Below are 57,671 nucleotides of genomic sequence, written 5' to 3'. Positions count from 1 at the left end.
TCTTATGAATTTATGAGTATAATAGGTGAGATTGAAGAAGAATTTGATTTTGAAGTAGATGAAAAATCTGTACTTAAGCTAATTACAATAGAAGATTTATTAGATTATATAAGTAATTTTACAAAAGAAAATGTATTGGTATAAATGCATTAATATAGATTTAAGCCTTTCAAAGATAGAAAGAAATAGTAAACTTCATAAGGAAGCATTTAGTTTATTAGAGGAAAAGTTAATAGAAGAGTTTCATTTTAAGAAAGAGGACTTGAAGTATAAGTATGGTGTACAAGGTAAACCCTATTTAGAAAAAAGTCCTCTTAATTTTAGTATAAGCCATTGTAATGATATTGTTGTATGTGCAATAAATAAAATGGAAATTGGTATTGATATAGAGGATATAAAAATAGCTAATAAATATGCTATTAAGAAATCATTAACAGAAGTAGAAAAAGGTAATATGGAACTTAGTAATATAAAAGATGAGTATTTCTTTAGAATTTGGAGTTTAAAGGAAGCTTTTATAAAGTGCATTGGAGAAGGTTTATCTTATGGAATGAAAAATGTTGAGTTTAATATAAGTAATAAATATGAGAATATTATCTGTAATGTAAGGGGATTTAAATTTAAGCAAGAAAAAATAAGTATAAATAATAAAGAATATATAATATCAATGGCTTGGGAGGTATGCAATGGGTAATATTAAGAATATGAGAGACATAATAAATTATGCAGCTAAGGAATATGGTGATAACATTGCTTTTAAATATAAGATTAGTAAAAATGAAATAGAGAGTAAAAGTTATAATGATTTAAAATATGATAGTGAAGCAGTAAGTAATGTATTAAAAAATTTAAAAGTTCTAGGAAAACATGTAGCAATTATAGGTTCAACATCTTATTGGTGGATTATAAGTTACTTTGGGATAGTAAATTCAGGTGGAGTAACTGTTCCAATAGATGATAAACTTCCGGTAAATGATATATGTGAACTTATGGAGAGAGCAGATGTAGAAGTATTAATATATGATAATAATAGAGTAGATGTAGCTAAAGCAGTTAAGGAAAGGTGTTCTAAAGTAAAGCATATAATTTCAATGACAGAAAAACTTAATAATGAGTTTTCTTTATCTTTAAATGAATTAATGGAAAATAATAAAGGAAATTTTTTTATAGAACTTAATAATGAAAAGTTATGTACTATATTATTTACGTCAGGAACTACAGGGAAAAGCAAAGGAGTAATGCTTAATCATAAAAATCTTGCTGATAATGCAACTGCGTGTGATATGGGACTTAAACCAGGTACAGTTTCTATGACTGTACTTCCTATAAATCATGTTTTTTGCTTTACTATGGATATATTAAAAGGAATATATTCTGGACTTTGTATTTGTATAAATGATTCAATAATAAGAGTTTCTAAAAACTTAAAATTATTTAAGCCTGAAATTATGTGTCTTGTACCTATGGTAATAGAGGGATTATATAATAAATTGATGGATGGTAGTGTAATGTTACCAAAGAAGCTTATTGCAAAAGCTTCTTTAGGAGGAAATTTAAAGACTATTTATAGTGGAGGAGCATATTTAAATCCAAAGTATATTGATGGATTTAAAGAGTTTGGAATTGAAATAATACAAGGGTATGGTATGACAGAGTGCTCTCCTGTAATAAGTACTAATTTACCTGGAAGAATAAAAAAAGAATCAGTAGGACAGCTACTTCCTAATTGTGAAGCTAAGATTGTAGATGAAGAAATATATGTTAAGGGATCTAGTGTTATGATGGGGTATTATAAAATGCCTAAAGAAACAGAAGAAACTTTAATTGATGGATATCTTAAAACCGGAGATTTAGGGTATATAGATGAAGATAACTATCTTTATATAACTGGAAGAAGAAAAAATCTTATAATTTTATCTAATGGAGAAAATGTATCGCCTGAGGAATTAGAAAATGAATTGTTAATTAATAGAATGATTAAAGAAATAGTTGTTAGTGAGGATAAAGATGTAATTAAAGCTGAAATATTCCCGGATTATGATTATTTAGATAGAAAGAAAATAAAAAATATTGAAGAAGAAATTAAAAGTATTGTTTATAGATATAATTTAGATCTTCCTACTTATAAAAGAATTAATAAAGTTAAGATAAGAGAAACAGAATTTGATAAGACAACATCAAAAAAAATAAAAAGACAATATATTAATAAATAAATTATAAAGTAAAAATAGCTAGATGAGTGGTCATCTAGCTATTTTTGTTTTAGAAATAATTTTATTAATAAAACAATACAAATTATACTTAAAAACAAAAATTTAACAAAAGACAGATGTTTTTAATCATAATCTTTACACGTGTTTAATATTTCCTTAACACTATACTTTTATAATTCAATTGTAATTAGGAAGAAGATTACAATTTATATAAATAATTGAGGAGAGATCAATTTATGAAAAAGAATGTTATTAAGGGATTATTATCAATAGCAATGGTTACGATTATGGGATTAAGTATGATTGGATGTGGTAGTAAAAATATAGCTACATCACAAGATATTGATTTAAATAGTATGACATTAGAAGAGATTATAGATAAGGCAAAAGAAGAAGGAAAAGTAAATTCTGCAGCAATGCCAGATAGTTGGGCCAATTGGGGAGAAACTTGGGATGAAATAGAAAAACTTTATGGAATAAAACAAACAGATGTGGATATGAGTTCAGCAGAGGAGATTTCATTATTTGAATCAGAAGGGAAAAATTCAACTAAGGATATTGGAGATGTAGGTATGGCATTTGGGCCTATAGCTGAAGCAAAAGGGCTTACATTAAAGTACAAAACAAGTTATTGGGACGAACTCCCTGATTGGGCTAAAGATGATGATGGAGATTGGGTAGTTGGATATTATGGAACAATTTCAATATTAACTAATACTACAAATGTTGAAAATGCACCAAAGTCATTTGAAGATATTTTAAATGGAGACTATATAGTTTCAGTTGGTGATGTTACAAAAGCAAGCCAAGCTCAAAATGCTATATTAGCTACAGCAATTGCTTTTGGAGGCGATGAAGCTAACTTACAACCAGCATATGATTTTTATAAAAAGTTAGCTGAAGAAGGAAGATTAGATAAAGGCGAATTAAATATTTCAAGATTAGAAAAGGGTGAAATTGATGTTGCTCTCTTATGGGATTTCAATGCATTAGGGTATAAAGAACAAATTACTACTAATAATCCTAATATGAGTTTTGAGGTTCATATACCAGAGGAAGCATCAATTAGTGCGGGGTATGCAACTATTATTAATACTTATGCTAAAAATCCATATGCAGCAGCACTTACGAGAGAATATATATTAAGTGATGAAGGACAAATTAATTTAGCAAAAGGATTTGCAAAGCCAATTAGAGAAAGTGTTGAGTTACCAGAAGAAGTTAAAGCTAAGATGGTAGATGATTCTGAATATGAAAATACTAGAACAGTACAAGATGTAGAAGCTTGGGAAGAATCTACTAAAAACATAGCAAGTGAATGGCAGGAAAATGTTCTTTTCTACGCTAAATAGAAGTTTTTAGAGTTAAAGGGTAATAATGAAAAAATGATTCTGTTACTCTTTTAAGTATAAGAAAATTAGTTATTAAATGTTCTATAGAGTAATTTAATATGAGAATATTTTTAGAAGTATAAAAACTATATTATTACTCTTTAGACAAATAAGATGATAAAGGAGACTTGTAAATGAAGAAGGTTATATTTGTTTTATTAGATGGATGTACATATGATGGGGCAAAAGAAAATATGGGGTTTTTAGAGCATTTGATTGAAAGTAATAAAGGGACAAAGCTTAAAGTTAAAGGTGAATTGCCATCTATGTCTAGACCAATATATGAGACGCTTTTTACAGGTCTACCAGTTTCAGAACATTTAATAGTAAACAATATAATTTCAAGAAAATCAAAGGAAGAAAATATTTTTTCATTATGTAAGAAAAATAATTTGAGAACTGCAGCAGCGGCGTATCATTGGTTTAGTGAATTATATAATAAATCTCCATTTAATCCAATAGAAGATAGAATTCAATTAAATACTGATAGGAATGTTGAAAATGGGATTTTCTATTATGAAGATCATTACCCAGATAATCATTTATTTAATGATGGAGAGTTTTTAAGGAGTAATTTTAATCCAGATTTTTTATTTATTCACTCAATGAATATTGATGATACGGGACATAAATTTGGAAGTAACAGTGAGGAGTATGCATGTTCTATTTCAAAAGCAGATACAATATTAGGTTTATATTTGCCAAAGTGGATTGAAGAGGGATATAACGTAATTGTTACATCAGATCATGGAATGAATGAAAATAAAATTCATGGGGGAAATGATTATATTCAAAGATATGTTCCTTTATATATATTCTCTAATGAAGAAAGTAATATGCAAAAAGGTGATTTTTCAGAAAAAGAAATATCACAATTAAATTTAGCGCCATTAGTATGTAAATTACTGGGGATAGATAAATCGAAAAGAATGAAAGATATAAAAGAATTTGGAGGTGCTATTTTTGAATAAGATAAAATTTAAACCATATTTGTTAGCCTTAGCACCATTTTTACTACTTATATTATTATTTGAATTATTACCTTTATGCTCAATAATATTTAAGAGCTTCATGGAAGAAGGTAGTGGTGGATTTACTTTTGATAATTATATAAATGTATTTTCTAAGCCTATTTATAGACAAGCTATTATTAATAGTATTACAATTTCAATAATTTCAGCAGCTGTTGGTATAGTAGTAGCATTTATTGGAGCAAAGGCAGCACATAATACAGAATCATTAATGAAGAGAGTATTTATGTCTATACTTAATATGACATCTAACTTTGCAGGAGTACCTCTAGCATTTTCATTTATTATACTTTTAGGAAAGACAGGAGTACTTGTAATTTTAGCTAAGGCTTTAGGCATTGAAAATATGGCAAATTTTGATATATATTCAAATAATGGTTTAATACTAATATATATTTACTTCCAAATACCTTTAGCAACGCTTTTATTAATACCAGCTTTTAATGCTTTAAGGGAAGAGTATAGAGAGGCGGTAAAAATATTAAGAGCAAATAGCATTCAATATTGGATACATGTAGGATTACCTATATTAATGCCAAGCTTGCTTTCAACTTTTAGTGTTTTATTTGCAAATTCATTAGTTGCATATGGAACAGCGTATGCATTGCTTTCAGGAAATGCATCATTATTACCAATAAGAATTTCTGAGATGTTTGTTGGAGATTTAACTCAAAGAGTTGAACTTGGGTCTGCATTATCAGTAGTACTTCTATTACTTATGGCATTAGCGTTTGGAGTAAACAACATGATCACTCGTAAATTAAGAAAGGATGTGAAATAATTGAGGATAAAAAAAGGAATAAGGCTTGGATCATCAAGTGTAATAGTTCTAATAAGTATATATTTAATATTACCATTAGCATTAACATTCTTTTATTCAATATTTACAGAGTGGAATGATATATTGCCAAAAGGTTTTACATTAAAATATTATGCACAGTTATTTTCAGATAGTATTTTCTTAGAAGCTTTAGGAAGAACTTTATTAATTAGTATTTTACCTATTTTGGTAACTGGAATAATAATACTATTAGCTATGTACGTTATAGTAGTTTATAATCCTAAACTAGAAAAGTATATACAAATTCTTTGTATGATACCTTATGCCTTGCAAGGAATAATTTTATCAACAAGTATTATTTCTATATACGTAGGATCAGGTTCTATTCTTTCAAATAGAATATTTTTATTAATAGGAGCTTATTGCATAATAAGTTTACCTTATATGTATCAAGGAATTAGAAATAGTTTAACAGGGGTAGATGCTATTAATCTTATTGAGGCAGCTCAAGTATTAGGAGTTTCAAAATTATATGCTTTCTTTAGAATAATAGTACCTAATATATTACCAGGTATTACAGTTTCAGCAATGTTATCAATGGCAATAATATTTGGAGATTTTGCTATAGTAAATACTTTGGCAGGGAGCCATTATCAAACGGCACAAGTTTATCTTCAAAAAATGTTATTCCAATCGGGGCAACTTTCAAGTGCTACAATAATGATTTTATTCTTATGTACATTAATTATTTCATTAATGGTGTTCTTAATTAAGAAAAACAATAAAAGTGTAGTAATACAAAATGAATCTTCGGTAGCAAAATAGGAGGCTAGGTTATGTCATATATAGAGTTTAAAGGTATATCTAAATTTTATGGAGAAAATGAAGTATTAAAAAAATTAGATTTAAGTATAAAAAAAGGTGAGTTAATTACTTTACTAGGACCATCAGGATGTGGAAAAAGTACATTATTAAGATGTTTAGCAGGGTTAGAAACGGTATCAAATGGATCTATACTATTAGATGGTAAAGATATTACTAATATGGACACAACAAAAAGACAAATAGGAATGGTATTCCAAAAATATAGTCTTTTTCCTAATATGACTGTTAAGGAAAATATAGCTTTTGGATTAAAGGTTATGAAAGTAAATAAGCTAGAGATTGAAGAAAAAACTAAGAAGATGATTGAATTAGTTGGACTTGAAGGAAGAGAAAATCATTATCCAAGGCAATTATCTGGTGGACAACAACAAAGAGTTGCATTAGCAAGAGCTATAGTTACAGAGCCAAAAGTACTTCTTTTAGATGAGCCATTAAGTGCAATAGATGCACTTCTTAGAAAAAAGCTTCAAGATCAAATTAGAAGTATTGTTAAAGAGCTTGGAATAACAACTATATTTGTAACTCATGATCAAGACGAAGCTATGGTAATGTCTGACAGAGTATACTTATTTAATAACGGCAATATAGAGCAATGTGGAACTCCAGTAGAAATGTATACACAGCCTAAAACTCATTTTGCAGCAAGATTTATGGGTAACTACAATATAATAGAAAGCACTAAATTTAATAGTTTGACTAAAAATAATTTTAAGTCGGAATTCATTGCGATTAGACCAGAAGTAATAGAAATTTCACCAGAAATATTTGCTGATGATATGGAGAATTCAGTAACATTTAAAACGAAAATTACAGATACTATGTCTCATGGGAATGTTTTAAGATATACATTAGAAACTGAAAATGGAATTAAATTAAAAAGTGAAGTCTTATTTAGAAGCTTTAGACTATATGATATTGGACAAGAGTTATATGTAACAATAGAGAAGAAGAATTGTTTAGAAATAGATAAATAGTTAAGGAGATAAAGGTGAATAAATATATATTTGACAGCCATGTTCATTCAAATAATTCATTTGATGCTTTTGATAGCGTAATAGAACTTTGTGAAATGGCTATAAAAAATAATATTGATGGTTTTTGTATTACAGATCATTTAGAAGTACATGAATATAATGAAGAGTATGAAAAAAGCATTACCAAATCTCATAAAGATACAAGAGAAGCAGCAATATTATTTAAAGATAAATTGAACCTTAGAACAGGTATTGAGATGGCTCAACCGCTTCAAGATATAAAAACGGCAGAAATAATTTTGGAAAAATTTCCTTGTGACTTTATTATAGGGTCAATGCATAGTGTTAAAAATGAAAAAGACTTTTATTTTATGGAAAAGTGTGATTTTGAACATAGAGTAGATGAATTGCTTACTAAATACTATGAAGAGTATTATGAAATGGTAAAATGGGGAAAATTTGATGTTATAGGGCATATTACTTATCCATTAAGATATATTGAGGGTAACTTTAAGATGAAAATAGATATGAGTAAGTATAATGAAGTTATATATGAAATGTTAAAGTTAGCTGTAAATAACAATGTTGGAATAGAAGTAAATGTATCGGGTTTTAGACAACAGTATGGTAAACAGTTTCCAAACTTTGAGCATATTAAAGCATATAGAGATTTTGGTGGAGAAATAGTTACTATAGGGAGTGACTCTCATAATAGATATAGTATTGGTGAGAATTTTAAAGAGGGTAAAGAATTATTATTAGAAGCAGGATTTAAGAGTTACTGTGAATTTGAAAATAGAAAAGCAAAGATGATTAATTTATTGAAATAATATTAAAAAGAGTATCTATTATAAATTTAGATACTCTTTTAAGCTATATAATTAAAGAATTTACTCTGTATGAATGCAATTTTAATTATATAAAATAGAGTTAAAATCTTTTAGAAATGAATAGGAAATTATTTTTAATATATTACATTTATAGCATTTACATTGAAATAAGCTGACTATATAATTAGGATATTAATTAATAAAATATATTTATAATATATTTTATTAATTATGTAAATTATAAGTATATAGACTAAAAAGATAGGGGGAAAAGGCATGAAATCATTAAAGATTGCTTGTACTGAAAGAACTAGAAATTACTTTTTCACAGATAGGGAAACTATAGAAGTTGGTACAACAGATTATACTGATGTAGCAGCTGCTGTGGTTAATGAATGTGATATAGAAAGTATAAATGATATATATGATACAAGGTTTGGAATAGCGATATTTGTATTAGCAGAAACTGATGAGATTAATGATGAAATTACAAATAAAGTACATAAGATAATACATATTAATGAATTAAATGAAGAAGAGTTTAGTAAGGAATTAAATAATGCTGCTGATAAATATGAAGAAGAAATGTTACCACCATTTTTTGATGTTTTAAGTGAATATTCAAGAAGAGGTAATTTACAGTTTGCATGTCCAGGCCATCAAGGTGGGCAATATTTTGTTAAACATCCAGCTGGAAGAGCTATGTATGAATTCTTTGGAGAGAATATCTTTAAGTCAGATATATGTAATGCAGATGTTGATTTAGGTGATTTATTAATACATGAAGGGCCAGCAATGTCAGCTCAAACTTATGCAGCAAAGGTATATAATGCTGATAAAACATATTTTGTAATGAATGGAACAAGTACATCTAACTCTGTAGTTATAAATGCGATAGTTTCTCCCGGAGATTTAGTTTTATTTGATAGAAACAATCATAAATCAATATATAATTCAGCTTTAGTTTCATCAGCAGGAAAGCCTGTATATTTAGAAACTTCACGTAATCCATTTGGATTTATCGGTGGAATAGATGCTCATTGTTTCAACGAAGAGTATTTAAGAAGTGAAGCTGCTAAAGTTGATAGTGAAAAGGCAAAAGAGAAGAGACCATTTAGGTTAGCTGTTATTCAACTTGGAACTTATGATGGAACTATATATAATGCAAGACAGGTAGTTGATAAAATAGGTCATCTTTGTGATTATATTTTATTTGATTCAGCATGGGTTGGATATGAGCAATTTATACCAATGATGAGAGAATGTTCTCCATTATTATTAGACTTAAAACCAGAAGACCCTGGAATATTAGTTACACAATCTATACATAAACAACAAGCAGGATTTTCACAAACATCTCAAATTCATAAGAAGGATAGTCACCTTAAAGGACAAAAGCGTTATGTAGATCATAAGAGATTTAATAATGCTTATATGTTATATGCATCAACAAGTCCATTTTATCCTTTATTTGCTGCTTTAGATGTTAATGCAAGAATGCAAGATGGAGAAGCAGGAAGAAAACTTTGGGCAGATTGTATAAAAGTTGGAGTTGAAGCTAGAAAAGATGTTTTAGAAAGATGTGAATTATTAAAACCATTTATTCCCCCTGTAGTTAACGGAAAGCCATGGCAGGATTATCCTACAGAAGAAATAGCAAATAATATTGAATTTTTTAAATTCTATCCGGGAGAAAAGTGGCACTCATTTGAAGGATATGGAGAAAATCAATATTTTGTAGATCCTAATAAATTTATGTTAACAACTCCAGGAATAAATGTAGAAACTGGTGAATATGAGGAGTTTGGTATACCAGCAACTATTTTAGCAAACTATTTAAGAGATCATAGAGTTGTACCAGAAAAGAATGATTTAAATTCAATATTATTTTTACTAACGCCAGCAGAAAGTACTTCAAAAATGAAAGGGCTTGTAGACCACTTAGTAAGATTTGAAAATCTTATAAAAGAGGATGCTCCATTAAGTGAAGTTTTACCTAAGCTTTATGCTAAATATGAGGAACGTTATAAGGGATATACAATAAGAAGATTATGCCAAGAAATGCATGACTTCTATAAGAAAAATGATGCAAAGACTTATCAAAAACTACTATTTAGAAGAGATTCTCTTCCAGAATACGTTATGAATCCTAATGAAGCAAATATTGAGCTTAAAAGAAATAATGCTAAATTAGTACCTTTAAGTGATATAGTTGGAGAAATAGCATTAGAAGGAGCACTTCCTTATCCACCAGGAGTATTTTGTGTAGTTCCAGGTGAAAGATGGAATAATGTAGCTCAAAAGTATTTTTCTATTTTAGAAGAGGGAATTAATAAGTTCCCAGGTTTTGCTCCTGAGATTCAAGGTGTTTATCTAGAAAAAGAAGATGGAAAAGTAAGAGCTTATGGATATGTATTAGATAAGTAAATTTAAAATATAACAATAAAATAACCACTCCGTTCTATATATTTAGAGCGGAGATTTTTATTTAAAATAAGATTATATTATAAAAATAACATTTATTTGAAATAATATATATTTTTATGTAGAAATAAATTGAATTTGATATAAAATATAAATATATACAAAATTTTCAAGAGGTGAGAAATATGAATAGAGGGTTTTATAAAAGAATAGAAGAGGAGTTAAATAATAATAAAAATATTTGTATAGCAACTGTTATCAAAGATAAAAGGGACAAGCATTTAGGAAAAAAGATATTAAAGATTAATGATGAGATACTAATTGAAGATGAAGAAAATATAGAGTTTTATAATAGAATTATAAATAAAATTAATTTTAATGAATCTGGAAAAACAATAAAGATAGATGATGATATAGAAATTATTATGGAACATATTATATCAAAACCTAATCTTATAATTTGTGGGGGAGGACATATAGCTTTATCCTTAGCAAGTATGGCAAAAATGTTGGATTTTAATACTACTGTTATAGATGATAGAGAGGAATTTGCTAATAAAGAAAGGTTCCCAGAGGTTGATAATGTAATTTGTGATAATTTCACTAATGCCTTAGATAAGGTAAATTTTAATAAAAATTCATATTTTGTTGTTGTTACAAGAGGGCATAAGGCAGATCAGGAATGTGTTGAAAAAATATTAAAAAATAAATTTAGATATTTAGGAATGATAGGTAGTAGAGGTAAAGTAGCACACTCAATAAATCAGTTGTTGGAAAAAGGATATACTACAGAGGATATAAATAAAGTTAATGCTCCTGTTGGAATTAGTATAGGTGCTAAAACTCCAGCTGAAATATCAGTAAGTATTATGGCTCAAATTATTCAAGAAAAGAATAATGGAAATGTATCTAATATCGATGAAGAAATATTAAATGATATTGTTTATAGTGATAATAGTAAAGTTTTAGTTAGTATATTGCATAAGAGAGGATCATCACCTAGAGGTGTAGATGCTAAGATGCTTGTTAAAGATGATAGTAGTTTTATTGGAACTATTGGTGGTGGAATGGTTGAAAAGGTAGCATATGAGAAAGCTTTAGATTTAATAAAGGAGAAAAAATCACATATTGAAAGTTATGATTTATCTAATTCAGCTGCAGCAAAATTAGGTATGGCTTGTGGTGGAACTATTAAAGTGCTTTTTGAATATATAGCATAAAACACGAAAAATAATTGGTTTAATATTATTTTTTTAGGGGAATTAAAAGACAAACTTTTTTATAAAGTTTGTCTTTTAATTTTTGGATTTGAACTAGAAAAATGTTATTTTAAATAAAGAAACACAAAAAATATGTAAAAAAATATAAAAAAATATACACAAAATACAAATTATGTGATAGAATCAGCATATAGATAAAAGCGTACATTTTATAAAAATAATGAAAAAAATATTCGTAAATTGTATTTTTTCTTTATAGGGGGATGTGTAATGAAAACAGGAAGTATTTATGAATTAGAAGGAAGAGTACCTTTAAAACAAGCTATTCCATTAGGAATTCAACATGTATTAGCAATGTTCTTAGGTAATGTATCACCTCTTATTATAATATGTGGTATTTTAAATATTCCTTTAGAAACTAAATCAATGTTAATACAAAACGCAATGTTTATATCTGGGGTGGCAACATTACTTCAATTGTATCCAGTTTTTAAAATGGGTAGTGGACTGCCGATAGTAATGGGAACAAGTTCTGGATTTATAGGAACAGAAAAAGCAATAGGAATGGCTTATGGATATGATGCGATTATGGGGGCATCTTTAGTAGGAGCAATTTTGGAAATTATATTAGGTTTTTTTATTAAACCGTTGAAAAAGTTATTTCCTCCAATAGTTACAAGCCTTGTAATAATATCTATTGGACTATCATTACTTCCGGTTGGAATAAGTTATTTTGGGGGAGGATCATCATCTGAGGATTTTGGATCACCTAAGAACCTATTGGTAGCTACTATAGTTGTTATTGTTATTATTGCTTTAAAGCAATTTACGAAAGGATTTTTAAGTGTATCATCTGTGTTGATAGGGATAATTGTAGGATATATTCTATCTATATGTTTAGGTATGGTTGATTTTACAGAGGTTAAGAATGCGGCTTGGATTAGTTTGCCAAAACCTTTTGTTACAGGATTTGAGTTTAAAATAGAAGCAATTATTGCTATGAGCATAATGTATATAGCTACAGCAGTAGAAACTGTAGGAAATATATCAGCAATTACACTTGGAGGGCTTGGTAGAAATGCCACTAATCGTGAATTTTCAGGTGGAGTAATTGCGGATGGTATAGCAAGTGCAGTTGGTTCGGTGTTTGGAGTTCTTCCTAATACAGCCTTTGGTCAAAATGCTGGACTTGTGGCTGTTACTAAGGTAGTTAATAAATTTTCAATAATGACAGGTGCAGTTTTCTTAATTTTAGCTGGATTTATTCCAAAGTTAAGCGCATTATTTTCAGTTATGCCACAGTCGGTTCTTGGAGGGGCAGCTGTTATTATGTTTTCAATGATATTTGTAAGTGGTCTTCAATCACTACTACGAGAAGGATTAGATTCTAGAAATGGATTAATTGTTGCAGTTGCAATAGGATTAGGTGTTGGAATTGGAGAAATGCCTGAGTTGTTAAAGTATTTACCAGAATGGGTAACACAGGTTTTTGGAAATAATAGTATTATTATGACTTTTGTTATTGCAACAGTATTAAATTTAATATTACCTAAAAAAGAAAAAAATGAAGAGATGAGTATTGAAGTTAAAGAAGGTATAGTATAAAGTAAAAAAAGATATAAATATGTAAAAATATCCACTAATTTTATAAAAAGGTAGTGGGTATTTTAATGTAATAAAATTATATAATAGTAAATATTGAAGGTATATATTTATAGATGGAGGTAAAAAGATATTGTTTACGATTAGAAATTATGTAGTAGCAGAAAGTTTAGAACAAGCTTATGAATTAAATCAAAAGAAAAATAATGTTGTATTAGGTGGAATAGGATGGCTAAAGATGGGCGGAAGAAATATTCAAACAGCCATAGACTTATCAGCATTAGGTTTAGATAAAATTGAAGAAGATGAAGAACGTTTTAAGATAGGATGTATGTGCACATTAAGACAATTAGAAACTAATGAATCCTTAAATTCTTATTTTGATGGGATAATAGCAAAATCAGTTATACATATAGTTGGTGTTCAATTTAGAAATTGTGCAACTATTGGTGGAAGCGTTTATTCAAGATTTGGATTTTCAGATATATTAACAGCACTTTTATCATTAGATACATATGTAGAATTATTTAATAAAGGGATTATTCCACTTTCTGAATATAGAAATATGCCCTATGATAATGATATTTTAGTAAGAATTATAATAAAGAAAGATAATAGAAGTACTGCATATTTAACTCATAGAAATAGTGCAACTGATATTCCTACTTTAGCAGTAGCAGTATCAAGATTACAAGATAAATGGAATATTGTAATTGGAGCTAGACCACAAAAAGCTATGTCTGTAAATGCAGCAGAACTTTTAAGTGAAGTTCCAACTCAAAATGAAATTGATGAAGTTGTTGAATATGTTATGGAAAATGTTAAATTTGATAGTAACATGAGGGGAAGTAAAGAGTATAGACAAATACTTGCTAAAGTATTTATAAATAGAGCAATAAGTGAAATTACAGGAGGAAGCTATGGAAATTAAATTATGGATAAATAATAAACTTTTTCAAGATAATGTAGAAGCAGATATGTTACTAATTGATTATGTAAGAAGTAAAGGCTTTTTAAGTGTAAAAAGAGGTTGTGAAACTGCTAACTGTGGTTTATGTACTGTTCATTTAGATGGAAAGCCAGTTTTATCATGTAGTACTCTTGTGATAAAAGCAAATGGTAAAAAGGTAACTACACTTGAAGGATTAAAAGAAGAAGCAGAAGAATTTGGTGCATTTATGGCAGATCAAGGAGCAGAGCAATGTGGATTCTGTAGTCCGGGATTTGTAATGAATGTATTAGCTATGAAGAAAGAATTAGAGAATCCTACTGAGGATGAAATTAAACATTATTTAGCAGGAAATCTTTGTAGATGTACAGGCTATATGAGTCAATTAAGAGCAATTAAAAATTTCTTAGAAGCTAAAAAGGAGGACTAGAGATGAAATACGTTAATAAAGGTATAAGAAAAAAGGATGCTATGTCATTACTTACTGGTAAACCAGTTTATACAGATGATATAGCACCAAGCAATTGTTTAGTAGTTAAAGTTCTTAGAAGTCCTCATGCTCATGCTTTAATAGAAGATATAAATACAACTATAGCAAGTAAAGTACCAGGAATAGAGTGTATATTAACATATAAGGATGTTCCACAAAAGAGATTTACAACTGCAGGACAATCTTATCCAGAACCAAGTCCATATGATAGATTAATTCTAGATAAAAGACTTAGATGTGTTGGAGATCCAGTTGCTATAGTTGCTGGTGAAAATGAAAAGGCTGTTAATAAAGCATTAAATTTAATTAAAGTTAAATATGAAGTTTTAGAAGCAGTTTTAGATTTTAGAGAAGCTTTAGATAATAAAGTTATAGTTCATCCAGAAGAAAATTTTGTTGTTTTAAATGATTGGGTTAATGCAGATAAAAATAGAAATATATGCTCAAAAGGCGATTTTACTTATGGTGATGTGGATGAAGAATTAAGTAAATGTGCTCATATAATAGAACAAACTTATCATACTAAAGCTAATAGCCAAGCTATGATGGAAACTTTTAGAGCATTTACAGAGCTTGATACATATGGAAGATTAAATATAACAAGTGCAACTCAAGTTCCTTTCCATGTAAGACGTATATTAGCTAATGCTTTAGATATTCCAAAATCTAAGATAAGAGTAATTAAGCCGAGAATAGGTGGGGGATTTGGAGCAAAGCAAAGCGTCGTTGCAGAAATATTCCCAGCTATAGTTACAATGAAAACTGGAAAGCCTGCTAAGATGGTTTATACTCGTGAAGAAAGTATGACTAATGGTACTCCAAGACATGAAATGGAGATTAAAGTTAAATTAGGTGCAGATGAAAATGGTATAATAAAAGCTATTTATATGTATACTTTATCTAATGCAGGTGCATATGGAGATCATGGACCAACTACTGTAGGTTTATCAGGACATAAATCAATGCCTCTTTATAATGGAGCAAAAGCATATAAATTTGAATATGATGTTGTTTACTCTAATACTATGGGAGCAGGAGCTTATAGAGGTTATGGAGCTACTCAAGGATTATTTGCTTTAGAATCAGCTGTAAATGAATTAGCAGACAAGCTTAATATTGATCCTATTAAATTAAGAGAAATGAATATGGTTGCTGAAGGACAAATAATGCCTGCATATTATAATGAGCAAGCAAATAGCTGCGCCTTAGATAGATGTTTATCAAGAGCTAAGGAAATGATTGATTGGGATAATAAATATCCATGTAGAGATATGGGAAATGGAAAAGTAAGATCTGTTGGTGTAGCTATGGCTATGCAAGGATCTGGTATATCATCAGTAGATACTGCTGCAGTTGAAATAAAGCTTAATGATGATGGATTCTATACATTAATGATTGGTGCTGCTGATATGGGGACAGGATGTGATACAATATTAGCACAAATGGCAGCTGATTGTTTAGAGTGTGATATAGATAATATCATTGTGCATGGTGTTGATACAGATCAAAGTCCATATGATACAGGTTCATATGCATCTAGTACAACTTATATAACAGGTGGAGCTGTTATTAAAACTTGTGAAAAAATGAGAAAGAGAATTATTGAAGAAGCTGCAAAATCATTAAATTGCCCAATTGAAAATTTAGAGTTTGATGGTAAAAAAGTATTTTCAGTAGTTGATGAAAAAGAAATAACATTAGTTGATATAGCTAATAATACTTTAGTTGGTGGATTTAGAACTATAAGCGAAAGTGAATCACATTATTCAGAAGTTTCACCTCCTCCATTTATGGTTGGAATTGTGGAGACAGAAGTTGATAAGTTAACAGGTAAAGTGGATATAATTGATTATGTTGCAGTTGTAGACTGTGGAACTGTTGTTAATCCTAATTTAGCAAGAATTCAGGCAGAAGGTGGAATAGTTCAAGGTATAGGAATGGCACTTTATGAAGATATAACTTATACTGAAAAAGGAAAGATGAGAAATGATTCATTCCTTCAATATAAGATACCTACAAGACTTGATGTTGGTAATATTAGAGTTGAATTTGAATCAAGTTTTGAACAAACAGGACCATTTGGAGCTAAGTCTATAGGGGAAATTGTTATTAATACACCATCTCCAGCATTAGCTCATGCAGTATATAATGCAACTAAGGTTAATATAAGGACATTACCAATAACATCAGAAAAAATAGTTATGGGAATGCTTAAAAACTCATAGTGAAAAAATTGCGCACCAAAGCGTTAATGCCGTGATGCCGAAAAATAATGATATAACCTCCATTAAGTCATATAATTTCGCTAAGAATTTATATTATTATCTCCATAAAATTAGCTAAAGCTTCGAAGTTCGCTATCGCTTACCTTAAGTGAGATTCAAAATTTTAATTTTGTTAATCGAACTTACACATTCGACGTTAGGAGAAGGTGCTTCCTTTTAAATGAAACTCACTTCTCACTAGCGTTCGAAGGAGTAAGTTCAGCTAACTAAATCAAGATTTAGAGCTTCACTTAACGCTAATTTTATTACAATAATAATTAAATTCTAAAGCTTATTATATAATACTTTCTTCCGGTTATATTATTATTTTTTATAAGGTGTTATGCTATAGATAGTTATGTGAGAAAAAGAAAAAATGAAATATTAATTTGGAAGGACCATTGAAATTAAGCCGTAGAATTTAATAATTGATGGAGTAAAGTTGCGTAAAGAAGTTTTTACTGTTTGAGCGAATAGCGAGTTTAAAAACTTTAGCAAACTTTACGGAATCAATTATATAAATTCTAGGTGAAAATTTCACGGTTACTGGAAAATAAATATTTCATTTTTTCTCTATCACGTCACAAATAATGTAGTTATAGGGGGATGAGTGATGAGGATTAACTTAATACTTTTGGCGGCAGGAAATAGTAAAAGGTTTAATGGCAATAAATTGTTGGCAATATATAAAGGGAAGCCGATATATATGCATATAGTTGAAAAAGTACTTGATTTGAAAGTAAATAAAATAATATGTGTAACTCAATATGAAGAAATAAAAGAAGCTTTATTAAATACTAATATTAATGTTGTTATGAATGATAATAGTAGTTTAGGAATTTCTAGTTCTATAAAATTAGGTATAAATTTTGATAAAAATGCTGATGGCTATATGTTTATGGTATGTGATCAGCCATTTATATCAGTACAAACATTAAAATCAGTAATAGATAATTTTATTAATGGAGATAAGGGTATAGTTTGCGTTGGTTGTGGAAATAATAAAGGTAATCCAGTTATCTTTTCAAAAAGATATATTAATGAATTATTATCATTAGAAGGAGATAGTGGTGGAAAAAGAATACTAAAGGGGCATTTAAATGATTTAAATATAGTAAATGTTGATAATGAAATTGAGTTAATTGATATAGACACACAAGAAGTATTTGGTAAATTAACCAATTTAAAATGTTTACATTAAAATCTTTAAAAATTTTTATAAAAACTTTTTTAAAAAGTGTTGACTTTTGTCTAAAAACACTGTAATATACAAAAAGTAGTCAGCAAGACATATGCAAGGCCCCTTGGTCAAGCGGTCAAGACACCACCCTTTCACGGTGGTAACAGGGGTTCGATTCCCCTAGGGGTCACCATTTGCGGGTATCGTATATCGGTAATACTCCAGCCTTCCAAGCTGGAAAGGTGGGTTCGATTCCCACTACCCGCTCCATTTTATTTGAATTTTTGCGTGTTTAGCTCAGCTGGATAGAGCAACGCCCTTCTAAGGCGTGGGCCAGGAGTTCGAATCTCTTAACACGCACCATATTTGGTTTACTAGCTCAGTCGGTAGAGCACTTGACTTTTAATCAAGGTGTCCGGGGTTCGATTCCCCGGTAAGCCACCAAAAAGAAACTCATTAGAGTTTCTTTTTTTATTTAAAAATATAAATATTAATTTTTAAAAAAGCCTTTATTTATAATGCTAACCAATAAAATTGAAAATTCATATTATATTATGAATTGCTTTTTTAGGAGGTAAAATGAAGAGTAAAGACTGTGATAGAAAAGATAATGATGAAAAAGAAAAAATAGAGCAGTATATTATAAACTTTGAAGTTAATTTAGGGAACATGGAAAAGGTAGGAGTTGCTTTTTTGGTAGCTGGTTATTCAAATTATATATATGCTGCTAATTTAGATATATTAGATGCACAAGATAGAAATAACACAGGGCAGACTTCTGAAGAAGCATTTTTATTTAGTCAAAAGTTAGTTTTATTAGGATATATATTATTATGGATAGTTGCATCACAAAGGGTATATGCAAAAGAGTTGAGTAATACTTATAGGGGAGAAGACAATGATTTAGTTGTATATCAGAGTGTTGCTAATTCATATTTAATAAGTATATTTGCTAATTCAATGAGATTAGAAGCTTTTAATAAATTAAATGAGGATGAAATACAGGAAGAAAAGAATGAGAAAGAATAAGAGAATAATGGCATTAATGTTTTTTATAGAAACAAGTGGCGTATACTTTACAAGGAAGATTAAATCCTTAATGTAAAGTATACGCCATTGTGTATTAGACTATTTAATTAACACTGAATAAAAGTTCACCATAAGTAGGAAGAGCCCAGTGATCTTTACCTATTAATGTTTCAAGCTCATCAACTACTCCACGTAAGTGTTGCATGTTGATAAATATTGATTCTCTATAATATTTTGCACTTTCAAGTAAATCAGAATGATTTTTTGCATTTAATACAGAAGTTTCTAGAGTATCTAGCTTTGCATAAAGGTAATTACCTAGTCTTGATAAATCATGAAGTAGTTTTTCTTCTAATTCACATTGAAGAGTAGGATTAAGTTGTTTTTTACTATTTGCTATTCCAGCAATTTCACCTTGATAACTTAAGACAGAAGGAATTATAAATTTTTTAACTATATCAATCATAGTTAAAGCTTCTATATGAATAGTTTTACAATAGTTTTCCATTAAAATTTCATATCTTGAATATAATTCACTTTCAGAGAATACATGATGTTTAGTAAATAATTCAATGTTTTTACTATGAATGAAGTAAGGAAGAGCATCAGGTGTAGTTTTTAGGTTTAATAATCCTCTCTTTTCTGATTCTTGTATCCAATCATCTGAGTAGTTATTTCCATTGAATATAATTCTCTTATGATCTCTTATTGTATTTTTAATAAGAGTATTTAAATCTTCATCAAAGTTATTACTCTTTTCTAAAATGTCAGCAAATTGCTTTAATTCTTCAGCAACTATAGTATTTAAAATAATGTTTGGACCTGCAATTGAGAATGTAGAGCCTAGCATTCTAAATTCAAATTTGTTTCCAGTAAATGCAAATGGTGAAGTTCTATTTCTATCAGTAGTATCTTTGAAGAACTTAGGTAATACACGAACACCAATTTCCATTTCACTCTTACCTTTATCTATATAGTTTGTACCATTTTCAATTGCTGTAATTATATCTGTTAATTCATCTCCAAGGAACATAGAAACTATGGCTGGAGGAGCTTCATTAGCACCTAGTCTATGGTCATTTCCTGCACTTGCAACAGAAACACGTAGCAAGTCTTGATAATCATCAACGGCTTTAATAACTGCTGATAAGAATAATAAGAATTGTGCATTTTCAGATGGAGTATCACCAGGTTCTAGAAGGTTAACTCCTGTATCTGTAGAAATTGACCAGTTATTATGCTTACCACTACCATTAACACCAGCGAATGGTTTTTCATGAAGCAAACATGCTAAACCGTGTTTGTTAGCAATAGACTTCATAAGTTCCATTGTAAGTTGGTTATGATCTGTAGCTATATTAGTTGTATTAAATATAGGTGCAAGTTCGTGTTGTGCTGGAGCAACTTCATTATGCTTAGTTTTTGCTAATACGCCAAGTTTCCAAAGTTCTTCTTCAAGTTCTTTCATATATGCAGAAACTCTAGGTTTAATAGTACCAAAATAATGATCTTCCATTTCTTGACCTTTTGGAGGTCTTGCACCAAATAAAGTTCTACCGCAGAAAACTAAATCAGGTCTTTTTTCATACATTTCTTTATCAACAAGAAAATATTCTTGTTCAGGACCTACAGTAGTAATAACTTTTTTAACTTCATCTTTTCCAAAAAGTTTTAATATACGTAGTGCTTGTTTATTTAAAGCTTGCATTGAGCGTAAAACTGGAGTTTTCTTATCTAATGCTTCTCCACTATATGAACAGAAAGCAGTAGGTATGCATAAAGTACCATCTTTTATAAATGCATAAGAAGTTGGGTCCCAAGCTGTATATCCTCTAGCTTCAAAAGTAGCTCTAAGACCTCCTGATGGAAAACTTGAAGCATCAGGCTCGCCTTGAACAAGTTCATTTCCTGAAAATTCCATTATTATACTTCCATCTTTATCAGGTGAAATAAAGCTATCATGTTTTTCAGCAGTAACTCCAGTCATAGGTTGGAACCAATGAGTATAGTGAGTTGCACCTTTTTCTATGGCCCAATCTTTCATTGCATTTGCAACAACATTGGCAACTTCTAAATCAAGTGATTTACCAGCTTGAATAGTATTCTTCAATTTTTTATAAGTCTCTTTAGGTAATCTTGCTTTCATAACGCTATCATTAAAAACTAAACTTCCAAATAGATTTGGTATATCTTTCATAATTAATAACCCCCTTTAAAATAGAAAAAGACGCTGTGGACGTTATAATAGTCCACAGCGCCTTTGCTGTTTATGTAAGTATTATATGTCCAAAATTTTAAAATGTAAATAGTTTTTTTAAAAAAAGTAAAAAATATTTTTAAATGTTAAATATTGATAAAAAACTGCTTATATTGTATAATATTAAAAACGAACAAGGGCGTTCATCAAATGTTTTTTAGAAATATTGATTAACCATAAGATAAAAGTTTCTTATGATTAACTATACACTCTGAAAACTATTTGATGAGCGCCCTTTTAAGATACTGAAATATTTTTAATAGTATTAGAATATATATTAAAAAATAAATTTTCGGTTATTAATTCAAATGCAAAAAATAGTGTAAAAATTATATATTTATAATTAAACAGGGGGAAGAGATATGACATATGCCGTTAGAGAAGTTATTCAATTTATTCAAGAAAATGATGTTAAGTTTATACGCTTAGCTTTTTGTGATCTTTTTGGAACACAAAAGAATATTTCAATTATGCCAAATGAATTAGAAAGGGCTTTCAAAGAAGGAATTTCATTTGATGCATCAGCAATTAAAGGTTTTGCAGATGTTTCTAAATCAGATTTATTATTATTTCCAGATCCAAATACATTGAGTGTATTGCCTTGGAGACCACAACAAGGAAGAGTTGTTAGATTTTTTTGTGATATAAGGACTCCTGAAAAGGAAAAGTTTATTTATGATGCTAGAGATATATTAAAAAACATGATTAAAAAATGTATGTTAAAGGGATACACTCCTTTTATAGGCACTGAGTGTGAATTTTATTTGTTTAAAACTGATGAAGAAGGTCAGCCAACTATGATAACACATGATAAAGGTGGATACTTTGATATAGCACCTATAGATAAAGGTGAGAATATAAGAAGAGAGATATGTCTATGTTTAGAGGAGATGGGAATAAGTCCAGAAAGTTCTCACCATGAACAAGGGCCAGGACAAAATGAAATAGATTTTAAGTATAGTGATGCACTTACAGCTGCAGATAACTTTATAACATTTAAGTCAGTTGTTAAAGTCATAGCTGCGAGAAATGGTCTCTTTGCATCTTTTATGCCAAAGCCAATAGCGGATGAAAGTGGGAATGGACTTCACATAAATTTATCGCTATCAAAAAATGGAGCTAATATATTTGAAAATAACAATAAGTATGAGCAAGAAAATGTTCAAAGTTTCATAGCAGGAATATTAAGTAAAGTAAAAGAAATAACTGCATTTCTAAATCCTTTAGCTAATTCCTATGAAAGATTTGGTAAGTTTGAAGCGCCTAAGTATATATCATGGTCTCATCAGAACCGTTCTCAATTAATTAGAATACCTGCAGCAACTGGGGAAAAAACAAGAGCAGAATTAAGATCTCCTGATTCAGCAATAAATCCATATATTGCATTTTCTTTAATTATAGGGGCTGGACTTTATGGAATTGAGAATTCAATTAAATTACCAGAGGCCGTAAACGAAAATTTATATACTGTAAGTGATGAGATGCTAAAAAATATAGATAAATTGCCAGAAAATCTTGAAGAGGCATTAAGTATTGCTAAAAATAGTGAATTTATAAAAAATATAATAGGAGAAGAAGTGTTAGAGAGATATATTGAATTAAAAGAGAGTGAGATTAGAGAGAACTTAAATGCTGATGATAAAGAAAAGATAAAAAGAAAATATTTTGAATATATATAAAGTATTTAGAAGAAGTATAGTTTAATTAGGAGATATAATTTATAAATTTAAAATTAAATAAGTGGGGATTTATATAAATTTTAATAACAACTCCTAACTTAGAACTATAATAATGGGGGCGATTTATTGGATAACATTTTAATAGTATCGAGCAGTAAAAAGGGAATAGCTTTTTTTACTGAAGTGCTCTCTCAGAACTCATATGGGAATATTGTTACAGCGACCAATGGTGGAGAAGCTAGGAGGCTTTTAATAGAAAGAGATTTTGATTTATGTATTATAAATGCACCGTTAGTAGATGAATTTGGGGAGGAGTTTGCAAGAACTATAGTATCAACAGGGATAGGTCAGGCTATTTTAATTGTTAAAGCAGATATATATGATGAGGTAAGTGAAAAAGTTGAGGGTGATGGTGTAATTACTATAACAAAACCTATGAATAGAACTATATTTTGGAGTGCATTAAAATTAGCTAATGCAACTTATAATAAAATGTGCAAATTAAAGAAAGAAAATAATAAGTTGTTACAAAAAATTGAAGATATTAGGATGATAGATAGAGCTAAGTGTATTCTAATACAATATTTAAATATGACTGAAGCTGAGGCACATAGATATATAGAAAAGCAAGCTATGGATATGAGATCTACAAAAAGGGTCATTGCAGAAGGAATATTAAGAACATATGAAATTTAGAGTGAAGACAGTAGATAAATTTTAAAAAAATTTATCTGCTGTTTTTATTTATAAACTTTAAGATACTTTTAAGTGAAATTTTTCTGTATAATTATAATGATTGATAAAAATATTAATTTTATCAATATAAAAAGTGTTCTGAAATACAGGAGTGATTATATGCTAATTTCAGTTAATGAAAATGACTTTAAGGAAAAAGTTAATATTAGATTTAATAATATTGCAGAGGGAATTAATAGATTTGAAAGCAAAACTTTAGAATCTGATAATTCATATAATTTTGAGAAAAGTATAATTGATTTTTTGCAAGAAGCAGTAAAATTGAATGGAGTAGAAAATTCATATGTTGATTTTTACTATAATGTATTAGAAGAAGAGGCAAAGATAAGATTTAAAGAACTTTTAAGCTGTGAAGATAAAAAGTTCATAGAAAAATTTGAGAGTGAAAATAGTGAAGGAGGAATTTATTATAATCTAACATTAGAAAGTATTCCTTTTATAGCTAGAATAACAACTAGGGAGGTATTATTTTCTACTATATATTTTACAAAAGAACCATTTACTATATGGGGTAATTATAACCAAAAGTTTCCGGTGTTTTATAAAGAAAGAGGGGTACATGATAAATATGAAAATATAGCTAAAAGCCTCAAATTGAAAATAGTATAAAAGAATTTATTTGTTTATCAATAAATAGTAATAAAATGTAAATTTAATTGAATATATAGGAAAAAAGGTTGAAGAAATATAGCAAAAATAGTAAAATGTAAATAATGGAATATTATGAATTAATATTTAATATTTCAATAAAGTGGAAAAGGATATGGGGGGGAGAGATAAAAATGAAATTTGATACAAATTTTGATATAAAAAATGAATTAGAATATTTTTTTGAAATTTCAGTAAATATTATGGTTATTATAGGGAAAGATGGAAAAGCTAAAAAAGTAAGTAAGAGTTGTAGTGAATTATTGGGATGGAGTGAAAGGGAATTACTTGAGTATGAATGGCATAGTTTTATTCATGAAGAAGATTTAAAAAATGTTTTAAGCACTATAACAAGTGAATCTATAAATGAGGGAATTAAAGGATTAAAAGTTAGATTTAGATGCAAAAATAATGATTATAAATTGATTGAATGTAGTTGTAAGTTCATAGAGGAAAATCAGGTGTATATTTTAACGGCTAGAGATATAACAGAGGAAAAGAAAATTAAAGAAGAAAAAATTGCTTACGAAAAGGCAATTGAATTAGAAAGTTTAAAAAGTGAATTTTTTTCTAATATATCACATGAATTTAAAACACCTTTAAACATAATATTAGCAACTATGCAAGTAATAAATAAAAATATTGAAAATAAAAATATAATAGCAGCTGATGAATATAATTTGAATAAATATATGAATTCAATTAGGCAAAATTGCTATAGACTTCTTAGATTGGTTAATAACATAATTGATATCAGTAAAATGGATTATGGATATTATAATATTGAATTAGGAAATTACAATATTATAAGTGTAGTTGAGGATATTACAATGTCTATTTTAGAGTATGTAAATAATAAGGGAATAGAGCTTATTTTTGATACTGAAGTTGAAGAAGAAATAATTGCATGTGATCCAGATAAGATAGAAAGAATAATTCTAAATTTATTATCTAATGCAATTAAGTATACGAAGGATGGCGGGAAAATATATGTTAGTGTAGAAAAAGATGATGAAAATGTTTATATATCAGTTAAAGATAATGGTATAGGGATACCTGAAAAAAAACTTCTTACAATATTTGAAAGATATACTCAGATTGATAATAAACTAACTAGAAGAGCTAATGGGAGCGGGATAGGATTATCACTTGTTAAATCACTTGTTAAAATGCATCAAGGTGATATATATGTAGAGAGTAAGATTAATGAAGGGAGTAAATTTACTATGAGACTTCCTATAAGGCAAGTTAAAAGTAAAAATAAAAAAGTTAGTAATCTAACTAAATCAAGGGTTGAAAAGTGTAGTATTGAATTTGCGGATATATATAATTAAATATTGATAATTAATGAAAATTTGAACATCCTTCTATTTAATAGAAGGATGTTCAAGTTTTAATTATATTTATTATAAAGTTCATTTATAGAATCTTTCGACATGAACATATTAACTAAATAGCTCATTATTAAAACACCTGGAATATCTATTAGTAATCGAACTAAGGTGAATTTATAGCCAAGTGCTGAAATTTCAAATAGTAATGTTGAAATTTTAGTTAAGCACCAAGCGTTCATAAATATAATTATATTTGAAAACTTTGCACCTTTTTTTATTAAAACTGCAGTAAATGGAAAAGCAGCATACATAGGGCCGGCAGCTACTGAGCCAATTAGTATGGCTAAAAAAATACCAATTATTCCAGAGTTATTTCCCATGTATTTCATAAGTTGTTCCCGAGGAACCCATACATCTACTAATCCTAATAAAATCATAACAGGGGGAAGAACAGAGAGCATTTGCAATATATTAGAACTAGCAGTATCAATAGTTTTAGTAAGTATTGATTTACTAAAAAAAGATAATATCATAAGCACAAATAATGATATTAAAAACCATTTATACCTTTTTAAAATTTTTATTATAGTATTCATATAAACATCATAATCCTTCCAAGAATAATTCCTACTACAATTGAAAATATAAATGCAATTAAATTTCTTAATAATGCAGCTCTTTTACCAATATATTTAATTTCAAGGGGTAAGGTCATAAGGCCTATTAGTACTAAAGATGAAACAAGTGTAGCAACTTGAGCGTATCCAGCGCCATTTAAAAGTAATGTATTACCCAGTGAAAAGGCAACAAAAGTAGGCATCATTGTAATTGCTCCCATAATATCAGCAATTATAATCCCCATAAAACCTGAACTGTTACCTAATATTTTAGATATTGTATCTGTAGTGAAAAATGAAAGTAATATTCCTACAGTTATTATTATGAAAAGAAATTGAGGTAATATATTTTCAAATGATTTTAATCCTAATACAATGGCTTTCTTAGTTTTACTTTTATCTTTTATAAATGATAGTATTAGAAAAATTATTGCTAGACTATATAAGATAATTGAGGTCATAAAATACTCCTAAAAATAATTCAGTTATATTCTATGATTTAGAAAAAATAATGTGAGTTATACATAAAATAATAGCAACGTATTTAGAAAGTTTATCTATACGTTGCTATTTAACTAATTTTAACCAAAAACTCTATTAGGAATATGGATATTCCTATATCTGGAAATATAAGAGTTAAAGCTCCATTTTGCAAGAAAAGTTTTTGCACAATCATAACCAGAATTAAATAATTTAAGATATTCTTCTTTAGGTATGTCAAAATCTACAGTACCAATATCATATGTTCTAATTTTAATAGTTCTTACTGAATCTTTATTATTTAAAAAAGCTTCATCATCTTTAGTAAGTATAGTATCAATTACATCACAAGAATAAGTTATTAAATTACTTTTACTTGGACTAACTGTTTTTAAATCATTATTACTAATTAGTTTTAGTCCGAATGTTGGCCAGCGAGGATTATTTTCAACATCAAAGATCCAAATAGGAAAGTTGCTTAGTAATCCACCATCAACTATAAAGCTTGAATTTTTACCATTCTTAAGAATTACAGGATTAAAGTAAAAGGGAATACTAATACTCATTCTTACAGCCTTAGCAATACTAAATTCTAAAGGATCAATATTATATTTTACTAAGTCATCTGGAAGAATAAGCAACCGTTTATTTGTTATATCAGAAGCAATTATTTTAAGAGGACTAACTCCATTTATAGATATATCTTTAAACTTAGTTTTACCCTTAGCTTTATATAATTTATATAAATATTGTTCTATATTATTACCAGAAAATAAACCTTTATTTTTAAAAAGGCTTACAGTTGGACCTATAAAGGGTAATAAATTTAATTTGTTTTTTACATAGAAATCTTTAAAGTTTAGATTTAAAAGCATATTTTTTAGGTCTTTTCCTGTATATCCTACTGCTAATAAGGAAGTTACTATAGCACCGGCAGAGGTACCAGCAAACCTTTCAAAGGTATATCCCTGTTCTTCTAAATAATAAATTGCACCTAATAGTGCAATTCCTTTTACTCCACCACCTTCACAAACTATATCTGCCTTCATTTATTCACCGCCCAATATATTTAAATTAATATATTATATGATCTAAAAGACAATTGATATAATAATGTTAATATAGAATATACTTTTTATTAGAATTTAAATAGCATACCTATAATGGCAGCACTTACTATGTAAACAATAGGATGCTTTTTGAACTTTGATATAGCAAACATAAGTATTATTAACAAAATAGTAGATTTAATATTAATTAAGTCTAATAGTTTATGAGTAATATTAAATTTATTTAAAGCTAATATTGATATTTTAAATACTTGATAACCAGCAGCTGCAATAAGGGCAGCGACAGCAGGTCTTAAACCGTAAAATATTGACTCAACTGCATTACTTTCTTTAAATTTATTCAAGAAATGAGCAATTATAATAATAACTATGACAGATGGAGTAACTAAACCTAATGTAGCAATTATTCCACCTAATATCCCTGAGGCACGGAAGCCGGCAAAGGTAGCCATATTAACGCCAATAGCACCAGGAGTTGATTGAGAGACAGCAATCATATCCATTAACATTTTTTCATCGAACCAATTGTATTTATCTGCTAGTTCGTATAAAAATGGAATAGTAGAAAGTCCACCACCAACAGAGAATAATCCAACTTTAAAGAATTCTAAAAATAAAGTTAAGTATAGCATTATCTTTTCCCTCCCATAGATTTAGAAATAAAACCAGTTAATCCAGCTGCTATTACTACGTATACAGGAGATAATCCTAGGAATGCAGATATTATAAAAGTAAGTATAGCTATTATAACTCCTAAATAATCTTTAATAGATGACTTTAATAATTTTATGACTGTAGTAATTATTAATGCAACTACAGCAACTCTTATTCCAGCAAAGGCACTTTGTACTATAGCCATATCAGCGAAGTTTTGGAGAAAAGAGGCAATAATTAATATTATAATCAATGAAGGAAAAATAACACCTAATGTAGCTATTATTCCTCCAACAATACCTCTAAGCTTAAAACCTATAAATGTTGCTGTGTTAACAGCAATTACACCAGGAGTACATTGCCCAACAGCATAATAATCTAAAATTTCTTTTTCTGTTGACCATTTTTTATTTTCAACAACTTCTCTTTGTATTAAAGGAAGCATTGCATAACCACCACCAAAGGTGAGAGCTCCAATTTTGCAAAAGGTCCAAAATAAATCAAATAATTCTTTCATTAAAAAATAATCTCCTTTATTAAAAATAAATTCACTTGATATTATATACGTATTTTATAATAACATGTAGTTAAAATTTAACTAATATAAAATTGCAGTATTTAATAAATATTAGAATATAATTTATCTTTAAAAATAAAATAAAATGTTAAAAGAATATTAAAATAAGTACATTTTAGACAAAAATAAGTACATTTAAGCTATTTCAAAAAAATTACATATACATAAATGCATATATTAGTTGCAATTTCTCAGCATTTTAAGCATTACAAAAATAAGTTAATTAGTATATCATATAAGTATCTAGTTTTGAGAAAAATTAAAATTAAAAATAAGAATAGAGGTGAGAATAATGAAACTAGAGAATAAAATATTAAAACTATCTGTAGTAGGTGCGTTATTCTTTGCACTATTTGGTATTGCATGGGGTTGAGCTTTAAAGTCTGATATGATTATATTCGATGGATTATATTCATTTATCAGTGTAATATTATCAATGTTATCCCTTTATATTAATAATTATATGGCGAAAAGGGATTTTGAAAAATTTCCTTTTGGTAAACATATTTTAGAGCCAATAGTTATTTCAATAAAATCATTAATAATAGCTATCATGTGTTTATATTCATTAGTGGGAGCTGTAAAAAGTATAATAAGTGGTGGAAATAACCTAGAGTTTGGATTAGCAATTATATATTCAATTGTATCTGTTATTGGGTGTGGAGCCATTTCACTATATATGAAGGTGAAATCAAAGGCATTATCTTCAGAACTTATTAAGGCAGAATTTACTCAATGGTTTATGGATACCGCATTAAGTACAGCAGTATTAGTAGGATTTATAATAGGTATTGCTATATCAAATACAAAATTAAATTTCCTAAATCCATATATTGATCCAGTTATGACAGTTGCAGCATCACTATTATGCATTAGAATACCTATAAAGATTTTTATAGAAAGTTTTAAGGAAGTAATATGTGTAAAAGCTAATGACGAAATTAATGATGATATATATGTATTAGTTAAAGAAATTGAAGAAGAGTATAAGTTTGAAGAGTCTATAACAAGAGTATCTAAGGTTGGACGTGAACTTAGAATTGAAATTGATTTTGTTTATAATAAAGACAGTAAGTTAAAAACATTAGATCAAATGGATAATGTAAGAGAAGAAATAAATGATGCAATTAAGCATATTGATTATAAAAAATGGTTGAATGTATCTTTTACAGGAAACAAAAAATGGGCAATATAAAGGTCAGCGAAAGCTGGCTTTTTTGTTGTTAAATATTATATAGTGAAAAATTATAGATTAAATGATAAATATTTAAAAGGAGCTAAAATTATATAGCTCCTTTTTTGTAAGATTAAATTAATAATATATTAATATTAATTTAAGAAATATGATATAAAATTTATATATAAAATAGTTAAAAATATAAAATATGGAACTTTTTAGAATGTTATTCTGTCTAATTAGATAAGGAGAATAATATTATATAGTTTATTAGTTTTTTATTTTTGATGAAAATTTTGTAAGAATTTATAATAGGGTTTTTGTGGAAAAATATTATAATAAATGATATTATGAAATAAAATGTAAATAATTTATAAATATTAGGGAGGTAAATATGGGGACAAGTTTAAAAAAAATGCTTTCGATACTTTTAGCATCAACATTAGCATTAGGTATAGTAGGGTGTTCAAAAGATGGAGGAAAATCTTCAATGGGGAGATATGTTGAAGAACGATATGAAGTGCCGGAAGGGGTTGAAGTTCAAACTTTAAGCTTATTAGAGAATGATAAAATAGGTATGATTGGATATTCAACAGAGGATTGGAAGCCAGTAGCTTTTATTTCTGAAGATGGAGGTAAAACATGGACAGAAAACTCTATAGAGTTACCAAAAGAAGAAGGAAAAGAAACATATACTAATAATATAGGGTATTTAAGTAATGGAACAATACTATTATCTTATTATTTTCAAGAACCTTTTACAGAGATGGAAGAAGGATTAATAGATGACTCTGTGGCCGTTGAAGGTGAGGAAGGAGTAATTTTAGAAGAGGAATTTATTTATGAAGAACCTGAATATAAATATGCTACAGTAGATACAGATGGTAATTTAACTGATATTGATTTAGATCTTTCAATATATAATGATGATGATTCAATGGAAATGGGTATGGGTTATAGCAACTTTAAGTGCGATTCAAATGGAGACGTATTCTTTACTGCAGGTAGTAATAATGAAAAAGTAGTTCAGTTTGATGGTGAAACTTTTGAAGAGAAGAATATATATGAAGCTGATGAATGGATAAATGACTTTTTCTTAGTTGGTGATTCATTAGTTATATATGAATTTGATTCAATAGTAGAATATGATACTACTAATGGGAAAGAAAAAGGTAATTTAGAAGCTTTAGAAAAAGAGACAATATCTGAAAACACTAATTACTATCCAACTTTCCTTAATTCAGGAAGTAAAGATAAAATTTATTATTATACTACTTTAGGTTTATATGAGTATGATATGAAAAGTGAAAAAGTAAATCAATTAGTTGATTCTGCCATTTCATCTTTTGGTGATAGCGAAATGTATATAACATCATTTATTGAAAAAAGTAATGGTGAATTTTTAACTACATTTAGTGATTTCTCTAATGCTGAATCAGGATCTGCAATTATTAATTTTGCTTATGATGCAAATATACCATCAGTTCCAGAAAATCAACTTGTAGTATATTCATTATTAGAAAATTATTCAATCAGACAAGCTATTTCAAGCTATTCAAAAGAACATCCAGATACTTATGTTAAGTATGAAATTGGTTTAAATTATGGTGATAGGACAACTCAATCAGATGCACTTAAAACTTTAAATACTGAAATAATGGCTGGAAATGGACCAGATGTAATAATATTAGATGGTTTATCAGCAGAATCATATATTGAAAAAGGATTATTAGAAGATATAAGCGATGTTATAAATCCTTTAGTAGAGGATGGAACAATATTTAAGAATATTGCAGATGCATACACTAATGATGGAAAGATATATCAAATACCAACATCATTTAAATATCCAATATTATTAGGTAATAAAGAGGATATTGACTCAGTTTCTGATTTAGATTCATTAGTTGAGTTAACAAAAAAATTATCAACTCAAAGTGAAAAAAGAATATTTGATAATTACTTTAATGCAAGTTCTTTAGTTTATTCATTATACTACCTATATGGCAATGATTGGTTAAATGAAGATGATACTATAAATGAAGATGCATTAAGCAATTTCTTTGAAAAAGCCAATGAAATGTACTCTGTACTTCAAGCTAATGAAGAAGCTTATATGGCAATTATGGAAGATAAATATTCTCAATTAGAAGGATATGATGAAGGAGTTTCTATAGGTGTTGATACTGAAGAGTATATTGATGAAGAATTAGATGAAGAATATAGCGAAGAAGATTATGAAGATTTATATGCAGTATATGATTTACAATATTATTTAAATCCATCTGTTTATGCAGATTCATTTTTATTTGAAAGAAGTTCATTATTATCTTTAGGTGGAATTGCTGGAACTTATGACTATGGATCTATGGTTACCCTTTTAAATAATTCACCTGAAATGGATTATAAAGTTTTAACTAGAGGTGAAGAAAACATATTTATTCCATCTAATTTAATTGGAATTAATGCAAAGGGAAAGAATAAAGAACAAGCTAAGGAAATCTTAATATCATTAATAAATACTAATTCTAGTGAAATGTATTCTAATGAGGGATTCAGTATAAATGCAAATACATTTAAAAATGCTTTTTCTACAGAAAAAATGAAAGAAGAAGGATATGAATTAGAATTTGATGAAGCAACAAATCATTATATTCAAGGTACCTGGGGATGGGGAGATGAATTTGGAAATTCAAAAGAAGTAACGATATTACTTCCTAATGATGAAGATGTAAATAGATTAAAGGGTGAAATAGAAAGTTTAAATGTTGCTGCAACAGTAAATACAGTATTATTAACAGAAGTTGCAAAGCAATTTAATTCATATGCACAGGGTGAAATATCTTTAGAGGAGGCTATAAATACAGTTGTAGATAACTTGGATTTATACTTATCAGAGTAATATGGAAGAGTTAAAGGTTAATAAATTAAAACAAATAAGAAAAGTAAAAACAGGTAAACTTAAGGAAGAGAAAGTAAAGAAAAAAACTAAATATACTGGATTATATTTTGTATTGCCAAGTTTAATAGGGGTAGCAGTGTTTACATTGCTTCCCTTCTTAGATGTAATTTTAAGATCTTTTCAAAGTGCAATTTCAAGAGAGTTTATAGGAATTCAAAATTATAATGAAGTATTTAATAATTCTGCCTTTAAATTGGCAGCTATCAATACTATAAAATTTGTTCTTGTATGTATACCATTGTTATTATTATTATCATTAATAATAGCAGTAGTATTAAATAAATTTACAGAATCATCAAAGGTATTAAGAACAGCATTTTTAATACCAATGGCAGTGCCTATAGCTTCAGTAGTATTAATATGGAATATTATTTTTCATGAGCAAGGCTTCTTAAGTGCTATGTTAGATAAATTTAATATAGCATGTCAAGATTGGATGAGTACAGGATGGGCATTTTGGATATTGGTATTCAGCTACATATGGAAAAACCTAGGGTATAATATTATCTTATGGTTAGCTGGATTAAATTCTATATCTAAGGAGATATATGAATCAGCTAAAGTAGATGGAGCAAATGATTTACAATGCTTCACGAAAATAACAATACCATGTTTAAAACCTACGCTATATACGGTAGCAGTATTATCACTTCTTAATTCATTTAAGGTATTTAGAGAAGCATATTTAGTTGCAGGTGATTATCCAGATAAAAGTATGTATTTATTACAACACTTATTTAACAATTGGTTTAGAGAGTTGGATTTTAGTAAAATGGCCGCTGCATCTGTACTTATGGCAGTAATAATATTTATATTGATTATGCTATTACAAAGAGCATGGGAAAAACAGGATTAGAGTGAGGTGATTTATACAATGAAGAAAAAGATAGTATTTATTATATTAGTTGCAATATCTATATTTATGTGTTTCCCAGTTATATTTTTATTAGCAGGCTCATTTATGAGTGTAGATGAATTAAATAGCTATCTTGCACCAGTATTAGCTGAAAAAAGTAAAGGATATGTAAGCTGGGGATTATTACCTAGTTATCCTACTTTACGAGCATATGTAGAATTACTATTTGATACTCCAGAATTTTTTGTAATGTTTTGGAATTCTGTAAAAATAGTATTTTTATCAGTGTGTGGACAACTTATAGTTGGTATTCCAGCAGCTTGGGGATTTGCAAGATATAAGTTTCCCTTTAAGAAAGTGTTATTTACCATTTATATAGTAGTAATGTTAATGCCTTTCCAAGTTACAATGTTATCAAGTTACTTAGTATTAGATAAGTTACATCTTCTTAATACCCATGGAAGCATAATATTACCTGCTATATTTTCAACATTTTCAGTATTTATAATGTATAGATTTTTCTGTAATATACCAGAGTCAATTATTGAATCAGCAAGAATAGACGGTGCTAGTGAACTTATTATTTTTGCTAAGATAGGTATTCCATTAGGAATGCCAGGTATAATGTCAGCTGTTGTATTACAATTCTTAGAATATTGGAACTTAATAGAGCAACCATTAACATTTTTAAAAGATAAGGCTTTATGGCCATTATCAATTTATTTACCAAATATTACTTTAGAAAATGCTGATATAGCATTTACAGCATCTGCTGTAACATTAATAGCAGCTATAATAGTATTTTTCGCAGGACAAAGCTATTTAGAGCAAGGTATTGCAGCATCAGCAGTAAAGGAATGATAATTTATGAGTAAAAAAGCAAAAATTAAAAAAGTTATAAATTTTAAATATATAAAAAAAGGAAAGGATACTTTACAGAAAAAAGCTGTAAAAGCGTTGTTTGCTTTTTTAATATTAATGATAGGATGTACAATGTTATCTAGGGCAGCAGATTCTATGACTATACCAAGAGTTAAAGTTGATAAGCCAAAGACTAAAACAATAGTAGATGAAATTACTGCTAAGGGTGTAGTTGTAAAAAATAGAGAAGAAAAAATTTCTGTAGTTGAAGGTCTTAAGATTAATTATGTAAATATAAGTGAAGGTTCAATTATTAAAGTTGGAGATACCTTAGTTGAACTTGATACTGAAGACTTAGAGAAAAAGGTTAATGAAATTAAAGAAAATATAGCACAAGAGCAAAAGACTTTAACACGTGCCACAGAAGATTATAATAAGGCTATAAATGTAAAAAAGCAAGCTGTACAAAGTGCTTTAAATGAAATGAATGCAGCAAAGCAAGCGTTAGATAATTATTCAAAGTTAAGTGATGAAGAAAAGGATCCAGGAACAGAAGAAAGTTTATATTCTGATTATCAATCAAAGAAGTCTATGTATGATGCAGCTGTTGTTGAGTCAAATGATACTGTAGATTTAGATAGAGCGCTTCAAGATACAAAGGACTCTCTTAAAACTGATGAATATAATAAAGAACTTGCAAAACTTCAACCTTTATTAGATGCTAGTGGAAAAATTATTTCAGAAAAAGAAGGGATAGTTACTAGTGTCGTTGCAGAAAATGGTGGAGTTACAACTGATACTATAGCATCAATTGCAGATAAGAATGAAGGATATAAATTTGTTGGAGAAATTGATAAGGAAAATAGAACCTCAATAAAACAAGGGCAAACTGTTGCTTTAAATTTAGGTACTTATGGTATTATTGAAAATTTAACTATTGACTCTATTTCTAGAAATCAAGATAATGCTGATATTTTAAATGTAACAGTTGTTTTACCAGTAGGAATAGGAGAAATTGATGATAGCGGAGAAATTGTAGTTTCAAGTAAATCAAAGAAATATGGTACATGTGTTCCTTTAGCAGCATTAAGACAAGGTGATGGTACTGATTATTATGTATTAGTTGTTACTGAAAAAGAAACTGTATTAGGTGAAGAATTAACAGCCAAAAGAGTTGATGTAAAAGTTGAAAAAAGAGATGGTGAATATGCAGCGGTAACTGAAGGCGTATTAGGAAGAAATGATAAAATAATTATTGATAGCAATAAAACAGTAGAAGATGGCGATAGAGTTCGCCTGGAGACTGAATGATAAGGTATTTAAAGCACATAGTTAGAATAATTCTTATATTTGCTTTAATTATGTGCTGGGGAATATCTTTAGGTTATGCAAATAATATAGGAAGTGAAAATAAAACTTTAAATTTCTATTTTGAAAATGAAAATTATAATACAGAGCTCATTAAGACTATAAAAGAAGCAGATCCAGAGTTAGCTGTAGTAGGATGGGCTGAGGAGTCATTACAATCTGCTAATAATCCTGATTTAGGGAAAATAGCAAGTGATTTAGATGTTTTAATTATAAAGGGCTCATCTAATTTATTAGTTAAGGGATCAAACCTATTTGCTGATGATTTAGAGGGGTGTTTAATAGATAATGATACATCTTATAAATTGTTTGGAAGTAGTAATTGTGCAGGTAGAGAGATTGTTTATAATGATAGAACTTTAATTGTAAGGGGAATTTTAAAAGGTTCTAAAGCAAATATTATGATTCAAGCTACTGAAGATTCCACGCAGGTTCTAGATGGATTAACAATAGATGGCACAGGATTAACATTAAATAAGATTGAAGATTTTAAAATGAAATTTGGAATTAATGAAATGGCTATTAGCGGAAATATCTATTATATAATAGCAAAGTTTATAGCACTAATATTTCCAATTGTCACTTTAGTATTGATTTTAATTAAAATAATAACTAGTTTATTTAAATCAAGAAATAAGCCAGTTTTAGTAAGTCTATATATTTTAATGGCTATTGCTTCCGTATTTATATTTTTTAAGATTACAAATATTAAAATTTCTATTCCATTAGATATGATTCCAAATAAGTGGTCTGACTTTGATTTTTGGAGTAAGATGGGGAAAGAGTACAAGGAAAAGTTTGAGTATGTACTTTATATGAAAAAGTATGGAGTTGATATTTATAATATAGAAAACTTATTAAAATCAGTATTATACTCAATATTTACAATAATATTATTTGTAATTAACTTAAGGATAATAAAAGTAAATAATATTAAAACATTAATAATTAATAATGGAGTTTCAATAATTTGTTCATTTGTTGCTATATTAATGATTTGGGATAAGTACAATTTTGATGTAAACATAACTATGATATGGTTAATATATCCTTTATATCTTTGTGGAGATTATTTTATAAAGGTTCATGGAAAGTATTTAATTTATGAAGAAGAAGTAAATACTGAAGTGGAAAATAATGATATAATAGATGAAGCAGTTTGTTAATAGCAAACTGTTTCTTTTTTTAAATACAATATTATTAACGGAGGAAAAATTATGAGAGATATATCTAATTCTAAAGGAAAGATTTTCAGACATTTTAAGGGAGATTTATATTTAGTTGAAGATTTTGTTAAGCATTCAGAAACTCAAGAAACCATGGTTCTTTATAGAGCTTTATATGGGGATTGTGGACTTTTTGTAAGACCTTATGATATGTTTGTTGAAGAAGTTCCAGAAGGAAAGGTTAATCCAACTGGACAAAAATATAGATTCCAAGAATTCGAAGTCAAAAGCGTAAAATAACTAAATTGCGCACTAATAATAGTGCGCAATATTTTAGCTAATGTATTTTCTCTTTTTAAATAATGATACTACAAGTATTGCTATTATTAATAATGCAATTGATGAAAGTGTGATTATTAAAGAGGTATTACTAGAAGAAGTATTATTTGGACCCATTGCTAAATTATTATTTTTAAAATCTTGCATATTACTATCTTGGTTAGGAAGTTCCATAGATGAAAGTTGAGTAATATCATCTTCCGTTAATCCTAGATTTAATAATTCATCTTTAATTGAGTCTGTAATAGTACCATCTTCAGAACTTTGAATAATTTGCATTGCTTGCATCATAACTGTTGGATCTAAGTTTGAAGAATTACCTCCCATGTTTCCAGGAGAATTATTCATTGGAGCACTAGCATTTTCAGGTGTATCATTTGATGTTGGAGTAAAGCTATCTGTATTAGTAGCATTACTATTATTAGTTGGAGTAGTATTATTATCTGGTTTATTTACCATGTTATTCATACCACCTTTATCATTTCCACCACCTTGTTGGCCCATAGCAGTTAAATCAACAGTAGTTTCAATAGTTCCAGTACTTGTTGAAGGTTGAGTACCATCAAGTTGAGCTGCGATACTAGTTGCTCTATCATATCCAAATGTTAATAAGTTACTAACAGCATTTTCATATTCATCAAAGGTATAAAAAGCTGTAGCATCATTTTTTACATAATCACTAATTAATGAATCAGTTTTAGCGATAAGAGTTTCATAAGTTCCATTGTTAATAAAGTTTTCAACTATATCATTTAAATATTGATGATATAATTCTTTATATTCATCTACTTCTAATAGATTAGCTATTAAAGGATTATCCTCTAAACTATCTGAAACAGGTGAATCAATAGGGAAGTTTATTGCATTTGAAGCAGAACCAGCTTGGAATCCTGCAAATGATAAATTATAATCCCATGGTAAGATACTTACTATACCATTATTTTCATATAAATAGTAATTATGATTCATATTAGAAACATAACTATCAAGATTAACTAAGAATGTATTAGCGGCAAAGTATCTTAATACTTCATCTACATCTAAGTAAGATTCTATATCTTCCATACTATCAAGATGTTCAATCATATCTAATATTTTAGTATAATCATCACTATCTGTAGTTTTAAAGATAGCATTATCAAAGATAGCGGAGTAATTAGATATATCATCACTATTCCATACTAGATCGGCGCCATTAGAGTTTCCTCCCATTCCGCCACCCATCATACCTCCACCCATTCCATTAGGCATGTTTGAAGGTAATTCATTAGAGATATTACCAGTGTTATCAGATGCTTGTGATTCAGATGAAGAATCTTCATTATTCATGTTAGGAGGAACTTGCATTTGTCCAGAAGCATCTCCGTTGTTCATATTAGGAGGAACTTGCATTTGCCCAGATGTATCTCCGTTGTTCATATCAGGAGGAGTCTGCATTTGTCCAGAAGTATCTCCATTATTCATATTAGGAATAGCTTGCATTTCTCCAGAATTATTTTCGTTATTCATATCAGGAGGAGCTTGCATTTGTCCAGAAGTATCTCCATTATTCATATTAGGAGGAGTTTGCATTTGATTGCTAGAATTTTGAGTACTGCTAGAAGTAGTATTGTTACTTGAGTCTTGGGATTGATCAATTTGTTTAGGATTAAAATCAGTTTTATCGTTCATATCATTTTGATTATCCTTATTTCCCATAGCAACACTATCACTTTCAGGTTTATATAAGTTACCATCTGTAGAACCGTAGTTTCTTGCAATAAACTCTTCTTCAATAGGCTCAACTGCAAGATATAAGCCCCATTCTTCTCCATTAACAGTTATATGTGCATATGCACATTCTGGAGTTGGAACACCTAATGACTCAAGTAATTTATAGGAAAGATATTCTTTCATATAAGTAGCATCAGACATATTGTTATTTAGTACCAGTTTGCTAAGGCCATCTAAGGTCTGTCCATCAACATATTCATCAAATTTGATTTTAAAACTATATCTATCTGTAGTATCATCCATTACAAGTTGAGATAGGCTAGAATTCCCCTTAGGTCTAATAGCCACATTGTTATAAGTTGTACCATTTACAGTTATATTAGCAGCGGTATATTCTTCAGCAGAAGCGTTATCAAGCATTTCTTGCCAAGCAGTTTCATCCATTTCTATATTTATCTCAATAACTTTATCATCATCAAAAATTGTTGTTACATAATCAGGTTGTTCAATATAAGTTGTAGAAGTTGAGCTTTTAGGTAATGCTATAAGAATTAATGAAAAACTTACAGCTATTATCATTAATATAGAAACAAGCTTATTGAAGTGTTTATTTGAAATCATTTTTACACCACCTATTTATTAGCTCATATATTCTCCATTATAACTAACTAAAACAACGTTATTTACGCCAGATATATGGCTAAGATCATTTACAAATTTAGTTGACATTTCTTTTAATCTAATTTCTACAGTTAATTCAATTCCAGAACCTGCAGAAACAGTTTTTGATTTAACAACATGTTTTTTAACAGAACCAGAGATAAATTTAATAGCTTCATTTTCACTATTATCATTTGAACAGTTTACAACTAATATATAAGGATTATCAGTACTTTTTTTGTTAACAAATATAAGCATTACAATTCCTATAAATACAGAACCTAATATACCTAAAGCGATAAGACCAGCTCCCATAACTATACCAGCGGATATTGACCAAAATAAAAAGGCAATATCAAGAGGTTCTTTTATAGCAGATCTAAATCTAACTATAGATAATGCACCAACCATACCAAGTGATAAAATTACATTAGAAGTTATTGCTAGAATAATTAATGTAGTTATTAAAGTCATAGCAACTAAAGACACACCAAAACTTTCTGAATACATAACGCCTTTAAATGTTTTTTTGTAAATTAAGAATATAAATAATCCAATTGCAAGAGCAAGAGCTAATGCTAAAAAAGTATCTGTAATTGAAAAACTACTAGTCTTTTCTAAAAAACTTGATTTAAAAATATCAGAAAAGTTAATTTGTGAATTCATGTATAATCCCTCCAAAGTTTAAGTGTTTAATTTATCCAAACATTCTACTGCTAGCATATTTAGAAATAGAAGTTGATTTTCTTGTATTAGTCTGTATTGTATCTTTTATTATGTCAGGTAAAAATTCATCGAATTTTACTTCTAAAATTATTGTGTCATTATTAGGAATCTTCATCGTTGGAAGAGCCGTGTTAAACATATCTTGTGAGCATATACCCGTTCTCACATTGCTATCAATAGTGATTCGAACATTTCCAGGTCTATAAATATAAGCTTCTCGTGTATAGTCAACTACTGTTTTAGGCTTTAACATTTGAGATTTCATTTTAAAATATAATTCTTGAATTAATGATTTATCAGAAGTAAGCATCCAATCAATATCATTATTTAATATCTTTTCGCATTGTTCTTTTGTTAGTGCTGCTGAAAATTTAGTACATAGACCATTAACTTTACTTTTTTTCTCTAGTCTAATAAAATCAAAATTATCGTTATAATATCTAATTCTAAATTTTTCACGTTTGCTATAACCATTAATTTTTTCAAGTAATGCTTTATCATTAAAATTATCAAAATATAAGCTTCTTATAGAATAAGTTCCAGATGAATTGGCGTTTTTATCAATAGAAGCTATATGTTTAATTCTATTTTTTATTGCAAAATAGTCAGAAACATTAATAAAAAATTTCAACTCATGTCTAGGTTTACTCATAAAAATACTCACCTCCAATTTTAGCTAATGTTAAATTTAAGTTAACTTACAAATTAATAGTAGTACTGTAACCTTAAAATAATCTTAAAAATACCCTAAATATTTAAGTTCTATGTTAAAATTTTGGTAAAGAATTAGATATATAGTAAGTGAGGATGAGATTAATGAGATTATTACTTGTAGAAGATGAGATACAGCTTTCAGAAGCGCTTAATCAAATATTAAGTAAAAATAAATATGTAGTTGATGCTGTATATAATGGTGAAGATGGATTAGATTATGGATTAACAGATATATATGATGTAATAGTGTTAGATATTATGCTACCTAAGCTTAATGGATTAGAAGTTCTTAGAAGGTTAAGAAAAGAGAATATAAAAACTCCAGTTATTCTATTAACAGCTAAGGGAGAAATTGAAGATAAAGTTAAGGGGCTAGATAGTGGGGCTGATGATTATTTAGCAAAGCCATTTGCAACAGAAGAATTATTAGCAAGATTAAGAGCCTTGACTAGACGACAAGGAGAAATTATAAATGATAATGTTTTAGAATTTGGAGATATTAAATTAAATATTTCTACTTATGAATTAGAAGGACCTTATAATAGCATTAAACTTTCTTTAAAGGAGTTTGAGATTATAAGATGTTTTATGCAAAGACCAAAAACAATAGTAACCAAAGATGAGTTAATAAGTAAAATATGGGGATATGATTCAGATGCAGAGTATAATAATATAGAGGTATATATTTCTTTTTTAAGAAAAAAACTTGGGTATGTTGCATCTACTACCAATATAACTACAGTGAGAGGTGTTGGTTATAAATTGGAGGAAAGTTAGAGATGTTTAAAAAACTAAAAACAAAATTTGTATTAATTAATATGGGACTTTTAACAGCAGTATTTATAGGTATATTTGGAACCATATATTTAAGTACAGCTTATAGCATGGAAAAGGATATGCGTATGCAATTATGGAGTAATATGATGGTTGCTCCACAACAAAAGCCAATTCCTAAGGATGACAGAATGGATATGACAATAAAAATAGATTTAGATAATGTCAATGAAATAGTTGCTATTTCCTCAAGGTTAAATACTGATGACTTAGATATAAATAATATTGTTACAAAAGTTATCAATAGTAGCAAAGATATGGATACAATAAAAATTAATGGTGAAAGTTTTGCATATTTAAAGCAAGATATAGGAAATGGTAAAAGAATAGTATTAATGAGTAAATCATTTCAACAAGAGATGTTATTGAGTTTATTAAAAATATTTATTGGGGTTGGATTATTGAGTTTAGTTTTATTATTTTTTATAAGTATATATTTTACTAATAAGGCTATAAACCCATTAGAAGAAACCTTTAAAAAGCAAAAACAATTTATAGCAGATGCTTCCCATGAGCTTAGGACTCCACTAACTATTATTAAGACTAATGTTTCATTATTAAGGGAAAATGAGTTAGAAACTATACAGAGTCAGAAAAAATGGATTAATTATATAGACTCCCAAGCCAGTAGAATGTCAACATTAATTAATGAGATGCTATCATTAGCAAATTTAGATGCAAATAGGAAGAAGGAAGAAAGAGTTAATATTAATTTTAGTAAGATAGTGAGTGATTCTTTATTAGTATTCGAAGTAGTGATATTTGAAAAAGGACTAATATTAGAGGAAGATGTAGCTGATAATATTTTTATAAAGGGTGAACAAGATCAAATAAAAAAGCTTATAAGTATATTAATGGATAATGCTATTAAATATACAAATAAGAATGGAAAGATAGGTGTATCACTTGTTTCTGAAAGAAATAAAGCTAAATTAATAATTAAAAACACTGGAGAAGGTATAAAAAAAGAACACTTGGAAAAAATATTTGAAAGATTTTATAGAGTTGATGATTCAAGGGATAGAGGAACTGGTGGATATGGACTTGGGCTTTCTATAGCCAAAGCTATAGTTGATGATCACAAAGGTAAAATACATGCTGAAAGTATAATTAATAATGAAACATCATTTATTATTGAGTTACCTTTAAGTATGGGATAAGTTAAAAGTAAAAGATAATTTAATAATTAATTTGTTAGTAAGACTATTGTAACTTAGGTTGTAATAGTCTTTTCTTATACTAAATCTTAAGAATTTCTTTAGATTTAGCATAATATCTTCTTTATTTATTAGATATATTATAGAATTATAATAAGGAATAAAAGGATAAATTTGGAGGAGAAAAAACATGGATGCTAATAGTATTTTAAATTATTTGTCGCAGTACGGCGTAATATTTATATTTATAATTGTATTTCTGGAGTATTTAAACTTACCAGGACTTCCGGCAGGAATAATAATGCCATTGGCAGGTTTATGGATATCAAGAGGAGAGATGAATTTTCTTTTTGTTTTAATATTATCAGTTATAGCTGGTGTAATTGGAAGTTGGGCTTTATATTTTTTAGGGTTTTATGGTGGAAACTTTTTATTAGATAAATATATTAATAAGTTTCCGAAGCAAAAAAAGTACATAGATGAAAAGTTAGAATATTTAAGAAGTAAAGGTCATATTGGTGTATTTGTAAGTAGGCTTATTCCTGTTGCAAGAACTATAATTGCAATACCAGCAGGAGTACTTAAAATGAATTTTTTTAAGTATACAGTATATTCAGCTTTAGGAATACTGATATGGAATAGTGTATTTATTTCAGCTGGATATATTTTAGGGGAAGGCATTTTTAAATATATAGGCTAGTTATGTGCTTTTTTTCTCTAAGTTTAAAAATTTAATTAATTTTTACTGGAGAACTTTTTTAGAAAATCTTTAGAATTATATATAGTTATTATTTATTTTTTGAAATTATCGTTAATAATATGGTAATTGAACATGTTTGTAAAATAAAAAAAGAGGTAAATAGAAATGAATAAGATGAGCTCATATAATGTTTTAGTTGTTGAAGATGAAAATGATATAGCAATTGCTATAGAAGCATATTTAAGTAACCAGGGATATAATGTTTTTATAGCTAATAATGGAATAGAAGGATTAGAAGTGTTAAAAAAAGAAATTATTCATTTAGCAATAGTTGATGTAATGATGCCTAAAATGGATGGTATAACTTTTGTTATGAAACTTAGAGAAAAGCATGATTTTCCGGTAATAATGTTATCTGCAAAATCTGAAGAAGTTGATAAGATAATGGGCCTTAATATAGGGGCAGATGATTATGTGACTAAGCCATTTAGACCATTAGAATTATTAGCAAGAGTTAATTCTCAGCTTAGAAGATATTCAAAATTTTTAAATATGGTAAAAGAACCAGAGGTTAAAGAAAATATTTATAGTGTTGGTGGATTAGAATTAAATTTTGATACTAAGGAAGTTGCTGTTGATGAAAAACCAGTTAAGTTAACTCCTATTGAGTTTAAAATATTAGCATTGCTTATAAAAAATCCAGGAAGAGTATTTGCTGCTGATGAAATTTATGAAAGAGTGTGGAATGAACAAGCGATAAATACTGATACTATAATGGTTCATATAAGAAAGATAAGGGAAAAGATTGAGATTAATCCTAAAAATCCGAAATATTTAAAGGTTGTGTGGGGAGTTGGATATAAAATTGAAAAGCAATAAAGCCCTTGAATTAACTTAAAATACTAAGGTTTAAAAGTAAACGTCAAAAATTCATCAAAAAAGATTATAGGAGCTTAGGAAACTAGGCTCTTTTTTAATATAAAAAATAAAAGAAAGGTATAGTATGAATGAAATGACAACGTTATTTAATACTTTTGTATTTCCAGTAGCCCTATGTATTTATTAGTATGCCTTATTGTAGTTAATACAATACCAGCTTTTGCAGAAACAACTATTGATGATTCAAGTATTAATCAATACACGTAAAGGATACTGGCGAATTTCTAATAGTCCTATATTGAACACTACATTTACGAATTAATTTTTTAACGATTTAGGATTGAAAAGTCTAATGAATCAATATATGAAAATTCACTAGACTTAAAGAACCGCAGTGTACTAGATCGGTACTCACGGTGAGGTGAGAGGACGGAAAATAAAATAATTATTTTCCTCCTACTCGATAGTTATTGGACTTTAATTAAAAATTCATCCCTTCCAATCCCTTTAACATCGATATTAGTAGCTTTTAAGAAATCAATAAACTTGTCTACAGTTTCCGAAGAAGAAAAGTCCAACTTTAAGATTAATTCATCTTTATTAATTTGGTTTGTAGTCATATATATCCCCCTTAAAAATAAAATAAGCAATATTATTATAAAGTGATATAAATACTATTTTCAAATGTAATTGTTGGATATGAATTTCTAGTATATTAATATGATAAATATAAAAAGGAAGTCACAAATTATGGGTGGAGTGACTTCTTTTTTGTTTCAAATAAAACGACATAAAGATAATTATTAAAAGTGATATTATATCACTTTTAATATAGTATAACATACCATAATAATTGTAAAATTTCAATAAATATATAAATCATATATTTAATAAAAATTTTTTTAATCATTAAAAGTGTACATTTTATAAGGCTTTGTAGTATTAAAAATAAAATAATAATAAAGGATGTGTATATAAAATTGAAAAGCAATAAACACTTTAAATTACTTTTAAATTTAAAGCTTGCAATAAATTGAATGTTATGTTATTATATACAAATAGCGCAAATGCTAAAAAGTTTCATATTAGGTAAATAGTTTCTCAATAAATAAATTAGAGATTATTATCAAATTAGAATCTTTAATTTTAGGAGGAATATATTTATGACAGATAAGACAATAAAGTGTAAAGATTGTGGAAGTGAATTCATATTTTCAGTAGGAGAACAAGAATTCTATAAAGAAAAAGGCTTTAAAAATGAGCCAACAAGATGTATATCTTGTAGAAGAGCTAAAAAAGAACAAAATAGAAGATAATTTTAGATTGTTGTAAGACTTTAGTTTAAACTAAGGTCTTTTTTAGTTTAGAACAACTTAATTAAGAGTTCAAGTTTTTTAGAAGTATGTTGAAAAAGGTAAGTGCATGAAAAATACTCTTTATAAAGTATGTTTAACTCCAAGTGATTGGATATTTTAAAAGAGGTAATCAGATTGAATAATAATATAGAAATAATATATAATAATATAGATAAAATGACAGATAAAATGTTTAATGAATATTTAAAGACAATATCAAAAGAAGTAACAGAAGAATTTAATAGAGATTTATTTTATAATAAAGGATTAGCTAGATTTTTAGATGTAAAAAAAACAATGAGATCTATGAAAATAGTATATAGATTAGAGAAAGAAAATATGCAGGTTTAATATAGATATAAATATAAAATAATTAATTTTTAGAGATAATAAATAGGCGATAAGATTAAAAAATGCTAGGTACTAATAAGTTGGTATCTAGCATTTTTATTTTAAATTCTTTAGAAAATTTTTAGAATTTGTATAGGTTAATCTTTATAAAGATAAATTAGTATATACTTATAAGTCTTTGGAGTATTAACAATAAAATAATAATAAAGGATGTGTATATAAAATTGAAAGTTAATAAAGAAAGCGAAGAATTTAAAGAAAGGTATAAAGAAGAATATAAGAGTAAAGGTATTATAGCTATGTTGTTAATGATAGCTATAATAGTTACTGCTGCATTAGGAATGTGTAGCTCGTACACAACAATAAATAAAACTGCTAAAAGGGTAAAAGTAAATTATTTTAATGAATATAGATTTGCCAATGTTGTGACTGATATAAGTTATGGATTATACTATGATTCTATTAAGGAAAATGAAAATCAAAATGCAAGTGACCTTTTGTTAGATATAAAAAAGAATATAATAGAAGAATCAGATGAATATTATACTTATATACAAGAAGAGTTAAATGAGAATATAGGTGAATTTAATAGAACAATTTTAGGATGGAATAATAGTGCAAACTTTGGTAATTTAAAATATTACTATTACAATACTGCAAATAATAAAACTAATACAACTTTAAATGGAAATGTAAAGTTTGAAAATAATAATATTGATTTATCAGGTGTAAATAAAGATGAATATCAATTTTACGTCGTAATTAATTTTGATAATAATGGTAATGTAAATGTTGGTGGAGTTATTGGTGCTGATAAGGAATATTTAGAGTCCAATATAGAAGGAGCTTTAATTGATATTAGAAATGACTATGCTATTTCGTACAGTGATTACGAAGAGGGGTATTATGATATAACTATTAATCCAATTAAGAATATGACATTTGTTTATGCAGTACCTAAAGTTCTAAATGCTTATGATAATATTAAATGGGGAGTAGAGAATGCTGATATTAGTATGTATGAATCTATGGGGGCAGGTGTTGCATTTATAATAGCAGGAATTATAGCATTAATAGCGTTGATATTCCCTATTAAGAAGGCGAAATCTACAGCATTATTTAAAGGAATAGTCAAGATTCCATTTGAAATTTGGATATTTATTATTGGATTTGCTATTGCAGCATTAGGAGCATTATCAGGTCAGCTTATTAAAGCTACTTTAAATGGAGATTTACAAGTAATATTTACAGAAGTAATACCTAGTTTAATTATTCCAGAGAGATTAATATGGATATTTAACTTTATAATATGGGCATTAAGCTATGCAGCAGTGTTTTTCTTTGTATTAGTTATTAAATATGTATTTAATGTTGGAGTTATAGAGTATATAAAGAAAAGAACTATTTTTGGAATGGTAATAATGTTCTGTGTTAGGATTATAAAAAGAATATTAGATGAAATAACAAAAGTAGATTTAAGAGAAAAGAATAATAAGTTAATTATAAAAGTATTATTAATAAATGCAGCGATATTATTAATAATATCTTTTATTTGGATCTTTGGAATTCCTGTAGTTATACTTTATTCAATTGTTTTATTTTTTGTAATAAGAAAATATGTTGATAAAATAAGTGAAAAATATAGTAAGCTTAGGGAAGCAACAAGTAAAATTGCAAAAGGTAATTTAGATGTAAAGATAGAAGAAGATTTAGGATTATTTGAACCATTTAAGAATGATTTAGAAAAGATTCAAGATGGATTTAAAAAGGCTGTTGATGAAGAGGTTAAGAGTCAAAAAATGAAGACTGACTTAATATCAAATGTATCACATGATTTAAAAACTCCTTTAACAGCAATAATTACTTATGCAGATCTTTTAAAAGATGAAAATCTATCAGAGGAAAAACGTAAGCAATATATTGAAACGTTAGACAGGAAGGCGCAAAGGCTTCAAGTTTTAATAGAAGATTTATTTGAAATGAGTAAAGCAACTAGTGGAAATATAACATTAAATATAGAAAATATTGATGTTATAGCTTTAATGAAGCAAACTTTACTTGAATTAGAGGATAAACTTGAAGAAGCAAATTTATCAGTTAGAAAGAATATGCCAGAAGGAAAAGTAATATTACCTTTAGATAGTCAACGTACATTTAGAGTATTTGAAAACTTAGTAATTAATATGACTAAATATGCAATGCCTAATACAAGAGTATTTATTGATATTATTGAAAATAAAGATAATGTTGAGATAATAATGAAAAACATGGCTGCAGAAGAGATAACATTTAATGTAGATACAATAGCAGAAAGATTTGTAAGAGGAGATGAGTCAAGGAACACTGAGGGTTCTGGGTTAGGACTTGCAATTGCTAAGAGCTTTGTTGAGCTTCAAGGTGGAATTTTTAACATCAGTGTAGACGGAGATCTATTTAAAGTAAAAATAGTATTTGTAAAATAAAGGGAGGACCTCCGGGGAACAGACATATATTGTAAAAAGAGTAGGTATAGTTGAAATTTATTTTAACTATACCTACTTTTTTATAATAAAAATTGTAGTTAATTTATAATAAAAATTATAGCTAACATAGAAGTTATAAATTTTAAAGTTAATAAATATATATAAATATGCTATACGCAGTAGAATTAAATAAATTCCTATACTAAAAGGAGCTGATATTATGTCATATAAATATTTATTAGATATTGCATTAATATTACTAAGTACAAAGCTTTTAGGATTAATAACAAGAAGATTTAATTTGCCACAGGTTGTTGGAGCACTACTTGCAGGAGTAATATTAGGACCATCATTTCTTAATATATTGAAAGAAACAGACTTTATAAGTAGGATGGCAGAGCTTGGGGTAATAGTATTAATGTTTACAGCAGGATTAGAAAGTGACATAAGCCAATTAAAAAGTACTGGGAAGCATTCATTTATAGTAGCTTTATTGGGAGTTATAATTCCATTAATAGGTGGAACTGCAGTTGCGTACATTTTTAATGATGGAAGTTTAACTACTGTAAGTGAATTATTACAAAATATATTTATAGGTACAATTTTAACTGCTACATCAGTTAGTATAACAGTTGAATCATTAAAGGAACTAGGAAAATTATCTGAAAAATCAGCTAGTATAATATTAGGTGCTGCTGTTATAGATGATATTTTGGGAATTTTAGTTTTAACAGTAGTAAGTAGCTTAGCTGATAGTTCTATTAATATTTGGATAGTAATTTTGAAAATTATAGGTTTCTTTATATTTGCTCTTATTATTGGATATTTAGTATATATATTTTTTGATAAATGGATAAGTAAATATGATATTGATAAGAGGAGATTTGTTATCGGTGCATTTGTAATTTGCTTATTATTATCATTTTCAGCAGAAGCTTTTTTTGGTGTTGCTGATATAACAGGTGCATTTATTGCTGGACTAGTATTATCAAGAAATAGAGAAACACCATATATAGTTAAAAGGTTTGATATAGTATCATATATGTTATTATCACCTATATTTTTTGCAAGTATAGGAATAAACATGACTATTCCTAAAATGAGTATATCAGTTATAATTATGACAATTGTTTTAATAGTTATAGCTATGATAACTAAAGTTATTGGTTGTGGTCTTGGAGCTAAGTTATGTGGATACTCTAAGTGTGAAGTTATACAGATAGGAATAGGGATGATATCTAGGGGAGAAGTTGCTCTTATTGTTGCAAATAAAGGAATGAAATTAGGGATTATGAATAGTTACTTTTTACCTTCTGTAATAATTATGGTAATTATTACGACTATAGTGACTCCTATATTACTTAAAAAGGCATATAAATGTTAAAATAAATCTATCAGATATAATAAAGATGAAATTTGGATAAAATATGGTAACTTATGTTACAGATATAATTTAATATTTAGTATATAATATAAAATAGATAAATTTAAATTATGTAAAAGTTAGTGCATAATATACAAAGGAGAGATTTAAATCATGATAAATAAGGATAATACAATTGGTGAAATATTAGAAATGAATCCAAAAGCAGAGGAGATATTAAGCAAGTTTGGAATGGGATGCTTAGGATGCCCATCTGCAACAATGGAGACTTTAGAGCAAGCTTGTTACGTTCATGGGTTAGAACTAGATGAAGTAATGAGTAAATTAAACGAAAAATAGTATTAATAATCAATAAAGTGACTGTATAGGGATTAGAGATTGATCTTTATACAGTCTTTTTATATGAAGAAAAATTTAAGGCTCTTATATTAGTAGTTTTATAAATTGAAAAATTAAGATTTATAAGTATATTATTTAATAATTGTAACAAATGTTACTTAATATAATTGAAAGTTGATATATATTAATAATATAGTTTAAAACAAAAATATTATAAAAGGTAAAAGGAGAAGAAAAATGAGTTTATTTTTAGGAAAAATACATTATTGGTTATTTAATAAAGTATTATGGTTTGAAGGGCTAGAAGATAAAGTAATAGAGTTTTCAAAAGCTAAAATCGCAGATGTAGATAATTTAGAAAATCAAATAAATTTAAAATATGGCAAGAAACTTACAAATAAAAATTTAGAAGAAATTATTGATACAAGTAATATTCATGGATGGTTACAAAGTAAAATTCATAGTGCAGAGGGCAGAATGGCAGCGTGGACAAGTACTATATTAAATGATAATAATGAATATATTTCTGAATTGAAAAAAATATATACGGAGCAAGGTATTAACGCAGCTAAGGAAGCAAAAGTTAAATTAACTAATGTAACTGCAGAAGATATATTTAATAGTATGAATGACTATATATTAGATGGAATGCCATGTGATAGAGTTAATGAAATTATTACTTCAAATGATGAAATTGTAGAGTGGAAAAGAAGAATTTGTGTTCATAAAGAAATTTGGGAAAATGAAGGAGTACCAGTTGAAACATTTTATGATTTAAGAAATCAATGGATAAGTGCTTTTGTTAATGAAATGAATAAGGATTATGAATATATTGAATTAGATAATGATATAAAAGCTATTAGAAAAAGGAGTTAAGAGGAATAGTATATATGAAAGCAATAGAAATAATGAATGAAGAACATAAATATATTTTGAGAATGCTTAAGGTAGTTAGAAAAGTATGTCTGAATATTATGAATGAAGAAGAAATAATATATGAAGATTTTGATAAGATAATTGATTTTATAAGAAATTATTCAGATAAACATCATCATAAAAAGGAAGAAGATATTCTTTTTACTAAAATGGTTGAGTATATAGGAGAAACTGCAGAAAAAGTAGTAAATCAGGGAATGCTTGTAGAACATGACTTAGGAAGACTTTATATTAGACAGTTAGTAGAAGCATTAGAAAAGATGAAAAATGGAGATAAAGAAGCTAAATTAGATGTTATAGCTAATGCAATTTCATATACACACTTATTAGCAAGGCATATAGATAAAGAAGATAGAGTTATTTATAAGTTTGCAGAAAGAGAATTAAGTACAGAAGTATTAGAAACTATAAATATGGAATGTGAGAATTTCGAATTTAAGAATAAAGAAATAAAAAATAAATATGTATTAATTTTAGAGGAATTAGAAAATAAATATTGGAGGGAATAAATATGATAACAAAGGATATGACAATAGGTAAAATTATAAATTCAAACGAAAAGGCTGCAGATATATTAATGTCTTTAGGAATGGGATGTTTAGGATGTCCATCAGCAACAATGGAATCTTTAGAACAAGCTTGTATGGTTCATGGTTTAGACATAGATGAAGTGTTAAACAAGTTAAATAATAACTAATTTAAATACTACTTAAATAATAAAAATTCCACTATTTAGTTAAGCTAAATAGTGGAATTTTTATTATTTATATGTTTATTTTCTTGATTGGTAAATTTCTTTTTCTACATCTATAAAAATTTTAGAGATAACTTCATAAGCCTTACCCCAAGCCTCTATAACTTCATCAGTTGCAGCATCACCTAAAACCTCTTTAATTGAAGCTAATAAATTTGAGCCAACTATTGGATAATGTCCTTCAGTAATTTGACGATCACAGTGCACTTCACCTATCTTTTTTACTACAGGTAAAATTGCTGGAAGGTTGTCTATGTTTTGAGCAGCAGCTAGTATAGTCATAGCTAAAGCTTTTGGTTGTTCGCCAGAATTTTGTTTATCCATATTAAATAATGGTTTAACCTCAGGATTATTTGCAAACATATTTTTATAGAAAGTTGTTGTAATTTCTAAACCATGCTCCTTTAAAACTGGTACTGTACTTTTTATTATATCTATAGTTTTTTGATCTAACATATTATCTCTCCTTTATTGAATTATTATTTATTAATAATAATTATTAGTACTCTGTAATAATAATATAACATATAAAAATAAAATGTGCAAATAAAATGCATATTTTATTTTATGTTATAATTAGTTTACATTATATGAAAGGAATAGGGACTTATGCAGTTATCAAAATTTACGGATTATGCATTTAGGGCATTAATATATTTGGCTAAAAACTCAGAAGAAAATTTGACAGTAGATATATTAGCTAAAGATTTAGAGATATCATCACACCATCTGAAAAAAGTAATAAATAAGTTAGCAAAAACAGAATATATAATATCTTTGAAAGGAAGAAATGGTGGATTAAAATTAGGCTTAGATCCAAAGGAGATAAATTTAGGAAAAGTTCTATTGTTAACAGAAGAAAATTTAAATATAGTAGAATGTATGAGCTTATCAGGTACATGTCCATTAGTTAATGAAGAATGTAAGCTTAAAGGAATTATTTCTAAATCTTTAGATGAATTTGTAAATGAGATGTCTAAATATACATTAAAAGATATAATTTAGTTTTATATAAAACAGAGTATAAATATTAATGATATACTCTGTTTTTATTATATTAGAAAATTACTCCTTTTTTAGGAAATTGGAGTTTTTTACAAATTGTTAAAATGATACAATGAAAACGTAAACAAAAAGTGAGGAGATTGATAAATATGAAAAGATTTTTAGCGTTAGCATTAACATTTACACTATCAATCACAAGTTTGATAGGATGTGGAAATACCACAACTATAAGTACAACAAATGATAATATTGAACCAAAGGGAGTAAAAGTCGGAGTATCAATGCCAACAAAATCACTACAAAGATGGAATCAAGATGGTAATAATATAGCAAATTCATTAAAGGAAAAAGGATATGAAGTAGATTTACAATTTGCAGAAAATGAAGTAGAAACTCAGGTCAATCAAATAGAAAACATGATAACAAAAGGTGTGGATATATTAGTAGTTGGAGCAATTGATGGAGTTGTATTATCAGCAGCATTAAATGAAGCTAAAAGTGAAGGAATAGAAGTTATTGCCTATGATAGATTAATTATGAACACAGATGCAGTAACATATTATGCAACATTTGATAATTTCAATGTTGGAGTAATTCAAGGTGAATATATAGAAGAGAAGTTAGATTTAAAAAATGGATCAGGACCTTATAATTTTGAAATCGCAACAGGTCCATTAGATGATAATAATGTTGTTTATTTCTTTAATGGAGCTATGAGTATTTTACAAAAATATATAGATAATGGCCAATTAATAGTTAAGTCTGGGCAAATGACAAGGGAGAAGTGTGCAACGCCAAATTGGGATGAACAAGAGGCACAATCTAGAATGGATAATATAATTACAGCTTATTATACAAGTGAAAATATAGATGCAATCTTATGCTCAAATGATTCAGTAGCATTAGGTGTACAATCAGCATTAAAATCTGTTGGATATGGAAAAGGTGATAAGAAGATGCCAATAATAACAGGACAGGATGCTAATATTGCTAATGTTAAGGCTATAGTTGCTGGGGAACAGTCTATGTCAGTATTTAAGGATACTAGGTCTTTGGCGGCAAAGGTTATTGAAATGATAGATGCAATTACTGATGGAACAGAACCACCTATAAATGATACAGAAACATATGATAATGGAGCATATGTTGTACCTTCTTACTTAGTAAAGCCAGAAGCAGTTGATATAAATAATTATGAAGAATTATTAGTTAAATCAGGATATTATACAGAAGATCAATTAAAATAATTAAATAATTTAAAAAAATTGTATTGAGAAATGAGGGGTATAAAGTGAATGATATAATTCTAGAAATGAAGAATATAGTTAAAACTTTTCCAGGAGTTAGAGCGTTAGATAATGTAAATGTAAAAGTTAAAAGAGGAACTATACATTCTCTAGTTGGAGAGAATGGGGCTGGTAAATCTACACTTATGAATGTATTAAGTGGAGTATATCCCTATGGAACTTATGAAGGGGATATAGTTTATGAAGGAGAAGTATGCAAATTTAAAAATATAAAAGATAGTGAAAAAAAAGGAATAGTAATTATACATCAAGAATTAGCCCTTATTCCAGAATTATCAATAATGGAAAATATATTTTTGGGAAATGAACAACAAAAAAAAGGAATTATTAATTGGGACAAGGTTAGGTTTGAAGCGAAAAAGTTAATGGATATTGTAGGATTACAGGAAGATCCAGAAACTCCAGTTAATAAAATAGGTGTTGGAAAACAACAACTGGTTGAAATAGCTAAAGCTTTATCTAAGAGTGTAAAGCTATTAATATTAGATGAACCAACAGCAGCATTAAATGATGAGGAAAGTGAAAAATTACTTGATCTTATTTTAAGATTAAGAGGAGATAAAGGAATGTCTGCTATTATAATATCCCATAAATTAAATGAAGTAACAAGAGTAACAGATGAAATTACTGTAATACGTGATGGTGCTAGTATAGAAACTTTATCTAAAAAAGAAGGAGAAATAACAGAAGATAGAATAATTAGGGGAATGGTTGGTAGAGATATAGTTGATAGATATCCAAAGAGAAAGTGTAAAATTGGAACTACAGCATTTGAAATTAAAAATTGGACAGTATATTCGGAAGAATTTAAAGATAAAATTGCTATTGATAATGTTAATTTAAATGTTAAAAAAGGTGAAGTAGTTGGAATTGCTGGATTAATGGGAGCAGGAAGAACAGAATTAGCTATGAGCATATTTGGTAAATCTTATGGAAGAAAAATTACAGGAACAATAATTAAAGATGGAAGGGAAATTACCATTTCATCTGTAGAGGATTCTATTAAAAAAGGAATCGTTTACTTAACTGAAGATAGAAAATCACAAGGTCTTATATTGATTGATAATATAAAAAATAATATAACTTTACCGAGCTTAAAGAAAATTAGTAAAAATGGTGTTATAGACAGAAGTAGAGAAATTTTTATAGCTAAAGATTATATGAAAAAGCTAAGAATAAAAGCTCCAAATATTGAACAAAAAACAGGAAATTTATCAGGAGGAAATCAACAAAAAGTAATGTTAGCAAGATGGATTTTTGCAGATCCAGATGTGTTAATACTTGATGAGCCAACTAGAGGAATTGATGTTGGAGCTAAATATGAAATTTATACAATAATAAATGAATTAGCAAGTAAGGGAAAATCAGTTATAGTTATATCTTCTGATTTGCCAGAGGTACTAGGGTTAAGTGATAGAATTTATGTTATGAATGAAGGAAAATTTGTTGGTGAATTATCTAAAAACGAAGCTACTCAAGAAAGCATAATGGAATGTATTATGAAAAGTAATGTGAAGGAGATGGTATAATGAGTACAGTAAAAATTAGTGGTGATACCAATATTAAGGGAAATAAGAAATTTAAGTTTGATACACGTAAATATGCAATGTTTATAGCATTAATAGTAATAGCATTGCTATTCCAAATTTTAACTAACGGTGTTTTATTAAAACCTATGAATGTAACAAAGTTAATTCTACAAAATAGTTATATTTTGGTATTAGCAGTTGGTATGTTACCTTGTATTTTAACAGGAAATGTTGATTTATCTGTTGGGTCTATAGTTGCATTAGTTTCAGCCATATCAGGTGTATTAATTATATCAATGGGGCTACCAGTATGGGTAGGTATAATAATTGGACTAGTAGTAGGTGCTTTATTAGGTGCTTGGCAAGGATTCTGGATAGCATATGTTAAGGTACCAGCATTTATTGTAACTCTTGCAGGAATGCTTATATTTAGAGGACTTACTATGATAATTCTTAATGGTAATACTTTATCTCCTTTTCCAGCAAGTTTTCAATATATAGCAATGGGATTCTTAGGAGATATCGGAAATGGAAGTATTCATATATTAACTCTCATAATAGGTGCCATTATTTCTGTATGTTTTGTAGTATTAGAGTATAGAAAAAGAAATCAACAAGCTAAGTATGGAATAGAACAATTATCTAATAATATTTTTATAGGAAAGATATTAGCAACTGTTTTAGTAATAATGTTATTTTCTTATTGGCTAGCTATATATAAGGGTATACCATTTGTATTTATAATTTTAGGATCATTAATAGTATTATACTCATTTGTGACTAACAAAATGGTAATAGGTAG

Annotated in this window: 54 protein-coding genes, 4 tRNA genes and 1 pseudogene (2 of these 59 running past the window's edge); 48 read left to right on the top strand and 11 right to left on the bottom strand. The window is 27.8% G+C overall.

All coding sequences use genetic code 11. The features are described from left to right. From EJJ37_RS00775 to EJJ37_RS00675, 21 genes are all read left to right on the top strand, one after another. A protein-coding gene (locus EJJ37_RS00775; protein WP_207739604.1) for an acyl carrier protein crosses the window boundary here: on the top strand, positions 1-144 show its 3' portion. 102 nt of this gene lie to the left of the window's left edge; the window shows 144 of its 246 coding nt (coding positions 103-246); the start codon falls outside the window, past its left edge; the stop codon is at positions 142-144. Next, entirely contained in the window at positions 131-694 is a 564-nt protein-coding gene (locus EJJ37_RS00770; RefSeq protein WP_133013680.1) for a 4'-phosphopantetheinyl transferase family protein, read from the top strand. Before EJJ37_RS00775 ends, EJJ37_RS00770 begins: the two co-directional genes overlap by 14 nt. Further along, positions 687-2,213, top strand: a complete 1,527-nt coding sequence (locus EJJ37_RS00765; RefSeq protein ID WP_133013679.1) for an AMP-binding protein — start codon at positions 687-689, stop codon at positions 2,211-2,213. Before EJJ37_RS00770 ends, EJJ37_RS00765 begins: the two co-directional genes overlap by 8 nt. Before the next feature lie 236 nt (positions 2,214-2,449). Next, positions 2,450-3,565, top strand: a complete 1,116-nt coding sequence (locus tag EJJ37_RS00760) for an ABC transporter substrate-binding protein (RefSeq protein WP_166484626.1) — start codon at positions 2,450-2,452, stop codon at positions 3,563-3,565. A gap of 173 nt (positions 3,566-3,738) precedes the next feature. Further along, a complete protein-coding gene (locus EJJ37_RS00755; protein ID WP_133013678.1) occupies positions 3,739-4,575 on the top strand; it encodes an alkaline phosphatase family protein in 837 nt (278 codons plus the stop codon). After that, positions 4,568-5,416, top strand: a complete 849-nt coding sequence (locus EJJ37_RS00750; protein ID WP_338032227.1) for an ABC transporter permease — start codon at positions 4,568-4,570, stop codon at positions 5,414-5,416. Before EJJ37_RS00755 ends, EJJ37_RS00750 begins: the two co-directional genes overlap by 8 nt. Further along, positions 5,417-6,241: an ABC transporter permease gene (locus EJJ37_RS00745; protein WP_243124815.1), complete on the top strand. Its 825-nt coding sequence runs from the start codon at positions 5,417-5,419 to the stop codon at positions 6,239-6,241. An 11-nt stretch (positions 6,242-6,252) separates the two neighbouring features. After that, positions 6,253-7,275: an ABC transporter ATP-binding protein gene (locus EJJ37_RS00740; protein ID WP_133013677.1), complete on the top strand. Its 1,023-nt coding sequence runs from the start codon at positions 6,253-6,255 to the stop codon at positions 7,273-7,275. Positions 7,276-7,289: 14 nt separating this feature from the next. Beyond that, the gene (locus EJJ37_RS00735; RefSeq protein ID WP_166484625.1) at positions 7,290-8,105 is read left to right on the top strand and encodes a histidinol-phosphatase HisJ family protein; all 816 of its coding nucleotides are present in this window, start codon (positions 7,290-7,292) and stop codon (positions 8,103-8,105) included. 276 nt (positions 8,106-8,381) lie between these two features. After that, positions 8,382-10,532, top strand: coding sequence for an ornithine decarboxylase (gene speC, locus EJJ37_RS00730; RefSeq protein WP_133013675.1), 2,151 nt, complete (start codon positions 8,382-8,384; stop codon positions 10,530-10,532). Between the two features lie 182 nt (positions 10,533-10,714). Next, complete coding sequence (locus tag EJJ37_RS00725) at positions 10,715-11,749, top strand: XdhC family protein (RefSeq protein ID WP_133013674.1); 1,035 nt, start codon at positions 10,715-10,717, stop codon at positions 11,747-11,749. 270 nt (positions 11,750-12,019) lie between these two features. Further along, a complete protein-coding gene (locus EJJ37_RS00720; protein WP_133013673.1) occupies positions 12,020-13,354 on the top strand; it encodes a uracil-xanthine permease family protein in 1,335 nt (444 codons plus the stop codon). A 130-nt stretch (positions 13,355-13,484) separates the two neighbouring features. Next, a complete protein-coding gene (locus EJJ37_RS00715) occupies positions 13,485-14,282 on the top strand; it encodes an FAD binding domain-containing protein (RefSeq protein WP_133013672.1) in 798 nt (265 codons plus the stop codon). Beyond that, positions 14,272-14,730 (top strand): (2Fe-2S)-binding protein, encoded by a 459-nt coding sequence (locus EJJ37_RS00710; protein WP_133013671.1) that lies wholly within the window; start codon positions 14,272-14,274, stop codon positions 14,728-14,730. The genes EJJ37_RS00715 and EJJ37_RS00710 overlap by 11 nt, the downstream gene beginning before the upstream one ends. A 2-nt stretch (positions 14,731-14,732) precedes the next feature. Then, entirely contained in the window at positions 14,733-17,015 is a 2,283-nt protein-coding gene (locus EJJ37_RS00705; RefSeq protein WP_133013670.1) for a xanthine dehydrogenase family protein molybdopterin-binding subunit, read from the top strand. Positions 17,016-17,667: 652 nt separating this feature from the next. Then, positions 17,668-18,255: a nucleotidyltransferase family protein gene (locus EJJ37_RS00700; RefSeq protein ID WP_133013669.1), complete on the top strand. Its 588-nt coding sequence runs from the start codon at positions 17,668-17,670 to the stop codon at positions 18,253-18,255. A gap of 97 nt (positions 18,256-18,352) precedes the next feature. Further along, a tRNA-Glu gene (locus tag EJJ37_RS00695) sits at positions 18,353-18,427 on the top strand. Positions 18,428-18,430: 3 nt separating this feature from the next. Next, positions 18,431-18,504, top strand: a tRNA-Gly gene (locus EJJ37_RS00690). Positions 18,505-18,520: 16 nt separating this feature from the next. After that, positions 18,521-18,597 (top strand) — tRNA-Arg (locus tag EJJ37_RS00685). Positions 18,598-18,602: 5 nt separating this feature from the next. Continuing rightward, positions 18,603-18,678: transfer RNA gene (locus EJJ37_RS00680), tRNA-Lys, on the top strand. A gap of 135 nt (positions 18,679-18,813) precedes the next feature. Continuing rightward, on the top strand, positions 18,814-19,263 hold the full coding sequence (locus tag EJJ37_RS00675; protein ID WP_133013668.1) for a hypothetical protein: 450 nt from the start codon (positions 18,814-18,816) through the stop codon (positions 19,261-19,263). 103 nt (positions 19,264-19,366) lie between these two features. On the opposite strand, the gene EJJ37_RS00670 is transcribed toward EJJ37_RS00675, so the two are convergent. After that, on the bottom strand, positions 19,367-21,460 hold the full coding sequence (locus EJJ37_RS00670; RefSeq protein WP_133013667.1) for a glutamine synthetase III family protein: 2,094 nt from the start codon (positions 21,458-21,460) through the stop codon (positions 19,367-19,369). A 422-nt stretch (positions 21,461-21,882) separates the two neighbouring features. Here EJJ37_RS00670 and EJJ37_RS00665 point away from each other — a divergent pair, with 422 nt between their 5' ends. The 4 genes from EJJ37_RS00665 (at position 21,883) to EJJ37_RS00650 (ending at position 25,937) form a co-directional block, all read left to right on the top strand. Further along, positions 21,883-23,199, top strand: a complete 1,317-nt coding sequence (locus EJJ37_RS00665) for a glutamine synthetase family protein (RefSeq protein WP_133013666.1) — start codon at positions 21,883-21,885, stop codon at positions 23,197-23,199. Positions 23,200-23,325: 126 nt separating this feature from the next. Further along, on the top strand, positions 23,326-23,895 hold the full coding sequence (locus EJJ37_RS00660; protein ID WP_133013665.1) for an ANTAR domain-containing response regulator: 570 nt from the start codon (positions 23,326-23,328) through the stop codon (positions 23,893-23,895). 159 nt (positions 23,896-24,054) lie between these two features. Continuing rightward, on the top strand, positions 24,055-24,564 hold the full coding sequence (locus EJJ37_RS00655) for a hypothetical protein (protein ID WP_133013664.1): 510 nt from the start codon (positions 24,055-24,057) through the stop codon (positions 24,562-24,564). A 173-nt stretch (positions 24,565-24,737) separates the two neighbouring features. Then, positions 24,738-25,937, top strand: a complete 1,200-nt coding sequence (locus tag EJJ37_RS00650) for a sensor histidine kinase (protein WP_166484624.1) — start codon at positions 24,738-24,740, stop codon at positions 25,935-25,937. 59 nt (positions 25,938-25,996) lie between these two features. Here EJJ37_RS00650 and EJJ37_RS00645 read toward each other — a convergent pair whose 3' ends face one another. The 5 genes from EJJ37_RS00645 to EJJ37_RS00625 form a co-directional block, all read right to left on the bottom strand. Continuing rightward, the gene (locus EJJ37_RS00645) at positions 25,997-26,533 is read right to left on the bottom strand and encodes a permease (RefSeq protein WP_133013662.1); all 537 of its coding nucleotides are present in this window, start codon (positions 26,531-26,533) and stop codon (positions 25,997-25,999) included. Continuing rightward, entirely contained in the window at positions 26,530-27,015 is a 486-nt protein-coding gene (locus EJJ37_RS00640) for a permease (RefSeq protein ID WP_133013661.1), read from the bottom strand. The genes EJJ37_RS00645 and EJJ37_RS00640 overlap by 4 nt, the downstream gene beginning before the upstream one ends. A gap of 120 nt (positions 27,016-27,135) precedes the next feature. Further along, on the bottom strand, positions 27,136-28,083 hold the full coding sequence (locus EJJ37_RS00635; protein ID WP_133013660.1) for a patatin-like phospholipase family protein: 948 nt from the start codon (positions 28,081-28,083) through the stop codon (positions 27,136-27,138). Positions 28,084-28,172: 89 nt separating this feature from the next. Next, on the bottom strand, positions 28,173-28,736 hold the full coding sequence (locus tag EJJ37_RS00630; RefSeq protein ID WP_133013659.1) for a chromate transporter: 564 nt from the start codon (positions 28,734-28,736) through the stop codon (positions 28,173-28,175). Further along, positions 28,736-29,275 carry a chromate transporter gene (locus tag EJJ37_RS00625; protein WP_133013658.1) on the bottom strand — a complete coding sequence of 180 codons (540 nt, stop codon included), beginning with the start codon at positions 29,273-29,275 and terminating at the stop codon, positions 28,736-28,738. Before EJJ37_RS00625 ends, EJJ37_RS00630 begins: the two co-directional genes overlap by 1 nt. 448 nt (positions 29,276-29,723) lie before the next feature. On the opposite strand from EJJ37_RS00625, the gene EJJ37_RS00620 reads away from it, so the two are divergent. The 7 genes from EJJ37_RS00620 (at position 29,724) to EJJ37_RS00590 (ending at position 38,025) form a co-directional block, all read left to right on the top strand. Then, positions 29,724-30,530: a cation diffusion facilitator family transporter gene (locus EJJ37_RS00620; protein ID WP_133013657.1), complete on the top strand. Its 807-nt coding sequence runs from the start codon at positions 29,724-29,726 to the stop codon at positions 30,528-30,530. Positions 30,531-30,906: 376 nt separating this feature from the next. Continuing rightward, complete coding sequence (locus tag EJJ37_RS00615) at positions 30,907-33,414, top strand: ABC transporter substrate-binding protein (protein ID WP_133013656.1); 2,508 nt, start codon at positions 30,907-30,909, stop codon at positions 33,412-33,414. Between the two features lies 1 nt (position 33,415). Beyond that, a complete protein-coding gene (locus EJJ37_RS00610) occupies positions 33,416-34,330 on the top strand; it encodes a carbohydrate ABC transporter permease (RefSeq protein ID WP_133013655.1) in 915 nt (304 codons plus the stop codon). Positions 34,331-34,348: 18 nt separating this feature from the next. Continuing rightward, positions 34,349-35,191 (top strand): carbohydrate ABC transporter permease, encoded by an 843-nt coding sequence (locus EJJ37_RS00605; RefSeq protein WP_133013654.1) that lies wholly within the window; start codon positions 34,349-34,351, stop codon positions 35,189-35,191. A 6-nt stretch (positions 35,192-35,197) separates the two neighbouring features. After that, positions 35,198-36,502: an efflux RND transporter periplasmic adaptor subunit gene (locus EJJ37_RS00600; RefSeq protein ID WP_133013653.1), complete on the top strand. Its 1,305-nt coding sequence runs from the start codon at positions 35,198-35,200 to the stop codon at positions 36,500-36,502. Next, positions 36,499-37,725 (top strand): ABC transporter permease, encoded by a 1,227-nt coding sequence (locus tag EJJ37_RS00595; RefSeq protein WP_133013652.1) that lies wholly within the window; start codon positions 36,499-36,501, stop codon positions 37,723-37,725. Before EJJ37_RS00600 ends, EJJ37_RS00595 begins: the two co-directional genes overlap by 4 nt. A 51-nt stretch (positions 37,726-37,776) precedes the next feature. Beyond that, the gene (locus EJJ37_RS00590) at positions 37,777-38,025 is read left to right on the top strand and encodes a DUF1653 domain-containing protein (RefSeq protein ID WP_370773864.1); all 249 of its coding nucleotides are present in this window, start codon (positions 37,777-37,779) and stop codon (positions 38,023-38,025) included. Between the two features lie 33 nt (positions 38,026-38,058). Here the strand turns inward: EJJ37_RS00590 and EJJ37_RS00585 are convergent, their stop codons facing one another. From EJJ37_RS00585 to EJJ37_RS00575, 3 genes are read right to left on the bottom strand one after another with little or no spacing between them, the layout of a single operon-like run. After that, the gene (locus EJJ37_RS00585) at positions 38,059-40,398 is read right to left on the bottom strand and encodes a CotH kinase family protein (protein WP_133013650.1); all 2,340 of its coding nucleotides are present in this window, start codon (positions 40,396-40,398) and stop codon (positions 38,059-38,061) included. An 18-nt stretch (positions 40,399-40,416) separates the two neighbouring features. Then, positions 40,417-41,103: a DUF4956 domain-containing protein gene (locus EJJ37_RS00580; RefSeq protein ID WP_133013649.1), complete on the bottom strand. Its 687-nt coding sequence runs from the start codon at positions 41,101-41,103 to the stop codon at positions 40,417-40,419. A gap of 31 nt (positions 41,104-41,134) precedes the next feature. After that, entirely contained in the window at positions 41,135-41,815 is a 681-nt protein-coding gene (locus EJJ37_RS00575) for a polyphosphate polymerase domain-containing protein (protein ID WP_420808505.1), read from the bottom strand. A gap of 164 nt (positions 41,816-41,979) precedes the next feature. On the opposite strand from EJJ37_RS00575, the gene EJJ37_RS00570 reads away from it, so the two are divergent. The 4 genes from EJJ37_RS00570 to EJJ37_RS00555 all read left to right on the top strand — a co-directional run bounded on the left by EJJ37_RS00570 (position 41,980) and on the right by EJJ37_RS00555 (position 45,447). Further along, positions 41,980-42,654 carry a response regulator transcription factor gene (locus tag EJJ37_RS00570; protein ID WP_133013648.1) on the top strand — a complete coding sequence of 225 codons (675 nt, stop codon included), beginning with the start codon at positions 41,980-41,982 and terminating at the stop codon, positions 42,652-42,654. A gap of 2 nt (positions 42,655-42,656) precedes the next feature. After that, on the top strand, positions 42,657-43,871 hold the full coding sequence (locus tag EJJ37_RS00565) for a sensor histidine kinase (protein ID WP_133013647.1): 1,215 nt from the start codon (positions 42,657-42,659) through the stop codon (positions 43,869-43,871). Positions 43,872-44,058: 187 nt separating this feature from the next. Then, positions 44,059-44,568, top strand: a complete 510-nt coding sequence (locus EJJ37_RS00560; RefSeq protein ID WP_133013646.1) for a DedA family protein — start codon at positions 44,059-44,061, stop codon at positions 44,566-44,568. 174 nt (positions 44,569-44,742) lie between these two features. Further along, positions 44,743-45,447, top strand: a complete 705-nt coding sequence (locus EJJ37_RS00555) for a response regulator transcription factor (RefSeq protein WP_133013696.1) — start codon at positions 44,743-44,745, stop codon at positions 45,445-45,447. Positions 45,448-45,914: 467 nt separating this feature from the next. On the opposite strand, the gene EJJ37_RS20015 is transcribed toward EJJ37_RS00555, so the two are convergent. Next, positions 45,915-46,067: a hypothetical protein gene (locus tag EJJ37_RS20015; protein WP_166484623.1), complete on the bottom strand. Its 153-nt coding sequence runs from the start codon at positions 46,065-46,067 to the stop codon at positions 45,915-45,917. 543 nt (positions 46,068-46,610) lie between these two features. On the opposite strand from EJJ37_RS20015, the gene EJJ37_RS00550 reads away from it, so the two are divergent. The 8 genes from EJJ37_RS00550 (at position 46,611) to EJJ37_RS00515 (ending at position 52,971) form a co-directional block, all read left to right on the top strand. Continuing rightward, entirely contained in the window at positions 46,611-46,763 is a 153-nt protein-coding gene (locus tag EJJ37_RS00550) for a zinc-ribbon domain-containing protein (protein ID WP_133013645.1), read from the top strand. A 174-nt stretch (positions 46,764-46,937) separates the two neighbouring features. Continuing rightward, positions 46,938-47,153, top strand: coding sequence for a hypothetical protein (locus EJJ37_RS00545; RefSeq protein WP_133013644.1), 216 nt, complete (start codon positions 46,938-46,940; stop codon positions 47,151-47,153). A gap of 224 nt (positions 47,154-47,377) precedes the next feature. Continuing rightward, positions 47,378-49,615 carry a histidine kinase dimerization/phospho-acceptor domain-containing protein gene (locus tag EJJ37_RS00540; protein ID WP_133013643.1) on the top strand — a complete coding sequence of 746 codons (2,238 nt, stop codon included), beginning with the start codon at positions 47,378-47,380 and terminating at the stop codon, positions 49,613-49,615. Positions 49,616-49,832: 217 nt separating this feature from the next. Continuing rightward, positions 49,833-50,999 (top strand): cation:proton antiporter, encoded by a 1,167-nt coding sequence (locus EJJ37_RS00535; protein ID WP_204596850.1) that lies wholly within the window; start codon positions 49,833-49,835, stop codon positions 50,997-50,999. Positions 51,000-51,152: 153 nt separating this feature from the next. Beyond that, positions 51,153-51,338: a DUF1858 domain-containing protein gene (locus EJJ37_RS00530; protein ID WP_133013641.1), complete on the top strand. Its 186-nt coding sequence runs from the start codon at positions 51,153-51,155 to the stop codon at positions 51,336-51,338. Between the two features lie 237 nt (positions 51,339-51,575). Next, entirely contained in the window at positions 51,576-52,214 is a 639-nt protein-coding gene (locus EJJ37_RS00525; protein WP_133013640.1) for a hypothetical protein, read from the top strand. Positions 52,215-52,228: 14 nt separating this feature from the next. Continuing rightward, positions 52,229-52,783, top strand: a complete 555-nt coding sequence (locus tag EJJ37_RS00520) for a hemerythrin domain-containing protein (protein WP_133013639.1) — start codon at positions 52,229-52,231, stop codon at positions 52,781-52,783. Positions 52,784-52,785: 2 nt separating this feature from the next. Beyond that, positions 52,786-52,971, top strand: coding sequence for a DUF1858 domain-containing protein (locus tag EJJ37_RS00515; protein ID WP_133013638.1), 186 nt, complete (start codon positions 52,786-52,788; stop codon positions 52,969-52,971). 75 nt (positions 52,972-53,046) lie between these two features. Here EJJ37_RS00515 and EJJ37_RS00510 read toward each other — a convergent pair whose 3' ends face one another. Beyond that, the gene (locus EJJ37_RS00510) at positions 53,047-53,484 is read right to left on the bottom strand and encodes a globin domain-containing protein (protein WP_133013637.1); all 438 of its coding nucleotides are present in this window, start codon (positions 53,482-53,484) and stop codon (positions 53,047-53,049) included. A gap of 153 nt (positions 53,485-53,637) precedes the next feature. Between EJJ37_RS00510 and EJJ37_RS00505 the strand changes: the two genes are divergently transcribed. The 4 genes and pseudogenes from EJJ37_RS00505 to mmsB all read left to right on the top strand — a co-directional run. After that, the gene (locus EJJ37_RS00505; RefSeq protein ID WP_133013636.1) at positions 53,638-54,033 is read left to right on the top strand and encodes an RrF2 family transcriptional regulator; all 396 of its coding nucleotides are present in this window, start codon (positions 53,638-53,640) and stop codon (positions 54,031-54,033) included. A 149-nt stretch (positions 54,034-54,182) separates the two neighbouring features. Then, a complete protein-coding gene (chvE, locus tag EJJ37_RS00500) occupies positions 54,183-55,280 on the top strand; it encodes a multiple monosaccharide ABC transporter substrate-binding protein (RefSeq protein WP_133013635.1) in 1,098 nt (365 codons plus the stop codon). Positions 55,281-55,324: 44 nt separating this feature from the next. Continuing rightward, complete coding sequence (mmsA, locus tag EJJ37_RS00495; protein ID WP_193553902.1) at positions 55,325-56,869, top strand: multiple monosaccharide ABC transporter ATP-binding protein; 1,545 nt, start codon at positions 55,325-55,327, stop codon at positions 56,867-56,869. Next, a pseudogene (mmsB, locus tag EJJ37_RS00490) lies at positions 56,869-57,671 on the top strand (multiple monosaccharide ABC transporter permease) (it continues 385 nt past the right edge of the window). The gene mmsA and the pseudogene mmsB overlap by 1 nt, the downstream one beginning before the upstream one ends.

The sequence above is a fragment of the Clostridium cuniculi genome, assembly GCF_004353185.1.
GTDB classification, from domain to species: Bacteria; Bacillota; Clostridia; order Clostridiales; family Clostridiaceae; genus Clostridium; species Clostridium cuniculi.
This window is presented reverse-complemented; position numbering and strand designations above follow the sequence as displayed.

Excerpts from the sequence above, each read along its gene's own strand:
- EJJ37_RS20015 (WP_166484623.1), bottom strand. The coding sequence starts at position 46,067 with ATGACTACAAACCAAATTAATAAAGATGAATTAATCTTAAAGTTGGAC.
- EJJ37_RS00705 (WP_133013670.1), top strand. The coding sequence starts at position 14,733 with ATGAAATACGTTAATAAAGGTATAAGAAAAAAGGATGCTATGTCATTA.
- EJJ37_RS00525 (WP_133013640.1), top strand. The coding sequence starts at position 51,576 with ATGAGTTTATTTTTAGGAAAAATACATTATTGGTTATTTAATAAAGTA.
- EJJ37_RS00655 (WP_133013664.1), top strand. The coding sequence starts at position 24,055 with ATGCTAATTTCAGTTAATGAAAATGACTTTAAGGAAAAAGTTAATATT.
- EJJ37_RS00725 (WP_133013674.1), top strand. The coding sequence starts at position 10,715 with ATGAATAGAGGGTTTTATAAAAGAATAGAAGAGGAGTTAAATAATAAT.
- EJJ37_RS00560 (WP_133013646.1), top strand. The coding sequence starts at position 44,059 with ATGGATGCTAATAGTATTTTAAATTATTTGTCGCAGTACGGCGTAATA.
- EJJ37_RS00605 (WP_133013654.1), top strand. The coding sequence starts at position 34,349 with ATGAAGAAAAAGATAGTATTTATTATATTAGTTGCAATATCTATATTT.
- EJJ37_RS00610 (WP_133013655.1), top strand. The coding sequence starts at position 33,416 with ATGGAAGAGTTAAAGGTTAATAAATTAAAACAAATAAGAAAAGTAAAA.
- EJJ37_RS00670 (WP_133013667.1), bottom strand. The coding sequence starts at position 21,460 with ATGAAAGATATACCAAATCTATTTGGAAGTTTAGTTTTTAATGATAGC.
- EJJ37_RS00770 (WP_133013680.1), top strand. The coding sequence starts at position 131 with ATGTATTGGTATAAATGCATTAATATAGATTTAAGCCTTTCAAAGATA.
- EJJ37_RS00635 (WP_133013660.1), bottom strand. The coding sequence starts at position 28,083 with ATGAAGGCAGATATAGTTTGTGAAGGTGGTGGAGTAAAAGGAATTGCA.
- EJJ37_RS00720 (WP_133013673.1), top strand. The coding sequence starts at position 12,020 with ATGAAAACAGGAAGTATTTATGAATTAGAAGGAAGAGTACCTTTAAAA.
- EJJ37_RS00700 (WP_133013669.1), top strand. The coding sequence starts at position 17,668 with ATGAGGATTAACTTAATACTTTTGGCGGCAGGAAATAGTAAAAGGTTT.
- EJJ37_RS00645 (WP_133013662.1), bottom strand. The coding sequence starts at position 26,533 with ATGAATACTATAATAAAAATTTTAAAAAGGTATAAATGGTTTTTAATA.
- EJJ37_RS00600 (WP_133013653.1), top strand. The coding sequence starts at position 35,198 with ATGAGTAAAAAAGCAAAAATTAAAAAAGTTATAAATTTTAAATATATA.
- EJJ37_RS00590 (WP_370773864.1), top strand. The coding sequence starts at position 37,777 with ATGAGAGATATATCTAATTCTAAAGGAAAGATTTTCAGACATTTTAAG.
- EJJ37_RS00765 (WP_133013679.1), top strand. The coding sequence starts at position 687 with ATGGGTAATATTAAGAATATGAGAGACATAATAAATTATGCAGCTAAG.
- chvE (WP_133013635.1), top strand. The coding sequence starts at position 54,183 with ATGAAAAGATTTTTAGCGTTAGCATTAACATTTACACTATCAATCACA.
- EJJ37_RS00530 (WP_133013641.1), top strand. The coding sequence starts at position 51,153 with ATGATAAATAAGGATAATACAATTGGTGAAATATTAGAAATGAATCCA.
- EJJ37_RS00520 (WP_133013639.1), top strand. The coding sequence starts at position 52,229 with ATGAAAGCAATAGAAATAATGAATGAAGAACATAAATATATTTTGAGA.
- EJJ37_RS00585 (WP_133013650.1), bottom strand. The coding sequence starts at position 40,398 with ATGATTTCAAATAAACACTTCAATAAGCTTGTTTCTATATTAATGATA.
- EJJ37_RS00615 (WP_133013656.1), top strand. The coding sequence starts at position 30,907 with ATGGGGACAAGTTTAAAAAAAATGCTTTCGATACTTTTAGCATCAACA.
- EJJ37_RS00675 (WP_133013668.1), top strand. The coding sequence starts at position 18,814 with ATGAAGAGTAAAGACTGTGATAGAAAAGATAATGATGAAAAAGAAAAA.
- EJJ37_RS00550 (WP_133013645.1), top strand. The coding sequence starts at position 46,611 with ATGACAGATAAGACAATAAAGTGTAAAGATTGTGGAAGTGAATTCATA.
- EJJ37_RS00665 (WP_133013666.1), top strand. The coding sequence starts at position 21,883 with ATGACATATGCCGTTAGAGAAGTTATTCAATTTATTCAAGAAAATGAT.
- EJJ37_RS00570 (WP_133013648.1), top strand. The coding sequence starts at position 41,980 with ATGAGATTATTACTTGTAGAAGATGAGATACAGCTTTCAGAAGCGCTT.
- speC (WP_133013675.1), top strand. The coding sequence starts at position 8,382 with ATGAAATCATTAAAGATTGCTTGTACTGAAAGAACTAGAAATTACTTT.
- EJJ37_RS00760 (WP_166484626.1), top strand. The coding sequence starts at position 2,450 with ATGAAAAAGAATGTTATTAAGGGATTATTATCAATAGCAATGGTTACG.
- EJJ37_RS00740 (WP_133013677.1), top strand. The coding sequence starts at position 6,253 with ATGTCATATATAGAGTTTAAAGGTATATCTAAATTTTATGGAGAAAAT.
- EJJ37_RS00755 (WP_133013678.1), top strand. The coding sequence starts at position 3,739 with ATGAAGAAGGTTATATTTGTTTTATTAGATGGATGTACATATGATGGG.
- EJJ37_RS00575 (WP_420808505.1), bottom strand. The coding sequence starts at position 41,815 with ATGAGTAAACCTAGACATGAGTTGAAATTTTTTATTAATGTTTCTGAC.
- EJJ37_RS00580 (WP_133013649.1), bottom strand. The coding sequence starts at position 41,103 with ATGAATTCACAAATTAACTTTTCTGATATTTTTAAATCAAGTTTTTTA.
- EJJ37_RS00710 (WP_133013671.1), top strand. The coding sequence starts at position 14,272 with ATGGAAATTAAATTATGGATAAATAATAAACTTTTTCAAGATAATGTA.
- EJJ37_RS00510 (WP_133013637.1), bottom strand. The coding sequence starts at position 53,484 with ATGTTAGATCAAAAAACTATAGATATAATAAAAAGTACAGTACCAGTT.
- EJJ37_RS00640 (WP_133013661.1), bottom strand. The coding sequence starts at position 27,015 with ATGACCTCAATTATCTTATATAGTCTAGCAATAATTTTTCTAATACTA.
- EJJ37_RS00650 (WP_166484624.1), top strand. The coding sequence starts at position 24,738 with ATGAAATTTGATACAAATTTTGATATAAAAAATGAATTAGAATATTTT.
- EJJ37_RS00630 (WP_133013659.1), bottom strand. The coding sequence starts at position 28,736 with ATGCTATACTTAACTTTATTTTTAGAATTCTTTAAAGTTGGATTATTC.
- EJJ37_RS00595 (WP_133013652.1), top strand. The coding sequence starts at position 36,499 with ATGATAAGGTATTTAAAGCACATAGTTAGAATAATTCTTATATTTGCT.
- EJJ37_RS00505 (WP_133013636.1), top strand. The coding sequence starts at position 53,638 with ATGCAGTTATCAAAATTTACGGATTATGCATTTAGGGCATTAATATAT.
- EJJ37_RS00620 (WP_133013657.1), top strand. The coding sequence starts at position 29,724 with ATGATTATATTCGATGGATTATATTCATTTATCAGTGTAATATTATCA.
- EJJ37_RS00555 (WP_133013696.1), top strand. The coding sequence starts at position 44,743 with ATGAGCTCATATAATGTTTTAGTTGTTGAAGATGAAAATGATATAGCA.
- EJJ37_RS00625 (WP_133013658.1), bottom strand. The coding sequence starts at position 29,275 with ATGAAAGAATTATTTGATTTATTTTGGACCTTTTGCAAAATTGGAGCT.
- EJJ37_RS00565 (WP_133013647.1), top strand. The coding sequence starts at position 42,657 with ATGTTTAAAAAACTAAAAACAAAATTTGTATTAATTAATATGGGACTT.
- EJJ37_RS00515 (WP_133013638.1), top strand. The coding sequence starts at position 52,786 with ATGATAACAAAGGATATGACAATAGGTAAAATTATAAATTCAAACGAA.